27 protein-coding genes, 1 tRNA gene, 1 rRNA gene and 1 riboswitch are annotated in these 41,843 nt (G+C 61.7%); of the genes, 14 read left to right on the plus strand and 15 right to left on the minus strand.

All coding sequences use genetic code 11. The features are described 5' to 3' along the window. The first annotated feature begins 105 nt into the window (after positions 1-105). Entirely contained in the window at positions 106-1,683 is a 1,578-nt protein-coding gene (gene malF / locus WCL58_RS24275) for a maltose ABC transporter permease MalF (protein ID WP_197757673.1), read from the plus strand. An 11-nt stretch (positions 1,684-1,694) separates the two neighbouring features. Next, the gene (gene malG, locus WCL58_RS24280) at positions 1,695-2,585 is read left to right on the plus strand and encodes a maltose ABC transporter permease MalG (RefSeq protein ID WP_049273304.1); all 891 of its coding nucleotides are present in this window, start codon (positions 1,695-1,697) and stop codon (positions 2,583-2,585) included. Between the two features lie 155 nt (positions 2,586-2,740). Here the strand turns inward: malG and psiE are convergent, their stop codons facing one another. Then, positions 2,741-3,148, minus strand: a complete 408-nt coding sequence (gene psiE, locus WCL58_RS24285) for a phosphate-starvation-inducible protein PsiE (RefSeq protein ID WP_004936694.1) — start codon at positions 3,146-3,148, stop codon at positions 2,741-2,743. A 225-nt stretch (positions 3,149-3,373) separates the two neighbouring features. Between psiE and WCL58_RS24290 the strand changes: the two genes are divergently transcribed. Then, positions 3,374-4,810 (plus strand): capsule assembly Wzi family protein, encoded by a 1,437-nt coding sequence (locus WCL58_RS24290; protein ID WP_336851711.1) that lies wholly within the window; start codon positions 3,374-3,376, stop codon positions 4,808-4,810. Between the two features lie 62 nt (positions 4,811-4,872). Here the strand turns inward: WCL58_RS24290 and pgi are convergent, their stop codons facing one another. Next, positions 4,873-6,519, minus strand: a complete 1,647-nt coding sequence (gene pgi, locus WCL58_RS24295) for a glucose-6-phosphate isomerase (RefSeq protein WP_033639258.1) — start codon at positions 6,517-6,519, stop codon at positions 4,873-4,875. A gap of 229 nt (positions 6,520-6,748) precedes the next feature. Between pgi and WCL58_RS24300 the strand changes: the two genes are divergently transcribed. The 5 genes from WCL58_RS24300 to WCL58_RS24320 all read left to right on the plus strand — a co-directional run bounded on the left by WCL58_RS24300 (position 6,749) and on the right by WCL58_RS24320 (position 18,281). After that, entirely contained in the window at positions 6,749-8,557 is a 1,809-nt protein-coding gene (locus WCL58_RS24300) for a cation:proton antiporter (protein WP_336851712.1), read from the plus strand. A 52-nt stretch (positions 8,558-8,609) separates the two neighbouring features. Next, positions 8,610-8,804, plus strand: a riboswitch (Lysine riboswitch). Between the two features lie 108 nt (positions 8,805-8,912). Beyond that, positions 8,913-10,280, plus strand: a complete 1,368-nt coding sequence (gene lysC / locus WCL58_RS24305; RefSeq protein ID WP_336851713.1) for a lysine-sensitive aspartokinase 3 — start codon at positions 8,913-8,915, stop codon at positions 10,278-10,280. Positions 10,281-10,422: 142 nt separating this feature from the next. Then, positions 10,423-11,340 (plus strand): ketopantoate/pantoate/pantothenate transporter PanS, encoded by a 918-nt coding sequence (gene panS, locus WCL58_RS24310; protein ID WP_049201525.1) that lies wholly within the window; start codon positions 10,423-10,425, stop codon positions 11,338-11,340. A gap of 385 nt (positions 11,341-11,725) precedes the next feature. Continuing rightward, positions 11,726-13,405 carry a ShlB/FhaC/HecB family hemolysin secretion/activation protein gene (locus tag WCL58_RS24315; protein ID WP_336851714.1) on the plus strand — a complete coding sequence of 560 codons (1,680 nt, stop codon included), beginning with the start codon at positions 11,726-11,728 and terminating at the stop codon, positions 13,403-13,405. A gap of 49 nt (positions 13,406-13,454) precedes the next feature. Then, entirely contained in the window at positions 13,455-18,281 is a 4,827-nt protein-coding gene (locus tag WCL58_RS24320) for a hemagglutinin repeat-containing protein (RefSeq protein ID WP_336851715.1), read from the plus strand. Positions 18,282-18,328: 47 nt separating this feature from the next. Here WCL58_RS24320 and WCL58_RS24325 read toward each other — a convergent pair whose 3' ends face one another. The 6 genes from WCL58_RS24325 to WCL58_RS24350 form a co-directional block, all read right to left on the minus strand. Then, positions 18,329-19,978: a Na/Pi cotransporter family protein gene (locus WCL58_RS24325; protein WP_049201530.1), complete on the minus strand. Its 1,650-nt coding sequence runs from the start codon at positions 19,976-19,978 to the stop codon at positions 18,329-18,331. Positions 19,979-20,218: 240 nt separating this feature from the next. Next, on the minus strand, positions 20,219-21,211 hold the full coding sequence (locus WCL58_RS24330) for an ABC transporter ATP-binding protein (RefSeq protein WP_087762604.1): 993 nt from the start codon (positions 21,209-21,211) through the stop codon (positions 20,219-20,221). 4 nt (positions 21,212-21,215) lie between these two features. After that, positions 21,216-22,001, minus strand: coding sequence for an ABC transporter permease (locus tag WCL58_RS24335; RefSeq protein WP_049201534.1), 786 nt, complete (start codon positions 21,999-22,001; stop codon positions 21,216-21,218). A gap of 17 nt (positions 22,002-22,018) precedes the next feature. Beyond that, positions 22,019-22,864, minus strand: coding sequence for an ABC transporter permease (locus tag WCL58_RS24340; RefSeq protein WP_039569690.1), 846 nt, complete (start codon positions 22,862-22,864; stop codon positions 22,019-22,021). Next, positions 22,861-23,670, minus strand: coding sequence for an alkaline phosphatase family protein (locus tag WCL58_RS24345; protein WP_038874364.1), 810 nt, complete (start codon positions 23,668-23,670; stop codon positions 22,861-22,863). Before WCL58_RS24345 ends, WCL58_RS24340 begins: the two co-directional genes overlap by 4 nt. A gap of 11 nt (positions 23,671-23,681) precedes the next feature. Further along, entirely contained in the window at positions 23,682-24,743 is a 1,062-nt protein-coding gene (locus tag WCL58_RS24350; RefSeq protein WP_004936660.1) for an ABC transporter substrate-binding protein, read from the minus strand. A gap of 193 nt (positions 24,744-24,936) precedes the next feature. Between WCL58_RS24350 and WCL58_RS24355 the strand changes: the two genes are divergently transcribed. Beyond that, entirely contained in the window at positions 24,937-25,647 is a 711-nt protein-coding gene (locus WCL58_RS24355; RefSeq protein WP_060425131.1) for a UTRA domain-containing protein, read from the plus strand. A gap of 37 nt (positions 25,648-25,684) precedes the next feature. Here WCL58_RS24355 and metH read toward each other — a convergent pair whose 3' ends face one another. After that, a complete protein-coding gene (metH, locus tag WCL58_RS24360) occupies positions 25,685-29,380 on the minus strand; it encodes a methionine synthase (protein ID WP_336851716.1) in 3,696 nt (1,231 codons plus the stop codon). A gap of 196 nt (positions 29,381-29,576) precedes the next feature. Here metH and iclR point away from each other — a divergent pair, with 196 nt between their 5' ends. The 5 genes from iclR (at position 29,577) to WCL58_RS24385 (ending at position 35,140) form a co-directional block, all read left to right on the plus strand. Continuing rightward, positions 29,577-30,407 (plus strand): glyoxylate bypass operon transcriptional repressor IclR, encoded by an 831-nt coding sequence (gene iclR / locus WCL58_RS24365; protein ID WP_004936648.1) that lies wholly within the window; start codon positions 29,577-29,579, stop codon positions 30,405-30,407. Between the two features lie 250 nt (positions 30,408-30,657). Beyond that, on the plus strand, positions 30,658-31,197 hold the full coding sequence (gene gntK / locus WCL58_RS24370; RefSeq protein WP_148874376.1) for a gluconokinase: 540 nt from the start codon (positions 30,658-30,660) through the stop codon (positions 31,195-31,197). Beyond that, entirely contained in the window at positions 31,194-32,531 is a 1,338-nt protein-coding gene (gntU, locus tag WCL58_RS24375) for a gluconate transporter (RefSeq protein ID WP_028128298.1), read from the plus strand. Before gntK ends, gntU begins: the two co-directional genes overlap by 4 nt. A 98-nt stretch (positions 32,532-32,629) precedes the next feature. After that, positions 32,630-34,444 carry a phosphogluconate dehydratase gene (edd, locus tag WCL58_RS24380; RefSeq protein WP_336851717.1) on the plus strand — a complete coding sequence of 605 codons (1,815 nt, stop codon included), beginning with the start codon at positions 32,630-32,632 and terminating at the stop codon, positions 34,442-34,444. A 54-nt stretch (positions 34,445-34,498) separates the two neighbouring features. Next, on the plus strand, positions 34,499-35,140 hold the full coding sequence (locus WCL58_RS24385) for a bifunctional 4-hydroxy-2-oxoglutarate aldolase/2-dehydro-3-deoxy-phosphogluconate aldolase (protein WP_100397033.1): 642 nt from the start codon (positions 34,499-34,501) through the stop codon (positions 35,138-35,140). Position 35,141: 1 nt separating this feature from the next. On the opposite strand, the gene aceK is transcribed toward WCL58_RS24385, so the two are convergent. The 6 genes from aceK to WCL58_RS24415 all read right to left on the minus strand — a co-directional run bounded on the left by aceK (position 35,142) and on the right by WCL58_RS24415 (position 41,835). Further along, positions 35,142-36,896, minus strand: a complete 1,755-nt coding sequence (aceK, locus tag WCL58_RS24390; RefSeq protein WP_336851718.1) for a bifunctional isocitrate dehydrogenase kinase/phosphatase — start codon at positions 36,894-36,896, stop codon at positions 35,142-35,144. 69 nt (positions 36,897-36,965) lie between these two features. Further along, positions 36,966-38,273 carry an isocitrate lyase gene (gene aceA / locus WCL58_RS24395; protein ID WP_147840679.1) on the minus strand — a complete coding sequence of 436 codons (1,308 nt, stop codon included), beginning with the start codon at positions 38,271-38,273 and terminating at the stop codon, positions 36,966-36,968. Positions 38,274-38,314: 41 nt separating this feature from the next. Then, entirely contained in the window at positions 38,315-39,913 is a 1,599-nt protein-coding gene (gene aceB, locus WCL58_RS24400; protein ID WP_049201549.1) for a malate synthase A, read from the minus strand. 374 nt (positions 39,914-40,287) lie between these two features. After that, positions 40,288-41,217 carry a homoserine O-acetyltransferase MetA gene (metA, locus tag WCL58_RS24405; RefSeq protein WP_049201551.1) on the minus strand — a complete coding sequence of 310 codons (930 nt, stop codon included), beginning with the start codon at positions 41,215-41,217 and terminating at the stop codon, positions 40,288-40,290. Positions 41,218-41,598: 381 nt separating this feature from the next. After that, positions 41,599-41,714, minus strand: a 5S ribosomal RNA gene (gene rrf / locus WCL58_RS24410). Between the two features lie 45 nt (positions 41,715-41,759). Beyond that, positions 41,760-41,835: transfer RNA gene (locus WCL58_RS24415), tRNA-Thr, on the minus strand. Between the last annotated feature and the right edge of the window lie 8 nt (positions 41,836-41,843).

A 41,843-nucleotide genomic window follows, 5' to 3' on the forward strand; every position in this document is an offset into this window, starting at 1 on the left:
TAGATAACTATGTGACCGGGGTGAGCGGACGCAGCCAACAAAGGTGTAGCTTCAAGTATGAAGGGGACAAGTGCCCCGCCGTTGCTTCACAGAAAGGAACGCCCTATGCAATTCGCTCACGCCGGGACGCCTGCGCGTAAAAAATCGAAGTGGTGGCAAAGCGACGCGCTGAAATGGCTGGTGGTCGGCCTGTTCAGCCTGGTGACCTGCTACCTGATTGTGTTGATGTATGCACAGGGTGAATACCTGTTCGCCATCCTGACGCTGATCCTGGTCAGCGCCGGGCTTTACGTCTTCGCCAACCGCCGCGCCTATGCCTGGCGCTATGTGTATCCCGGCGTCGCCGGCATGGGGCTGTTCGTCCTGTTCCCGCTGATCTGCACCATCGCCATCGCCTTTACCAACTACAGCAGCACCAACCAGCTGACTTTTGAACGCGCGCAATCGGTGCTGATGCAGCGCCAATTCCAGAGCGGCAACACCTTTACCTTCGGCCTCTACCCGGCGGAAAACCAGCAGTGGCGCCTGCAGCTGACGCCACCGGACAGCGAACAGCCGCTGATTTCCGAACCTTTCCGCCTCGACGCCGCCGCGCCGCAAACCCTGAAGCTGACGGCGCAGAGCGCCGCGCCGCAGGGCGAACGCGCCACGCTGCGGGTGATCACCCAGAACCGGCAAGCGCTGAGCCAACTGGTGGCGCAACTGCCCGACGGCGGGGAATTGCGCATGAGCTCCCTGCGCCAGTTCTCCGGCACCCGCCCGCTGTATGCGCTGGACAAAGACGGCAGCACGCTGACCAATAACCAGACTCAGGTGCGCTACCGGCCGAACGGCGACACCGGCTTCTATCAGGCGATCAACGCCGACGGCGGCTGGGCGCAGGAAACACTGAGCCCAGGCTATACCGTCACCACCGGCTGGAAAAACTTCCTGCGGGTGCTGCAGGACGAGGGCATCAAGAAACCGTTCGTGTCTATCTTCATCTGGACCATCGTGTTCTCGGTGATGACGGTGATCCTCACCGTGGCGGTCGGCATGGTGTTGGCCTGCGTGGTGCAGTGGGAGGCGCTGAAAGGCAAGGCGATCTACCGCGTGCTGCTGATCCTGCCCTATGCGGTGCCGTCATTCATCTCGATCCTGATCTTCAAAGGTTTGTTCAACCAGAGCTTCGGCGAGATCAACATGATGCTCAGCCATCTGTTCGGCATCAAACCGGCCTGGTTCAGCGATCCGCTCACCGCCAAGAGCATGATCCTGATCGTCAACACCTGGCTCGGCTACCCGTACATGATGATCCTGTGCATGGGGCTGCTGAAGGCCATCCCGGACGATCTGTACGAGGCCTCGGCGATGGACGGCGCCAACCCGTGGCAAAACTTCTTCCGCATCACCTTACCGCTGCTGATCAAGCCGCTGACGCCGCTGATGATCGCCAGCTTCGCCTTCAACTTTAACAACTTCGTGCTGATCCAGCTGCTGACCAACGGCGGCCCGGACATGATCGGCACCACTACGCCGGCCGGCTATACCGATCTGCTGGTCAGCTACACCTACCGCATCGCCTTCGAAGGCGGCGGCGGGCAAGACTTCGGGCTGGCGGCCGCCATCGCCACGCTGATCTTCCTGTTGGTGGGCGCGCTGGCGATCCTGAATTTGAAAGCCAGCAAGATGAACTTCGATTAGGGAGAATAACGATGGCCATGGTTCAACCCAAGTCCCAGCGCCTGCGCCTGTGGATCACCCATATTTTGATGCTGTGTTTTATCGCCCTGATCATGTTCCCGCTGCTGATGGTGATCGCCATCTCGCTGCGCTCCGGCAACTTCGCCACCGGCAGCCTGATACCGGAAACCCTCTCCTGGGATCACTGGCGGCTGGCGCTCGGCTTCAGCGTCACCCACGCCGACGGCAGCGTGACGCCGCCGCCGTTCCCGGTGCTGCTGTGGCTGTGGAACTCCATCAAGATAGCGGCGATCACCGCCATCGGCATCGTGACGCTATCCACCACCTGCGCCTACGCCTTCGCCCGCATGCGTTTTCGCGGCAAGAGCACGCTGCTGAAGAGCATGCTGATATTCCAGATGTTCCCGGCGGTGCTGTCGCTGGTGGCGCTGTATGCGCTGTTCGATCGCCTGGGCCAGTACATTCCGTTTATCGGCCTGAACACCCACGGCGGCGTGATCTTCGCCTACATGGGCGGCATCGCGCTGCACGTCTGGACCATCAAGGGCTATTTCGAAACCATCGACAACTCGCTGGAAGAGGCGGCGGCGCTGGACGGCGCCACGCCGTGGCAGGCATTCCGTCTGGTGCTGCTGCCGCTGTCGGTGCCGATTCTGGCGGTGGTGTTCATTCTGTCGTTTATCGCCGCCATCACCGAAGTGCCAGTAGCGTCGCTGCTGCTGCGCGATGTGAACAGCTACACGCTGGCGGTGGGGATGCAGCAATATCTCAACCCGCAGAACTACCTGTGGGGCGACTTCGCCGCCGCCGCGGTGCTGTCGGCGATACCGATTACCGCCGTGTTCCTGCTGGCGCAGCGCTGGCTGGTGGGCGGCCTGACGGCCGGCGGCGTGAAGGGGTAATTTGTGCCACTGCAGTGCGTTTGATGTCTTTCCTTATCTTTTACCCTATGGATTTCGAGTTACAGCGAGTGCAGTCAACAACGCTGTAGCTTGAAAGACGACGGGTAATTATATCCTGTGTCTTTGGCGGCCATTGGCCGCCATTTTTATCTCCGCTATTCCCGTTTCAGCCGATCGGTGTTGGCCAGATAGAGCGTCACCACCAGCACCAATATCGCCGCGGCGTAGATCAGGGTATCGATGGGATTCTTGTGGTCCACGATAATCAAACGAATAATCGCGGTAATGCCGATATAAATAAAATAGCGCAGCGGGAAATGATAACCCGACTCAAAATACTTGACGATCAAGGCGATAAATTCAAAGTACAAAAAATAAATCACGATGCCTTCAATCAACAGGTATGAAGAAGACTCTTCGTTGTTGATAAATAACACCTTCGCCAGGTGGAGGGTCTCCTTGACCAGAAACACCACCAGAATTGCCGCCAGCAGCAGCAAACCTACGTTCAGTACCCGCTGCAGCCCTTTCGCTATCATGATCGAACGCGACGTTTTTGCCATAAAACCTCTCTCTGAATACCGCTAATATGATTCAACCGTGCCAATATAGGCATTGTCTTAAAAATTATGCCCCGCGCGAAAGCACTTTAAACCCCATTTAATTCATAAAGTTATAATAAGATGTTTCTGGCTTATAGATTTGTAGCAAATCGAAATGTCAACTATCATGGGTCACAGAGATCTTTACATAAAACTAATAACCTCGAATTAACAAGGGAATTCTTTATGCGCGCTAAACTTAACGGACTGGTCGCTGCGGGCCTGTTTACCTGTGCATTGTCCGGCCACGCCGCCGGCCTGGTAACCCCTGACAACGATCTGCGTAACGATCTCGCCTGGTTGTCTGACCGCGGCGTTATCAACGTCAGCCTGTCCACCTGGCCGCTGAGCCAGGAAGAGATCAGTTCCGTTATCGCGCAGGCCAAGCCGGTCACCAATACCGAGAAAAACGTCATCGACCGCGTGCAGCGCCGTGTCGATGCCTTGAAAGCCAACATCCGCGTCAGCGGTTACGCGTCGACGGATAAACCCGGTACCCCGCAGGGCTTCGGCCAAAATGAGTACGCCGACGATCGCCTGACCATCGGCGCCGGCGCCAACGGCGAGTTCTGGGACGTACGTCTGCAGGGTTCGGTGGAAGGCGATCAGCGCGTCAGCGATGGCTCCAAATTCAATATGAACGGCTCCTACGGCGCGGTGAAAATCTGGAACCAGTGGCTCTCCTTCGGCGAAGTTTCCCAATGGTGGGGCCCTGGTTACGACGGCAGCCTGATCCGCTCCGATGCCGCACGCCCGGTCGCGGGCTTTATGCTGCAGCGCGCAGACCAATCGCCGTTTGAAACCCCGTGGCTGTCGTGGATCGGCCGCTGGCAATACCAGCTGAGCGCCGGCCAGCTCTCGCAGTACAGTTCCGTCCCGCACACCAAATTGATCGGTGCCCGCTTCACCATGATGCCGACCGATTTCCTGGAGTTGGGTGCGTCGCGCGTCATGCAGTGGGGTGGTGAGGGCCGACCACAGTCCTGGAGTTCGTTCTGGAAAGGCGTTAGCGGCCGTGATAATGATGATTCCGGCAGAGGTGATGATCCGGGCAACCAGCTCGCCGGTTTCGATTTCAAACTGAAAATGCAGCCGCTGATCGGTATGCCGGTTAGCCTGTATGGTCAATTGGTGGGTGAAGATGAGGCAGGCTATCTGCCATCGCAAAACACCTATCTGCTCGGTTTGGAAGGCCACCCTGAATGGGGCCCGACGACCATCAACTGGTATATCGAAGGGTCAGATACCCGTTCTGATATGAGTCGTAAAAACTACGTCTACAATCACTACGTTTACAGAGGCGGTTATTATCAGCAGGGTTACCCGCTGGGCCATGCCATGGGTGGCGACGGCCAGATGCTGTCCGGCCGCGTAGAGCTGGTGCTGGACGACAGCCAGCGCTGGAGTACCCGCCTGGTATACGCCAAGGTGAACCCGCTGAGCCAAAGCATCAACCAGGCGTTCCCGAAATCCGATACGCTGAAGGGCATTCAGGTCGGCTGGGGTTACACCTTCCCGTCTCAGGTTAAGTTCGATACCAGCCTGTGGTACACCGATAACGATCACAGCACCGCCGATGACGTGGGCGCGGGCGTCAGCTTCGAAGTACCGATCAATCTGTAATTTGTTACAGACGTAAAAAAACCCGCCGCGGCGGGTTTTTTTATTGGCTTCAGCTCAGGCGATTAGCGCCATTCCTTGAAGCGGTTGATCAGCGCATTGGTCGAGCTGTCGTGGCTGCTGATTTTCTCGCTGCCCGCCAGCTCAGGCAGGATGCGGTTAGCCAGCTGTTTGCCCAGCTCCACGCCCCACTGATCGAAGGTGAAGATGTTCAGGATCGCGCCCTGAGTGAAGATTTTGTGCTCGTACAGCGCGATCAGGCTGCCCAGGCTGAACGGGGTGATTTCGCGCAGCAGGATCGAGTTGGTCGGACGGTTGCCTTCAAACACTTTGAACGGCGCCACGTGCTTGACCTGCTCAGGAGTTTTACCCTGCGCCGCGAACTCGGCCTCCACCACTTCCAGCGACTTGCCGAACGCCAGCGCTTCGGTCTGGGCGAAGAAGTTGGACAGCAGTTTGGCGTGGTGATCGCCCAGCGGGTTATGGCTGATGGCCGGCGCGATGAAATCGCACGGCACCAGCTTGGTGCCCTGATGGATCAGCTGGTAGAACGCATGCTGGCCGTTGGTGCCCGGCTCCCCCCAGATGATAGGGCCGGTCTGGTAATCCACCGGATTGCCGTTGCGATCGACGTACTTGCCGTTGGATTCCATGTTGCCTTGCTGGAAGTAAGCGGCAAAACGGTGCATGTACTGATCGTACGGCAGAATGGCTTCGGTTTCGGCGCCGAAGAAGTTGTTGTACCAGATACCGATCAGCGCCAGCAGCACCGGCAGGTTTTTCTCCGCCGGCGTTTCGGCGAAGTGCTTATCCATGGCGTGCGCGCCGCTCAGCAGCTGCTCGAAGTTGTCATAACCGATGGACAGCGCGATCGACAGACCGATCGCCGACCACAGGGAGTAACGGCCCCCTACCCAGTCCCAGAACTCGAACATGTTGTCGGTATCGATGCCGAATTCGGCCACCGCTTTGCCGTTGGTGGACAGCGCGGCGAAGTGCTTGGCTACGTGCTGTTGATCGGCGGCGCTGCTCAGGAACCAGTCGCGCGCGCTGTGGGCGTTGGTCATGGTTTCCTGCGTGGTGAAGGTTTTGGAGGCCACCAGGAACAGCGTGGTTTCCGGGTTCAGCGGCTGCAGCGTTTCGGCGATATGGGTGCCGTCGACGTTGGAGACGAAGTGCATGTTCAGGTGATTTTTATAAGGGCGCAGCGCTTCGGTCACCATGTAAGGGCCGAGATCCGAACCGCCGATGCCGATGTTCACCACGTCGGTGATCGGCTTGCCGGTGTAGCCTTTCCACTCGCCGCCGATGACGCGCGCGCAGAACTGTTTGATCTTGGCCAATACCGCGTTCACTTCCGGCATCACGTCTTTGCCGTCGACCAGGATCGGGCTGTTGCTGCGGTTGCGCAGGGCAATGTGCAGCACCGCGCGATCTTCGGTGCGGTTGATTTTCTCACCGGCGAACATCGATTTGATGGCGCCTTGCAGATCGGTTTCTTTCGCCAGCGCCTGCAGCTTCTCCAGGGTTTCCTGCGTGATACGGTTCTTGGAATAGTCCACCAACATTTGGTCGTTGAAGGTCGCGGAGAACCGGGAGAAACGATCGCTGTCCTGGGCGAACAGGTCGGCGATCCGTACGTCTTTCATCTGTGCATAATGTTGCTGCAGGGCTTGCCAAGCAGCGGTTTGACTAGGATTGATATTTTTCATAGCAACACTCTTAGGCTTGAGAATAAAAATGACGCGTTTGTCCGATTGTAGCCTGTTCGACTGTGATTATGATCTCTTTTCTTGCGATAGGCGCTAACTGTCAACGCATTGCCGCCTCGTTTCAGCTTTCACTCTATACTTTGGGCTAACGGCCTGTTATCGGGGTTGCCGAATTGTCATCAGGCTGTGTCATCGTTGCTTATTTCGTCATTTGAAAGGGATCTCGCTTATGGAATTATCCGCCCCGCTCATGTTGGTGCTTATCGGCCTGGCGTCGCTGCTGGCGCAGTGGCTGGCCTGGCTGCTGCGCCTGCCGGCCATTTTGCCGCTGTTGCTGTTCGGCATCGTGCTCGGCCCGACGGTGCATCTGGTGCAGCCGGATCTGCTGTTCGGCGATCTGCTGTTTCCGCTGGTGTCGCTGTCGGTGGCGATCATCCTGTTCGAGGGGGCGTTGACGCTGCGTTTCGAGGAGATACGCGGCCTCGGCGGCGTGGTACGCAATCTGGTCACCGTCGGCATGCTGGTTACCTTTCTGGTCATCAGCCTCGCCAGCTGGTGGCTGCTGGATTTCCCGCCGGAGCTGGCGACGCTGATCGGCGCGGTGACGGTGGTGACCGGGCCGACGGTGATCGCCCCGCTGATGCGCGTGGTGCGGCCGAACGCCAACATTAACCAGGTGCTGCGCTGGGAAGGGATCGTCATCGATCCGGTCGGCGCCATCTTCACCCTGCTGGTGTTCGAATTCATCGTGCTGAAACAGAATGCGGAGTCCTATACCCACCTGTTTTGGACGCTGGGCGTGACCGCCGCCGTCGGCCTGATCGCCGGCGCGCTGTTCGGCTACCTGCTCGGCCTGGCGCTGCGCCGCGTCTGGCTACCGCGCTACCTGCAGAACCTGGCGGTGCTGGCGATCATGCTGGCCGCCTTCGGCGTTTCCAACGCCATCGCCGACGAATCCGGCCTGCTGACCGTCACGGTGATGGGCATCTGGCTGGCCAACATGCGCGACGTCGATACCAGCGATATTCTGGCGTTCAAAGAGGAGCTGTCGGCGATCCTGATCTCGGCGCTGTTCATCATTCTGGCGGCGCGGCTCGACATCCAGGCGCTGTGGAACATGGGCTGGCCGCTGCTCCTGCTGCTGCTGGCGGTGCAGTTCATCGCCCGGCCGCTGTGCATCGCGGTATCGACCTGGCGCTCTTCCCTGCACTGGCGCGATCGGCTGCTGCTGTGCTGGATCGCCCCGCGCGGCATCGTCGCCGCGGCGGTCAGCTCGCTGTTCGCGCTGACGCTGCAGCGCAGCGGCTATCAGGGCGCGGACCGGCTGGTCACAGTGGTGTTCGCCATCATCATCGGCACCGTGGTGCTACAAAGCCTGACCAGCGGCATGATGGCGCGCTGGCTGCGGGTACAGCAGCAAAAGCCGCGCGGCGTGCTGATCGTCGGCGCCAACAGCGTGGCGCGCATGCTGGCGCAGGCGCTGATCAAGCTGAACGTGCCGGTGATCGTCACCGACAGCAGTTGGGAATACTACCGCCAGGCGCGCATGGACGGCATTCCGGCCTACTATGGCCACGCCTACTCCGAACACGCCGAGAACTATCTCGACCTGAGCAATATCGCCCAGGTGTTGGCGCTGTCGCCCAATCGCCACCAGAACGCGCTGGCGGTCTACCACTTCGGCCATCTCTTCGGTGAGGATCACGTGTTTGCCATCCGTTCGGGGGCGCCGCTGAAAGGGCGCGGCGCCAGCGCGGAAAGTTCGCGTTTCCGCCGACATGAAATTTTATTTAATCAGGAAGCCACCTACGGCCGCCTGAGCAGCCTGCTCGCCAGGGGGGCCACCATCAAGGCGACCAAATTGAACGAAAATTTCGGTTGGCTGGAGTATTTGGAGAAACATCAGGGCGTTATCCCGTTATTCAGCCAAAAGGAAGACGGTTCTCTGCAACCGATTGGCGCCGGTTCCACGCCCGCGATGCCCTGTACGCTTATCGCGCTGGTACAAGATGAAAATCCCTCACCGTCTGTACGTTGACAGAATGGCGATAACCGGCTATTTCTAACAGCCTACTTGCGCACCCGGTGCGCAAGCCAGAAGAGGCGCGTCGCCCAGGTAGAGTGTCAGAGGAGCCGTTTCTCCGTTGACGGCACCCGAGGGGGAGCGACGCCGAGGTACGATAATGGCCGGCCATTATCGTATCGACTACAGGGGCTGAATCCCCTGGGTTGTCACCAGGGGATCGCCCACAGGGCGATCGACAAGGTGGGGCGCTTCTGGGTGTATCGTAGCCTGACCTCTACGCCTGCCCCCTGTTTACCGCTCTCCCCTTGTGCCAAGGCTATGGAATTACAGTGCCCCCAAACGGGCATCCCTGACACGAGGTTTCTAGATGAACCAAGCAGCACCCCAGAATTCCACCGTGGTAGCCAAGTTCGGCGGCACCAGCGTCGCCGACTTTGAAGCCATGAACCGCAGCGCCGACGTCGTGCTGGCCAACCCGCAGGTCCGCCTGGTGGTGTTGTCCGCTTCGGCGAGCGTCACCAACCTGTTGGTCGCCCTGGCCGAGGGTTGCGAGGCCGACAAGCGCAATTACCAGCTTGATGAAATTCGCCGCATCCAGTACGCCATCCTCGATCGCCTCACGGCGCCGGCGGTGATCCGCGAAGAGATCGACCGGCTGCTGGAAAACATCGCCATGCTGTCGGAGGCCGCGTCGCTGGCCACCTCGACGGCGTTGACCGACGAGCTGGTCAGCCATGGGGAGCTGATGTCCACCCTGCTGTTCGTTGAAATCCTGCGCGCCCGCAACGTGCAGGCCGAATGGTTCGACGTGCGCAAAGTGATGCGCACCGACGATCACTTCGGCCGCGCCGTGCCGGACAGCGCCGCGCTCAGCGAACTGGCCCGAGCGCAGTTGCAGCCGCGCCTGCAGGAAGCGCTGGTGGTCACCCAGGGCTTTATCGGCAGCGAGCCGAAAGGCCGCACCACCACGCTCGGCCGCGGCGGCAGCGACTATACCGCCGCGCTGCTCGGCGAGGCGCTCGGCGTTGGCCGGGTGGATATCTGGACCGACGTGCCGGGCATTTACACCACCGATCCGCGCGTGGTGCCGGCGGCCAAGCGCATCGACAAAATCGGTTTCGAAGAGGCGGCGGAAATGGCCACCTTCGGCGCCAAAGTCCTGCACCCCGCCACCCTGCTGCCGGCGGTGCGCAGCGACATTCCGGTATTCGTCGGCTCCAGCAAGGATCCGGCGGCCGGCGGCACGCTGGTGTGCAACACCACCGAAAACCCGCCGCTGTTCCGTGCGCTGGCGCTGCGCCGCAAGCAAACGCTGCTGACGCTGCACAGCCTGAACATGCTGCACGCGCGCGGTTTCCTGGCCGAGGTGTTCAATATTCTGGCGCGCCACAACATCTCCGTCGATCTGATCACCACCTCGGAGGTCAGCATTGCGCTGACCATGGACACCACCGGTGCCACCTCCGTCGGCGGCAGCCTGCTGACCACCTCGCTGCTGACCGAGCTGTCGTCGCTGTGCCGGGTGGAAGTGGAAGAAAACCTGGCGCTGGTGGCGATCATCGGCAACCAGCTGTCGCGCGCCTGCGGCGTAGGCAAAGAGGTGTTCGGCGTGCTCGATCCGTTCAATATCCGCATGATCTGCTACGGTGCCAGCAGCTATAACCTGTGCTTCCTGGTACCGGGCGAAGAAGCCGAGCAGGTGGTGCGCGCCCTGCACCACAACCTGTTCGAATAAGTCATTATCCCTGATTGCGGGCGCAGCACGCTGCGCCCCTGCGTCTAAAAAATTCGTTCAAAACCTGCAGGGGTTCAGCATGTTGAACCCGCAAAAAACACAACCACACCCACCGTTCTCAATCTGGCTAAGGAAAACCTGCATGTTGGCACTCTTCACGCGCTTATTCCCCCTGTGGGCGATACTGCTGTCCGTCACCGCCTATTACACGCCGACCTCCTTTACCGGCATCGGCCCCTACGTCAGCCCGCTGCTGATGCTGATCATGTTCGCCATGGGCGTCACGCTGCGGCTGGACGACTTCAAACGCGTGCTGGCGCGCCCCGGACCGGTGGCGGCCGGCATCTTCCTGCACTATCTGATCATGCCGCTGGCGGCCTGGATCCTGGCGATGCTGTTCCGCATGCCGCCGGATCTGTCCGCCGGCATGGTGCTGGTGGGCAGCGTGGCCAGCGGTACCGCGTCCAACGTAATGATCTACCTGGCCAAGGGTGACGTGGCGCTGTCGGTGACCATCTCAGCGGTCTCGACGCTGGTCGGAGTGTTCGCCACGCCCCTGCTGACCCGCCTGTATGTCGACGCCAAGATCAGCGTCGATATCATGGGCATGCTGCTGAGCATTCTGCAGATCGTGGTGATCCCGATCGGCCTGGGCCTGATCGTCCACCACACCCTGACCAAGGCGGTGAAACGCATTGAGCCGCTGCTGCCGGCGCTGTCGATGGTGTGTATCCTTGCGATCATCAGCGCGGTGGTGGCGGGCAGTCAAAGCCATATCGCCTCGGTCGGTTTGGTGGTGATCGTCGCGGTGATCCTGCACAACGGCATCGGTTTGCTCAGCGGCTACTGGGGCGGCAAGCTGTTCGGCTTCGACGAATCCACCTGCCGCACGCTGGCGATCGAAGTCGGCATGCAGAACTCCGGGCTGGCAGCCACGCTGGGTAAAATCTACTTCTCACCGCTGGCCGCTCTGCCGGGCGCGCTGTTCTCGGTCTGGCACAACCTCTCCGGTTCGCTGCTGGCGGGGTATTGGTCCGGCCGCCCTATCAAGAAAAAATAAACCGCCTGTAGGGACGCAAACAATTGCGTCCCCGTTCTTCTCTGCGAAATTTCGTATTTCCCACTGGTCGGATTGTCATAATTCCTCTCATCCCCTATCATCCGTGAAAAATAAAAATTCAGATTCTTCCTAACCATGCCGATAATGTTGGCAAGAGGAAGAGACGTTCTACTTTTTTTAATTAATTAAGTCACCAGGGTTGCCCACCATAAAAGAAGCAGCCTAATTATTATTTAGATCTATACCCACCGTCTTATTTGCCGCGGCAAATCAAGATACCTCGCAATGTGCATGTCGCTCATTATTTCGGGCCGGCCGTCGGCCGCCCGTGGTTAACCTCATGGATTGGGCGGGCTGCCCCGGCGGCCTCTCATAATGGATTACAATGATAAAAAAAATAACCGCCTTGACGCTGTTGGTCAGCACGGCCCTTTCCGCCGAAACCCTGCCGGACGCCCACATGATGCGGGATATGTCGATGGGGGAGTCGCGCCGTGCGTTGCAAGACAGCACGCGTGAAGTCAACCAGTTGATTGAGCAACGCCGCTACCAGCAGCTGAAGCAGCAACGCTTGCTGGCGGAGCCGGAACCGCCCGCGCCCGCCCTGCCGCAGTCCGCGCAGTGCCTGCCAATCGCCGGCGTTTATCTGCAGGGCGTCACCCTGCTCTCGCCGACCGATTTATCCGCCCTGAGAGCGCTGCCGGAAAACTGCATCAGCAGCAATGATATCAATCGCCTGACCCGCGAATTAACGCGCCTTTATGTGCAAAAAGGCTATATCACCGCGCGCGTGCAAATTGTTCGCCCTAATTCACAGGGAGAATTGGGGTTAAGCGTCACCGAAGGATTTATCGAGAAAATAGAAGGCGGCGATCGCTGGGTCAACAGCCGTTTATTATTTCCGGGGCTGGAAGGCAAGCCGTTGAAATTAACCGAGCTCGACCAGGGATTGGATCAGGCCAACCGTTTGCAATCGAATACCACCAAGCTGGATATATTGCCCGGCCACCAGGTTGGCGGTTCGGTCATTCGTTTGCGCAATCAACATGCCAAGCCCTGGCTGATTACCGCCGGCACGGATAATTACGGCCAAAAAAGCACCGGCCAGTGGCTGGCGCGCACCACCGCCACGCTGGACAGCCCGTTCGGCCTGTCGGACTTCGTCAGCCTGAACGCCAGCAGCACGCTGGAAAACCCGGCTCACCGCTATAACCGCGCCTATACCCTGCTCTATTCGCTGCCGTACGGCGCGTTCACCTTCAGCGGGTTCGCCAGCTTCTCGTCCTATGAGAACCACCAGCAACTGCCGCACAACGTGGTCAAACTGCACGGCCAGACCCAACAGTACGGGCTGCGCAGCGACTATGTGTTTTACCGCGATCACGATCAGATAGACAGCCTGAGCGGCCAGTTGACCTACAAGCGCATCGACAACTACTTCGAAAGCGTGCGCCTCGAAGTCAGCAGCCCCACGCTGACCCTGGCCGAGCTGAGCGCCAGCCACCTGCAGATTCTGCCCAACGGGGTGTTCAGCGCCAACCTCAGCGTCGAACAGGGTCTGCCGTGGTTGGGGGCCGATCGCCACCCGAGCTCGGTGCACCTCGACAGCCAGTTCACCAAGGGCAAGCTGTTCGCCAACCTCAGCCAGCGCCTTCACCTGGGCGAGGCGACCTATCAGCTCAACAACCTGTTCTATGGCCAGTACAGCCGCGACCCGCTGCCCGGCGTGGAATGGCTGAGCCTTACCGATCGCAGCGCCGTGCGCGGCTTTAGCCGCAGCACCCAGTCCGGCGACAACGGCTGGTATCTGCAGAACACGCTGTCGCGCAGCTTCAATCTGGGCGCCACCACGCTGACGCCGCGCCTCGGCGCCGACGTCGGCCGCATTTTGCCGCGCCAGGACAACTCGGGGTGGCGCAGCAGCGCCGGACTGAGCAGCGGCGCCACGTTGCGCTATCGGCAGGCGCTGGTCGATCTCGAGGTCAGCCGCGGCTGGATCTTGTCAAATCACGCCACGCCGGAAGATCCCGTTCAGGTACTGGCGCGCTTTTCTTACACCTTTTAATTAATCAGCAGTTTTGCAGGACCCCACGGCAATATACGGAGAGACATGAATGAAAAATAATAACTTCAGGCTTTCAGCAGCGGGCAAACTGGCCGCCGCGCTGGCGATTATTCTCGCCGCTTCCGCCGGCGCCTATGCCGCGGAGATCGTGGCGGCCAACGGCGCCAACGGCCCCGGCGTTTCCACCGCCGCAACCGGCGCGCAGGTGGTCGATATCGTCGCGCCGAACGGCAACGGGCTGTCGCACAACCAGTATCAGGACTTCAACGTCAACCAGCCCGGCGCGGTGCTGAACAACTCCCGCGAGGCAGGGCTGTCGCAGCTGGCCGGCCAACTGGGCGCCAACCCCAATCTGGGCGGGCGCGAAGCCAGCGTCATCCTCAACGAAGTGATCGGCCGTAACCCTTCTCTGCTGCACGGCCAGCAAGAGATCTTCGGCATGGCGGCCGACTACGTGCTGGCCAACCCGAACGGCATCAGCTGCCAGGGCTGCGGGTTCATCAACACCAGCCGCTCCTCACTGGTGGTCGGCAACCCGCTGGTGGAGAACGGCCTGCTGCAGGGCTACAGCACCCTGGATAACCGCAATACCCTGAGCCTCAACGGTACCCTGAACGCCGGCGGCGTGCTGGATCTGATCGCACCGAAGATAGACAGCCGCGGTGACGTGATCGTACAAGACTTCACCCACCGCAACGGCAGCGTAACCCCGGCGGCGATCAACGCCATCAGCGGCCATAACCGCGTGGCGCGCGACGGCAAGGTGCTGGCCAGCGTGCAGCCGACCACCGCGCTGGACAGCTACTACCTCGGCAGCATGCAGGCCGGGCGCATCAACATCATCAACACCGCGCAGGGCAGCGGCGTGAAGCTGGCGGGCACGCTGGCCGCCCGCGACGATCTCAAGGTGAAGGCCTACGATATTCGCAGCGAAAGCCGCGTTGACGACGCCAGCAGCAACCGCAACGGCGGCGACAACTACCAGAACTACCGCGGCGGCATCTACGTCAACGACCGCAGCAGCAGCCAGAAGCTGACCCGCACCGAGCTGAAAGGCAAGAACATCAGCCTGGTGGCGGATAACCACGCGCACCTCACCGCTACCGATATTCGCGGCGAAGACATCACGCTGCAGGGCGGCAAGCTGACGCTCGACGGCCAGCAGCTGAAACAGACCCAGGGCCACACCGACGACCGCTGGTTCTACTCCTGGCAATACGACGTCACCCGTGAGCGCGAGCAGCAGCAGCAGGCAGGCAGCACCGTCGCCGCCAGCGGCAGCGCCAAACTCGTCAGTACCCGGGAAGACGTGAACCTGTTGGGCGCCAACGTCAGCGCCGATCGGGCGCTGAGCGTCAAGGCGGCGCGCAACGTGCACCTCGCCGGACTGGTGGAGAAGGATAAGTCCACCGAACGCGGCTACCAGCGCAATCACACTTCCAGCCTGCGCACCGGCAGCTGGAGCAGCAGCGACGAAAGCGAAAGCCTGAAGGCCAGCGAACTGCGCAGCCAGGGAGCGCTGACGCTGGAGGCCGGCAACAACGTCGCGACCCAGGGCGCCAAGCTGCACGCCGGCCGCGATTTGACGGTCAATGCCGGCAACCAAATCCAGATCGGGGTGCAGAAAACCGCCAACGCCAAAGCGGTGCGCGATGACAAAACCTCCTGGGGCGGCATCGGCGGCGGCGACAACAAAAACAACAGCAACCGTCGCGAGGTCAGCCACGCCTCCGAACTGACCAGCGACGGCACCCTGCGCCTGAACGGCCAGCAGGGCGTCACCATCACCGGCAGCAAGGCGCGCGGCAAGGAAGGCGGCCTGGTCACCGCCACGCAAGGTGGCCTGCGCATCGACAACGCGCTGAGCACCACCGTGGACAAAATCGACGCGCGCACCGGCACCGCCTTCAACATCACCAGCAGTTCACACAAGGCCGACAACAGCTACCAGAGCAGCACCGCCAGCGAGCTGAAGTCTGATACCAACCTGAAGCTGGTCAGCCGTAAGGATACCGACGTCATCGGCAGCCAGGTCACCAGCGGCGGTGAGCTGAGCGTGACGTCGCAGACCGGCAACATCAACGTCAAGGCCGCCGAACAGCAGCAAAAAATCGATGAGCAGAAGACCGCGCTGACCGTCAATGGCTACGCCAAAGAAGCCGGCGACAAGCAATACCGTGCCGGTTTGCGCATCGAACACACCCGCGACAGCGAAAAAACCACCCGCACCGAAAACCGCGCCTCGACCCTCAGCGGCGGTAGCGTGAAGCTCGAGGCGGAGAAGGACGTGACCTTCAGCGGCTCCAAACTGGTCGCCGACAAAGGCGACGCCAGCGTCAGCGGCAACAAGGTCTCGTTCCTGGCGGCCGACGATAAAACCACCTCGAACACCGAGCAGACCAAGATCGGCGGCGGTTTCTACTACACCGGCGGCATCGACAAGCTCGGCAGCGGCGTGGAAGCCGGCTACGAGAACAGCAAAACGCAGGCGCAGAGCAGCAAGGCGGTCACCTCCGGCAGCGACGTCAAAGGCAACCTGACTGTCAACGCCCGCGACAAGCTGACCCAGCAAGGCGCGCAGCACAGCGTCGGCGGCACCTACCAAGAGAACGCCGCCGGCGTCGATCATTTGGCCGCCGCCGACACCGCCAGCAGCACCACCACCAAAACCGACGTCGGCGTGAACATCGGCGCCAACGTCGATTACAGCGCCGTGACCCGCCCGGTCGAGCGCGCGGTCGGCAAGGCGGCCAAGCTGGACGCCACCGGCGTCATCAACGACATCGGCGGCATCGGCGCGCCTAACGTCGGCCTGGATATCGGCGCACAGGGCGGCAGCAGCGAAAAACGCAGCAGCAGCTCGCAGGCGGTGGTCAGCTCGGTGAAAGCCGGCAGCATCGACATCAACGCCAAAGGCGAAGTGCGCGATCAGGGCACGCAATATCAGGCAAGCAAAGGCGCGGTCACGCTGACGGCGGACAGCCACCGCAGCGAAGCTGCAACGAACCGCCAGGAAGAGCAGAACCGCGATACCCGCGGCAGCGCCGGCGTGCGCGTCTACACCTCCACCGGCAGCGATCTGACCGTAGACGCCAAGGGCGAAGGCGGCACCCAGCGCAGCAACAGCAGCGCCAGCCAGGCGGTGACCGGCTCGATCGACGCGGCCAACGGCATCAACGTCAACGTGAAAAAAGACGCGGTCTATCAGGGTACCGCGCTGAACGGCGGCAGCGGTAAAACCACCGTCGACGCCGGCGGCGATATCCGCTTTGATCAGGCCAGCGACAAACAGAGTGAGAACCACAGCGGCTTTAACGTCAAGGCCTCGGCGAAGGGCGGCTTCACCGCCGACAGTAAAAACTTCGGCGCCGGCTTCGGCGGCGGTACCAACAAAGGCGAAAGCAGCGGCAGTACCGCACAGGTCGGCAACGTCAGCGGCCAACAGGGCGTTGAACTGAAGGCGGGCCGCGATCTGACGCTTAAAGGCACCGACGTCAAAAGCCAGGGCGACATCACCCTGAGCGCGGGCAACAAGGTCGCGCTGCAGGCGGCGGAATCGACCCAAACGCGCAAGGAAAGCCAGCTGTCCGGCAATCTCGATCTGGGCGCCGGCAGCAGCGACAGCAAGGAAAAAACCGGTGGCAGTCTCTCCGCCGGCGGCGCGTTCGACATCGCCAAGGTGAATGAGTCCGCGACCGAACGCCAGGGCGCTAAGCTCGCCTCAGACGGCAAGGTCACCCTGTCCGCCGGCGGCAAAGGCGATGACGCGCTGCATCTGCAGGGCGCCAAGGTCAGCGGCGGCAGCGCCGCGCTCGAGGCGAAAAACGGCGGTATCCTGCTGGAGTCCGCCAAGAACGAGCAGCATAAGGACAACTGGAGCCTGGGCATTAAAGCCAACGCCAAAGGCGGCCAAACGTTCAACAAGGACGCCGCCGGCAAGGTCGATCCGAACACCGGCAAAGACACCCATACGCTGGGCGCCGGTCTGAAGGTCGGCGTGGAACAGCAGGATAAAACCACCCACGCCAACACCGGCATCACCGCGGGCGATGTGGCGCTCAACAGCGGCAAGGACACCCGCCTCGCCGGGGCGCGCGTCGATGCCGACAGCGTACAGGGCAAGGTGGGCGGCGATCTGCACGTTGAAAGCCGCAAAGACGTCGAGAAAGGCGTGAAGGTGGATGTGGATGCCGGTCTGAGCCACAGCAACGATCCGGGCAGCAGTATCACCTCCAAGCTGTCGAAGGTGGGCACGCCGCGCTACGCCGGGAAAGTGAAAGAGAAACTGGACGCCGGGGTGAACAAAGTGGCCGACGCCACCACCGACAAATACAACAGCGTGGCGCGTCGCCTCGATCCGCAGCAGGACACCACCGGCGCGGTCAGCTTCAGCAAAGCCGACGGTAAAGTGACGCTGCCGGAAACGCCGGCCGGCGAGAAACCGCAGGGCCCGCTGTGGGATCGCGGTGCACGCACCGTCGGCGGCGCGGTGAAAGACAGCGTCACCGGGCCGGCGGGCCGCCAGGGGCAGCTCAAGGTCAATGCCGAGGTGGTGAACAACAATGCGGTCGGCGAGCAATCGGCGATTGCCGGTAAGCACGGCGTGGCGCTGCAGGTCGGCGGCCAAACCCAACTCACCGGCGGCGAGATCCGCAGCCAGCAGGGCAAGGTGGAACTGGGCGGTAGCCAGGTCAGCCAGCAGGACGTCAGCGGCCAACGTTATCAGGGCGGCGGCCGCGTCGATGTGGCGGCCACGGTAGGCGGCCTGGCCGCCGGTGCGGCGAAACAGGGCGTTGACGGCAACGTGCCGTTCGCCAGCGGCCATGCCTCAACGAAACAGGCGGACGCCAAAGCCGGCGTGTTCAGCGGCAAATAACGCGCCTCTCCTAGGCAATGCCCCCGGTGAAAACCGGGGGCATTTTTTTACAGCGTGCTTGGGGTGTCTTCCCAGTCGCGATCGTCGTCCTTCGCATCCTGATCCAACACGTTGTAAGCCACCGCGCAAAACAGCGAGTTCAGGCGCTTCATGTCCCCCAACAACCCCAAATGCAGCGAACTGGTCTCGATGCTCTGCACGTTTTGCTGGTGCAGGCGATCGACGTGCGCGTGCGCGTAGCGGCGATCCAGAATGCGGAAGCGGTGCTTGGAACGGCGCAGGCGCTTGGCGCTGGTAACGTCGCCGGACAGGAACACCGACAGCCCCAGACGCAGGTTGCCGATCAGCCGCTCGTGCAGCCCATCCAGCTCCGCCAGCCCTTCCGTCGAGAAGGCCCGGCGCGCGGCGTGCGACTTGGCGCCCACGTCGCCGGCCATGCGTTCGATAATGTCGCCCGCCTGTTCCAGGTTGAGCGCCATTTCGATGATCTCCGCCCAGCGGCGCGAATCTTCCTCGCCCAGATCCTCCTTCTGGATCTGCGCCAGATACAGCTTGATGGCGGTGTACAGCACGTCGACGTCGTCGTCCAGACGCCGCACCTCTTTATCCACCCCTTGCTTGCCGTGCAGCACTTCGCGCTGCAGGATCATCATGTGTTCCACCACGTCGCCCATCCGCAGCGTTTCGCGCGCCGCGTTGGCCAGCGCCAGCGTCGGCGTGTCCAGCGCGCTGGCGTCCAGATGGCGCGGCCTCATGCGCGGATCGTCGGCCGCCACGTCGACGATCAGCCGCTCGCACAGCGTCGCCATCGGCCCGGCCAGCGGGATCATCACCAGGCAGCGGATCAGGTTGTAGAACACGTGGAAATAGATCACCAGTTCTTCGCTGCCGCCAGGCAACTGAGCCATCACATCCGCCAGATAGGCGACGAACGGCAGCACCAGCACGCACCCCACCAGCTTGAACAGCAGGCTGCCGAGCGCTACGCGCCGTCCGGCGGCGTTCTGGCCGCTGGCGTTGATCATCGCCAGCAGGCCGCTGCCGAGGTTGGCGCCGATCACCAGGCAGAGCGCCACCTTCAGCGAAATCACGCCGGACGCGGTCAGGGTGGCGGTCAGCAGCACCGCCGCCAGGCTGGAATAACTGACGATGGCGAACAGCGCGCCAGTCAGGGCGTCCAGCATCACGTCGCCGGTCAGCGACGAGAACAGCACTTTGACCCCGGCCGCCTGGGTGATCGGCGTGGCGGCGGCCACGATCAGCTCCAGCGCCAACACGATCAGCCCAAGGCCGATCAGGACGCGCCCGATCTGGCCGATCCGCATCTGTTTGCGGCTGAGGAACAGGAAGACGCCGACCAGGATCAGCAGCGGCGACAGCCAGGAAAGATCGAAGGTCAGCACGCGCGCCATCAGCGCGGTGCCGACGTCGGCGCCGAGCATGATCACCAGCGCAGGCGCCAGCCCCACCAGCCCCTGAGCGACGAAAGAGGTCACCAGCAGCGCCGTGGCGTTGCTGCTTTGCACCAGCGCGGTCACGCCAATGCCGGAAACGAACGCCAGCGGCTTTTTCTCAACGCTGTCGCTCAACACGCGCCGCAGATTGGCGCCGTAAACCCGCATGATCCCGGTGCGCACGATGTGGGTACCCCACACCAACAGCGCCACGGAGGAAAGCAGGTGAAGAAGGGTCAGCACGGAAGATACGCTCCATTAACGCCCGGCCAAAGGAGGCTGATACCCGATGCCTGTCAGGCGGTGCGGACGGACGGAACGGTTCTGTTCGCCTTAGCCGCAGCCGGTGGGCCAAAAGATGACGGATACAGCGCGCGGTCCCGCCTGCCGGGCGTAGGTCTGGCAGGACAGCGGGCGGGCGGCAGACCGCAGAAAAGAAGGGTTAATGCGGCGGCGGAAAGGCCCCGGCGCCGCGCTGCGAAGTCATGCAACTTCCCGCAATACAACAGGTTCCAAGTGTAGCCCAATTTCCGCGCCGTCGGGCCGCAGGTCGGCCACCGACCGGTTGAGCACGTCAACCAGCAATTCTACACCGCGAACCTGAATCCGATAGCGTACCACATTCCCGAGCAAACTGTGGCCCAGGATCACCCCGCCGATCCCCTGCCCGGCCGGCAACAGGCCGATAGACTCGGGCCGGATCGCCACCTTGCCGGCATAGCTGCGCCCGGTCAGCTGGGCGGCCTGTTCGGCGGTCAGCAGGTTATAGTTGCCGATAAACCCGGCGGCGAAGGCGTCCGCCGGCTGGGTATACAGGGTTTCCGCATCGCCGCTCTGCACGATCTGCCCCTGGTTCATCAGCACGATGCGATCCGACAGGGTCAACGCCTCTTCCTGATCGTGGGTGACGAAGATCGCCGTCAGGTTCAGCTCGCGTTGAATGCGCCGGATCTGCTCGCGCAGGTGTTTGCGGATACGCGCGTCCAGCGCCGACAGCGGTTCGTCGAGCAGCAGCAGCCGCGGGCGGGTGACCAGCGATCGCGCCAGCGCCACGCGCTGACACTGGCCGCCCGACAGCTGATGCGGATAGCGCTTCGCCAGATCGCTCAGCTCCACCAGCGCCAGCACCTCCTGCACCCGCTGGCCGATCTGCCCGGCCGCCAGCTTCTGCATTTTCAACCCGAAGGCCACGTTGCCTTCCACCGTCATATTGGGAAACAGCGCATAGCTTTGGAACACCATGCCGATGCCGCGCTTTTGCGGCGCCAGCGGCACCAGATCCTGGCCCTGCAGCAAAATGTGCCCGCTGTCGACCGGGGTCAGGCCGGCCAGGCAGCGCAGCAGCGTCGATTTGCCGCAGCCGCTCGGCCCCAGCAGGGTGACGAACTCCCCCTCTTCGGCGGTGAAATCGATATCCTGAAACACCTGGGTCTGGCCATAGTGTTTGTTCAGGCGGGTGACGTTGAGATAAGCCATCGGGTTAACCCTTGTTTTTATTCAGCAGGTTCGCCAGCCAGGTGACGAGCAGCACCACGGCGAAATAGGAGATGACCAGCGCGCTGGTGAAATGCCCGCTGCCGTTGCGCATGTTGAACAGGTAGACCTGCAGCGTTTCATACTGGCTGCCCACCAGCAGGTTGGCGAACACGAACTCGCCGATCAGAAACGAGAACGACAGCAGCACGGCGATCGTTCCGCCCTTGCGCAGGTTCGGCAGCACCACCAGCAGCGCCGCCTGCCAGGTGCTGGCGCCGAGCAGGTGCGCGGCGTCCATCAGATCGCGCAGGTTGATCGCCTGCATGTTATTGCTGATGGCGCGGTAGATAAACGGCAGCGCGATGGTGAAATAGCAGCCCACCAAAATCCACGGAGTGCCGAGCAGCGGCAGCGGATCGGCGGCGAACAGCTGCATCAGCCCCACCGCCGACACCACCGGCGGCACGGCGAACGGCAGCAGAATCAGCACGTTCATCACCGCGTCCAGCTTGGGAAAGTAGTAAGCGATCACAAACATCGCCGGCAGGATCACCACCACCGACAGCAGCAGCGTGCCGAAGCAGATCAACAGCGAGTGCCACAGCGCCTGCAAAAAGCGCGGGTCGCTCCACAGCGCCGTCAGCCACTTCAGGGTAAAACCGTCCGGCAAAATGGTGGCGCCCCACTGGGTGGCCAGCGCATAAATCAGCGTCGCCGCCAGCGGCAACAGCAGGATCAGCAGCAGCAGGCCGGTCACCGTGCGATGGTACAAGCGTTCAGCACGCGACATGAGCATTCTCCATCCGATTATGAGCGCGCATTGAGGTAGCTCCTGCGCAGCATCCATTGGTGGATCACCGTGATAAACGCCATCATCACCACCAGTAGCATCGCCAGCGCGCTGGCCAGGTTCGGATCGAGGGAGATGTCCCCCGCCACCAGCGCCGAGATACGGATCGGGATCACGTTGAAGTTGCCGGTGGTCAGCGCGTAGACCGTAGCGTAGGCGCCCAGCGCGTTAGCCAGCAGAATGACGAAGGTGCCCATCAGCGCCGGCGCCAGCACCGGCAGGCCGATATGCCGCCAGTAGCGCCAGGGGCCGGCGCCGAGCAGCGCCGCCGACTCGCGCCAATCGGCGCGCAGCGCGTCGAACGCCGGATACAGCAACAGCACCCCCAGTGGGATCTGGAAGTAGGTATACAGCACGATCAGGCCGCTCTTCGAATAGAGGTTGAAACTCTCCATCAGACCGTATTTGCGCAGCAGCAGCGTCAGGCAACCGTTCAGCCCCAGCAGGATGACGAAGGCAAACGCCAGCGGCACCCCGGCGAAGTTGCTGGTCATGTTGGTGAACGACATCACGAAGTCATGAAATCGGGTCTGGCCGAGCTGGCGCAGCGAGTAACTGCCCACTAACGCAATCAGCAAGCCGTAGACGCTCGACCACAGCGAGATCTCCAGCGAGAACTGAAAGGCCTGCAGGTAGAACGGCGAGGTGAGGATATCGACATAGTTGCCCCATCCCCAGCCGCTGCTCTCACTGAAAAAGCTGTGAACGGCGATCCACACCAGCGGGGCGATCTGAAACGCGCCGAACAGCACGATAAACGGCAGCAGGCACAACGCGGCGATCCATTTGGTTTTGCCGTTCATCGCGCATCCTGCGCCAGCAGCGCCCGGCAGCGCGGCTTGTCGTGCGGTGCCTGCAGCAGATCGCAAATCGTGCCGCACAGCTCGGTTTGCTGCGGATCGGCGTCGTCCAGGCTGAAGCCCGTGCCGAACACGAACAGCGGCACCTGGCGCTCTTCCGGCAACACACCGCCGTGGCTGCGATCGTCGTTCATGCCATGGTCGGCAGTGACCAGCACCTGATAACCGGCGGCCAGCCACTCGGGCAGATAGCGCGACAGCGAACCGTCGGCGCGGCGTGCCGCATTGCGGTACTGCGGCGAAGAGAGGCCGAAGCGGTGCCCGGCATCGTCGATGTTCATCGGATGGACCAGCAGAAAGTCCGGCTGATGACGCAGGCGCAAGCTTTCGGCGTCGTCGAACAGATGGCTGTCGGGATAGCCGTCGTCGTAATAGAAATGCCCGTGCTGGATCGGCAGCTCAGGCGCGTCGGTATGGCGGTCGCGCGCGGCGTCGAACGGCGTGCGGTTATACAATTCGCTGAACCAATGATACGCGGCGGCGGCGGTGGTCAGCCCGGCGGCGCGCGCGTAATGAAACACGCTTTGTTGATGAGAAAGGCGCGAGACGTGGTTGTGCACCACGCCGCTCTCCACCGGCGTGACGCCGGTGAGGATGCATTCATACAGCGGCCGGGAGAGCGAGGGCAGCTCGCTCTCCAGCAGGTACAACCGTCCGCGTCCCGCCGCGCATTCGGCCTGCAGATAGCCCATGGCGTCGTGCGCCACCCGGTAGTTGAGGCCGTCCAGCAGCACGAGGATCGTTTTCATGGTGCGTTAACTCACTGCTGCATAAACATAATGACGTTTTCCTGCCACAGACGCGGCAGCGCTTTGGCGCTCTGTTCCCAGGCCGCCGGATCGGCGATCGGGTGCGCGTTCTTGTACTGCTCGGCCGGCAGCAGCTTGGCTTTGACGTCGTCCGGCAGCGTCAGATGTTCGGCGCGGATCGGGCGGGCATAGCCGCGCGCCAGGTTGATCTGGCCAGCGTCGGAGAAGATGTATTCGCGCGCCAGCTTGGCGGCGTTCGGGTGCTTGGCGTATTTGTTGATGATGGTGGTGTAGCCGGAGGTGATCGAGCCGTCCGACGGGATCAGCACTTCAAAGCGGGTTTTGTCGATCTGGTCGCGGTAGTTCAGGCCGTTGAAGTCCCACACCACGCCGACCTGCACTTCCCCTTTCTCCAGCGATGCGATCACCGGGTTACTCAGGCTCAGGCGGCCGGCCTTGGCCAGCTTGCCGAAGAATTCCAGGCCCGGCTTGAGGTTTTTCTCGTTACCGCCCATGGCGTAGGTGGCCGCCAGCACGCCGCTGGCCGCCTGCGACGCAGTGCCGACGTCGCCGATGGTGACCTGATAGCTGCCCTTCAGCAGATCGGCCCAGCTGTGCGGGATATCTTTCACCTGCTGTTTATTGATGATGAAGGCGATGGTGCCGGTGTAAGCCAGCGCCCAGTGGCCGTCTTTGTCTTTCGCCCAGTCCGGCACCTGATCCCAGGTGGAGGGTTTGTACGGCTGCGTTACGCCCTTCTGCACCGCCACCGGGCCGAAGGCCGCGCCGACGTCACCGATGTCCGCCGTGGCGTTGTTCTTTTCCGCATCGAATTTGGCGATCTCCTGTGCGGAGCTCATGTCGGTATCGACATGCTTCAGGCCGTATTTGCTCAACAGATCTTGCCAGGTGCCTTTCCAGTTGGCCCAGCTGTCCGGCATGCCGACGCTGTTGACTTCGCCTTCTTTTTTAGCGGCCTGCTCCAGCGCCGCCAGATCGGTATCCGCGGCCCAGCTCATCTGGCTGGATAACACGATGGCACTGGTTAACACAGAAGCGCACAAACGTTTCATAACTGATGCTCCAGGTGGTAGTGTGGGGATGGCTGGACTAGTCCAGCAAGGACCAAACCAATCTAACGGACGAATGTGATAATTATATGTCAGCTTAAAAAAGCGACAGTTTTATCACCCATTGCAACGGCGAAAACGCGACGCTGGTCTACCTTAAGGGAGGCCAAACGCACTGAAACGGGACACCCGCTGTATGAGTGAAGCACCGACGACCGTAGCGACCATCTGCCAAACGCTGAACGCCCGCATCACCGCAGGCGAGTTTGCCGTGGGCGGCAAGCTGCCCTCCGAACGCGCCCTGAGCGAACAGTTCGCCACCACCCGCATTACCTTGCAGGAGGCGCTCGGTCAGCTGGAGGCGCAGGGCGTCATCTACCGCCAGGTGCGGCGCGGCTGGTTCATCTCGCCCCCGCGTCTTATCTACAACCCGCTGCAGCGCAGCCATTTTCACGCCATGGCGCAGCAGCAGGGGCGCGCCGCCCATACCGAGGCGATCGACAGCGCGCTAGTCACGCTCGACGCGCCGCTGGCCGGCCGCCTGGCGCTGCCCCCCGGCGCCGAGGCCTATCGCATTCGCCGGCTGCGCTATATCGACGGGCGCGCGGTGCTGTACTGCGAGCACTACCTCAACCCGGCCTATTTCCCCGGCATTCTGGAGGAAGACCTGACCCAGTCGCTGACCGCGCTGTACGCCGCGCGCTACGGCATCCACTACGGGCGGGTGCGTTTCGACATGCTGCCCACCCTGCTGCCGCAGCAGGCCGCCGCCATGCTGAAGGTGACCTACGGCAGCCCGGCGCTGTTCATTACGCGGGTGAACCGCGATCAGCACGACCGGGTGATCGATTGCGACCTGGAGTATTGGCGTTACGATGCGCTGCACATCGACGTGGAAGCGCAGTAAATGACAAGGGCGCATCGCTGCGCCCTTAAAGAGGAAATCAGTCGGCGTCGTAGCCGAGGTTAGGCGCCAGCCAGCGTTCGACCTCGCTCACGCTCATCCCTTTACGCACCGCGTAGTCTTCCACCTGATCGCGCTGGATCTGCGCCACCGCGAAGTACTTGCTTTCAGGATGGCTGAAGTACCACCCGGACACCGCCGCCCCCGGCCACATGGCGAAGGACTCCGTCAGCTCCATGCCGGTGTGGCGGTTGACGTCCAGCAGCTGCCAGATGGTCGCTTTTTCGGTGTGCTCCGGGCAGGCCGGGTAACCCGGTGCCGGCCGGATGCCCTGATAGTTTTCGCGGATCAGCTCTTCGTTGCTCAGGCTCTCGTCGGCGGCATAGCCCCAGTGCAGCTTGCGCACCTGCTCATGCAGGTATTCGGCGAAGGCCTCCGCCAAGCGATCCGCCAGCGCTTTGGCCATGATTTTGTTGTAATCGTCGTGCTGCGCGTCGTAGGCCGCCGCCAACGCGTCCTCCTCCAGCCCGCCGGTCACCGCGAAGGCGCCGAAGTAGTCGGCCTTGCCGCTGCTTTTCGGCGCCACGAAGTCCGCCAGGCAGTAGTTCGGGAAGTCGGTTTTTTCCGTCTGCTGGCGCAGATGGCGGCTCACCGCCAGCACCTCGTCACGCCGTTCGTCGCGGTATACTTCCACGTCGTCGCCGACGCGGTTGGCCGGGAACAGGCCGTAAACGCCGCGCGGGTTGAGGCTGCGCTCGGCGGCCAGCCGATCCAGCATCTGATTGGCGTCGTGGAACAGGCGCTTGGCCTCTTCCCCCACCACCTCGTCTTCCAGGATGCGCGGGTATTTGCCCGCCAGCGACCAGGTCATGAAGAACGGCGTCCAGTCGATGTAGTGGCGCAGCGTCTCGATGCCGGCCGCCACCGGGAACACGCCGAGCTGCCGCGGCGCCGGCGGCTGATAATCGGCCCAGTCCAGCGCCATGGCGTTGGCACGCGCCTTCTGCAAATCGACCGGCGGCGTGCGCGGCTTTTTACGCGCATGCTGAATGCGCACCGTTTCATACTCTTTGCGGGTGCGCGCCACAAACTCGTCGCGCTGGGTGGCGGACAGCAGCGCCGACACCACGCCCACGGTGCGCGAGGCGTTTTGCACGTAGGTGGTCGGGCCGCTGTAGTTCTGCTCGATTTTCACCGCGGTGTGCGCCTTGGAGGTGGTGGCGCCGCCGATCAGCAGCGGCAACGTAAAGCCCTGGCGCTCCATCTCTTTCGCCACGTTGACCATCTCGTCGAGCGACGGCGTGATCAGCCCAGACAGGCCGATGATGTCCACGTTCTCCTCGCGCGCGGTGCGCAGGATTTTCTCCGTCGGCACCATCACGCCGAGATCGACGATTTCATAGTTGTTGCACTGCAGCACCACGCCGACGATGTTCTTGCCGATGTCATGCACGTCGCCCTTCACCGTCGCCAACAGGATTTTCCCCGCAGAGGTGCCCTGTTGCTTGCTGGCCTCGATGTACGGTTCCAGGTAGGCCACCGCCTGCTTCATCACGCGGGCGGATTTCACCACCTGCGGCAGGAACATCTTGCCCTCGCCGAACAGATCGCCGACCACGTTCATCCCCGCCATCAGCGGCCCTTCGATCACTTCGATCGGGCGTTCGGCCTGCTGCCGCGCTTCTTCGGTGTCCAGCTCGATAAACTCGGTGATACCCTTCACCAGCGAATACTCGAGCCGTTTCTCCACCGGCCAGCCGCGCCACTCCGCCTGCTGTACCGCCGCTTCGCCGTCTTTGCTGCCGCGGTACTTTTCCGCCAGCTCCAGCAGGCGTTCGGTGCCGTCTTCGCGACGGTTGAGGATCACGTCCTCTACCGCCTCGCGCAGCTCGGTAGGCAGATCGTCATAAATCGCCAGTTGCCCGGCGTTGACGATGCCCATGTCCATGCCGTTGCGAATGGCGTGATACAGGAACACCGCGTGGATCGCTTCACGCACCGGATCGTTGCCGCGGAACGAGAACGACACGTTAGACACACCGCCGGAGATCATCGCGTGCGGCAGGTGGGTTTTGATGTCGGCGCAGGCTTCGATAAAGTCGACGGCGTAGTTGTTGTGCTCTTCGATGCCGGTAGCGACGGCGAAAATGTTCGGGTCGAAAATGATGTCTTCCGGCGGGAAGCCGACGCGCTCGGTCAGAATGTTATAGGCGCGGCGGCAGATCTCGAACTTGCGCTCGCGGGTGTCCGCCTGCCCCACTTCGTCGAACGCCATCACTACCACCGCGGCACCGTAGCGGCGCACCAGTTTGGCGTGATGGATAAAGGCCTCTTCGCCCTCCTTCATCGAGATCGAGTTGACGATGCCCTTGCCCTGAATGCACTTCAGGCCTTTCTCGATAACGGACCACTTGGAGGAGTCGATCATGATCGGCACCCGGGCGATATCCGGCTCGCCGGCGATCAGGTTAAGGAAGCGCACCATCGCCGCTTCGGCGTCGAGCATCCCCTCATCCATGTTGATGTCGATGATCTGCGCGCCGCTCTCGACCTGCTGGCGCGCCACGTCGAGCGCCTCGCTGTATTTCTCTTCTTTGATCAGGCGTTTGAATCGCGCCGAACCGGTGACGTTGGTGCGCTCGCCGACGTTGACGAACAGGGTGTTGGCGTCGATGGTCAGCGGCTCCAGGCCCGCCAGGCGGCAGGCGACCGGGATCTCCGGCAGCCGGCGCGGCAGCACGCCCTCCACCGCGTTGGCCATCGCGGCGATATGTTCCGGCGTGGTGCCGCAGCAGCCGCCGATGATATTGAGGAAGCCGGCCTGCGCCCACTCCCCGACCTGGCGCGCCATCTCGGCCGCATCCAGATCGTACTCGCCGAAGGCGTTCGGCAAACCGGCGTTCGGGTGCGCGGTGACGTAGGTCTCCGAAATGCGCGCCAGCTCGGCGACGTACTGACGCAGTTCGTCCGGGCCCAGGGCGCAGTTCAGGCCGAAGGTCAGCGGCTTAACGTGGCGCAGCGAATTGTAAAACGCTTCGGTCGTCTGGCCGGACAAGGTGCGGCCGGAGGCGTCGGTGATGGTGCCGGAAATCATGATCGGCAGTTCCACCCCCAGCGCTTCGAATTCGGTTTCCACCGCAAAAGCGGCGGCCTTGGCATTCAGGGTGTCGAAGATGGTTTCGATCATGATCAGATCGACGCCGCCCTCCACCAGCGCGCGGGTCGATTCGCGGTAAGCCGCCACCAGCTCATCGAACGAGATGTTGCGGAACGCCGGATCGTTGACGTTCGGCGAGATGGACGCGGTGCGGTTGGTCGGCCCCAGCACCCCGGCGACGTAGCGCGGTTTTTCCGGCGTGCGCGCCGTCCACTCATCGGCGCAGGCGCGCGCCAGACAGGCGGCCTGATAGTTAATCTCGGCGGACAGCGACTCCATGTGGTAGTCGGCCATGGCGATGGAGGTGGAGTTGAAAGTATTGGTCTCAAGGATATCGGCGCCCGCCTCGAGATAGGCGTAATGAATGGCGGTGATCACTTCCGGCTTGGTCAGCACCAGCAGATCGTTATTGCCTTTCAGATCGCTGCGCCAGTCGGCGAAACGCTCACCGCGGAAATCGCGCTCGTCCAGACGGTAGCTCTGGATCATGGTACCCATGCCGCCGTCCAACACCAAAATGCGCTGCGCTAACTGGCGGCGCAGTTGTTCTACTCGATTCGTCACTGTAACCCCTTCCATTGCCATCCAGCCCATCGCTCAACTGCCGCAAAAACCAACGAGTCATCCTAGCACAGCTTGTAGGGACAAAGGGCCGGGCGACAATTGAGAGTTTTTCAGGTTGTGCGCCAACACCTCCGATGAGCTGGCGGCGACTTGCAATTCATCGACAAAAAACGAAAATGAATTCCATCATACGGAAAAAGGAATCTCACCCATGGCCACCCCTGCTCCCGCCAAACGCGGCAAGAAGCCCCGCGCAGCAGCCCCGGCCGCCAGTGCGGCGACCGGCCAGGTACAATCGTTGACCCGTGGCCTGAAGCTGTTGGAATACATTTCGGAAGCCCAGGGCAACGTGGCGCTGACCGATCTGGCGCAGCAGGCCGGCCTGCCGAATTCCACCACTCACCGCCTGCTCACCACCATGCAGCAGCAGGGATTCGTGCGCCAGGTCGGCGATCTCGGCCTGTGGACCATCGGCTCGCACGCCTTTGTGGTCGGCAGCAGCTTCCTGCAAAGCCGCAACCTGCTGGCGATGGTGCATCCGACGCTGCGGCGCCTGATGGAAGAGTCCGGCGAAACCGTCAACCTGGCGGTGCTGGATACCAGCGAGTACCAGGCAATCATCATCGATCAGGTGCAGTGTACGGCGCTGATGCGCATGTCGGCGCCGATCGGCGGTAAACTGCCGATGCACGCCTCCGGCGCCGGCAAGGCGTTCCTCGCCACCCTGCCGGACGATCAGGTGACCAAACTGCTGCACAAGAAAGGCATGCATACCTACACGCCGCACACCCTGACGCCGCACAACCTGAAAGAGGGGCTGGCGCAGATCCGCAAACAGGGCTTCTCCTTTGACGACGAAGAGCACGCGCTCGGCTTGCGCTGCGTGGCGGCCTGCATCTTCGACGAGCACCGCGAAGCTTTCGCCGCCATTTCCATCTCCGGCCCGGTGTCGCGCATCACCGACGATCGCGTGATCGAGCTGGGCGCGCTGGTGATCCACGCGGCGAAAGAGATCAGCCTGGCCTACGGCGGCGTGCGCTAATTCGTTCATCCGAGCGGCGCCGCAGCGCGCCCTCGCTCACTTCCCTGCTCTGTTGTCAGCATGTAACAGGCTGTCGGCATCCTGTTTAGCACACAGGCAAAAAGCTTGAAGCCGATCACAGTTAACGATCCTCACGGCGAAAGCCCATTGCAACCGCTCACACTTCCTTCGACAATGTTACCGATAACATGTTACCGGTAACAACCAAGTTTAACGAAGGTAACGTCACCCGGTATTTTGGAGCCAAGCCATGACCAACAATCAAAATCGCATTTACGTCGTTATGGGCGTTTCCGGCAGCGGCAAATCCGCCGTCGCCGCCGCGGCGGCCCGCCAACTCTCCGCCGGCTTCCTCGACGGCGACTTCCTGCACCCGCGCAGCAATATCCTGAAAATGGCCGCCGGGGAAGCGTTGAACGATGACGATCGCGCCCCGTGGCTGGCCGCGCTCAACGACGCCGCCTTCGCCATGCAGCGCACCCACAGCGTGTCGATCATCGTCTGCTCGGCGTTGAAAAAGCAGTACCGCGACCGTCTGCGCGCCGGCAACGGCAACCTGTCATTCATCTATCTGCACGGTGAGTTCCCGGTGATCGAATCCCGCCTGGCGGCGCGCAACGGCCACTTCTTCAAGCCGCAGATGCTGGTCACCCAGTTCGCCGCGCTGGAGCAGCCGGGCGCCGACGAGAACGACGTGATGGCGATCGACATCAATCAGCCGCTGGACGCGGTGATCGCCGATACCGTGCGCCATATCCAGAGCTTCCTGCCGCAGGACGTGTGCGCGTGAGTACCGTTACGCTGGTCGGTACCGCAGTCGGCTCGGTTTTACTGCTGTTATTCCTGGTGATGAAGGCGCGCATGCACGCCTTCGTCGCGCTGATGCTGGTGTCCATCGCCGCCGGCATCTTCTCCGGCATGCCGCTGGAACACATCGCCGACACCATGCAAAAAGGCATGGGCGACACGCTGGGCTTCCTGGCGATCGTGGTGGCGCTCGGGGCGATGTTCGGCAAGATCCTGCATGAGGTCGGCGCGCTCGATCAAATTGCGGCGCAATTGCTGAAACGATTCGGACAAAGCAAGGCGCACTACGCGCTCGGCATCGCCGGGCTGATCTGCGCGCTGCCGCTGTTCTTCGACGTGGCGGTGGTGCTGCTGATCGGCATCGTGTTCGCCGTGGCGCGCCGCACCGACGGCAATATCGTCAAGCTGGCCATCCCGCTGTTCGCCGGCGTGGCCGCCGCCGCGTCCTTCCTGCTGCCGGGGCCGGTGCCGATGCTGCTGGCGTCGCAGATGAAGGCCGATTTCGGCTGGATGATCGCCATCGGGCTGGCGGCGGCGGTGATCGGCATGCTGATCGCCGGCCCGCTTTACGGCAGCTTTATCAGCCGTTTCGTCAACTGGCCGATGCCGCCGGAAGAGAACGAGCCGACGCTGACCAAAGGCAATCTGCCGTCGTTCGGCTTTAGCCTGGCGCTGGTGCTGTGCCCGCTGGTGCTGGTCGGCATGAAAACCATCGGCGCACGGCTGGTCACTCCCGGTTCGCAGCTGCAGCAGTGGCTGGAATTTATCGGCCACCCGTTCACCGCCATCCTGCTGGCCTGCCTGATCGTGATTTACGGTTTGGCCAAGCCGCGCGGCATGAGCAACGAACAGACGCTCGCCATCTGCTCCGCTGCGGTGCAGCCGGCCGGGATCATTCTGCTGATGACCGGCGCCGGCGGGGTGTTCAAACAGATTCTGGTGGATTCCGGCGTTGGACCGGCGCTGGGTGACGCCATGATCGGCGCCGGCCTGCCGATCGCCGTGGCCGCCTTCGCGCTGTCCGCCATGGTGCGGGTGATTCAGGGCTCGGCCACCGTCGCCTGCCTGACCACCGTCGGCCTGGTGCTGCCGGTCACCAGCCAGCTCGGACTCAGCGGCGGACAACTGGCTGCGCTGGCTATCTGCATCGCCGGCGGCTCCATCGTGCTGAGCCACGTCAACGACGCCGGCTTCTGGCTGTTCGGCAAATTCACCGGCGCCAACGAACTGCAAACGCTGAAAACCTGGACGGTGATGGAAACCATTCTGGGCAGCGTCGGCGGCGCCATCGGCATGATTGCATTCACGATGTTTTAAATCCTAAATCGCCCCCGGCCTTGCACACCAGGGTTGCAAATCACCACCGGGGGCACCGCCACAGGCGGCGACTATAACAACAGCAATGTGAGGAAGGCATGATTAATCCAACCTTGTCCCGTGTCACACAGCGCATCATCGACCGTTCCCAGGCCAGCCGTGCCGCCTATCTGGCACGTATCGAAGCGGCCCGTTCCCAAACCGTCCACCGCGCGCAGCTGGCCTGCGGCAACCTGGCCCACGGCTTCGCCGCCTGTCAGCCCGATGACAAGACGGCGCTGAAAAACATGGTGCGCAGCGATATCGCCATCATCACCGCCTATAACGACATGCTGTCGGCCCACCAGCCGTACGAACACTACCCGCAGCGGCTGAAGCAGGCGCTGCAGGCGGTGGGCGCCGTGGGCCAGGTAGCCGGCGGCGTGCCGGCGATGTGCGACGGCGTGACGCAGGGGCAGGACGGCATGGAGCTGTCGCTGATGAGCCGTGACGTGATCGCCATGTCGGCCGCCGTCGGCCTGTCGCACAACATGTTCGACGGCGCGCTGTTCCTCGGCATCTGCGACAAGATCGTGCCCGGGCTGGTGATGGCCGCCCTCTCCTTCGGCCACCTGCCCGCGCTGTTCGTGCCGGCCGGCCCGATGAGCAGCGGTTTACCCAACAAGGAAAAGGTACGCGTGCGCCAGCTGTACGCCGAGGGCAAGGCCGATCGCCTGGCGCTGCTGGAAGCCGAGGCCGCGTCCTATCACGGCATCGGCACCTGCACCTTCTACGGCACCGCCAACACCAACCAGATGGTGATGGAAGTGATGGGCCTGCACCTGCCGGGCGCCTCTTTCGTACATCCGGACACGCCGCTGCGCGACGCGCTGAACGACGCCGCCGCGCGCCAGGTGACGCGACTGACCGACACCGCCGGCAACTACCTGCCGATCGGCCGCCTGGTGGACGAGAAAGTGGTGGTAAACGGCATCGTCTCGCTGCTGGCCACCGGCGGCTCCACCAACCTGACCATGCATCTGGTGGCGATGGCGCGCGCAGCAGGCATCATCATTACCTGGGACGATTTCTCGGAGCTGTCGGAGGCGGTGCCGCTGCTGTGCCGCATCTATCCGAACGGCCCGGCCGACATCAACCAGTTCCAGGCCGCCGGCGGCGTGCCGCTGGTGGTGCGCGAGCTGCTGCAACACGGGCTGCTGCACGAAGACGTGCACACCGTGGCCGGTTTCGGCCTGCACCGCTACACCCAGGAACCCTGGCTGGATAATGGCCAGCTGGTGTGGCGTGAAGGCGTGGCCGGCTCGCTCGACGCCAGCGTGATCGCCAGCGTCGCTCAGCCGTTTGAGCATCACGGCGGCACCAAAGTGATGGCCGGCAATCTGGGCCGTGCGGTGATGAAAACCTCGGCGGTGCCCGCCGACAACCAGATTATCGAAGCGCCGGCGGTGGTGTTCGACAGCCAGCACGACATCGTGCCGGCGTTCGAAGCCGGCAAGCTGGATCGCGATTGCGTGGTGGTGGTGCGCTTCCAGGGGCCACAAGCCAACGGCATGCCGGAGCTGCACAAGCTGATGCCGCCGCTGGGCGTGCTGATGGATCGCGGCTTCAAAGTGGCGCTGGTGACCGACGGCCGCCTGTCAGGCGCCTCCGGCAAGGTGCCTTCCGCCATCCACGTCACCCCGGAAGCCTATACCGGCGGCCTGCTGGCGAAAGTGCGCGACGGCGATCCGATCCGCGTCAACGGCCGCAGCGGCGAGCTGCAGGTGCTGGTCGACGCCGACGAACTGGCCCAGCGCGCGCCATGCCAGCCCGATCTGAGCGCAGAACACATCGGCTGCGGCCGCGAGCTGTTCGGCGCGCTGCGCAGCCAGCTGTCCGGCGCCGAGCAGGGCGCCTGCTGCATCAAATTTTAATCGATAGCCTGGCCGCATCGCCGCCTGGCGGCGGCCACAGAGGAGAACGTCATCATGAACCAATGGAAAACAAGCGCCGAGCAGATCCTGACGGCGGGGCCGGTGGTGCCGGTCATCGTGATCAACAAGCTGGAACATGCGGTACCGCTGGCGAAAGCGCTGGTCGCCGGCGGCGTGCGGGTGCTGGAAGTGACGCTGCGCACCGCCTGCGCCATGGACGCCATTCGCGCCATCGCCCAAGAAGTGCCGGAAGCGATCATCGGCGCCGGTACCGTGATCAATCCCCAGCAGCTGCGTGAAGTGACCGAGGCCGGTGCGCAGTTCGCCATCAGCCCGGGGCTGACCGACGAGCTGCTCAAGGCGGCCACCGCCGGGTCCATTCCGCTTATTCCGGGCATCAGCACCGTTTCCGAGCTGATGCTGGGCATGGATTACGGCCTGCGCGAGTTTAAATTCTTCCCGGCGGAAGCCAACGGCGGCGTAAAAGCACTGCAGGCGATCGGCGGCCCGTTCCCGCAGGTGCGCTTCTGCCCGACCGGCGGCATCTCACCGGACAATTACCGCAGCTATCTGGCGCTGAAAAGCGTACTGTGCATCGGCGGCTCCTGGCTGGTGCCGGCGGACGCGCTGGAAAGCGGCGACTACGCCCGCATCACCGAACTGGCGCGCGCCGCCGTCGCGGGCGCCCAGTCCTGATTTACATCGCAGCGGTGGCGGCCGGCAGCGCCGCCCCGCTGCGCTGGCTGAACCGCTGCTTCTTGCGGTAAGCGAACACGTCTTCCACGTGCCCCTCGCGGATGCGCTGCTGCAACCCGCGCCAATACTCAGCGGTAAACAGATCGCTGTGCAACTCCTCAAACACCTGCCGAATGCGCCGATCGCCGCACAGGAAGTGGCGGAACTCCTCCGGGAACACGTCATTGGGCGCGATGCTGTACCACGGCTCACTGGCCAGCTCGTCCTCCGGATAACGCGGCGGCGGAATGTCGCGGAAGTTAACCTCGGTCATGTAGCAAATTTCGTCGTAGTCGTAGAACACCACCCGCCCGTGGCGCGTCACACCAAAGTTCTTGAACAGCATGTCGCCGGGGAAGATATTGGCGGCGGCCAGCTGCTTGATGGCATTGCCGTACTCTTCGATCGCATCGCGCATCTGCTGATCGTTGGCCTGCTCCAGATACAGGTTCAGCGGCGTCATGCGCCGTTCCATATACAGGTGCTTGATCACGATGCGATCGCCGAGATCTTCCAGTTTGCCCGGCACTTCGCGCTGCAGTTCCGCCAACAGCGCCGGGCTGAGGCGCGCCTTGTCGACGACGAAATTCTCGTACTCTTGGGTATCCGCCATGCGCCCGACGCGATCGTGCTCTTTCACCAGCTGATAGCAGGCCATCACCTGCGCCTGCGTCACCTCTTTTTGCGGGGCGAACTCGTCCTTGATCACTTTGAATACCCGGTCGAAAGACGGCAAGGTGAACACCAGCATCACCATGCCCTTCACCCCCGGCGCGATGATAAATTGCTCCTGCGACTGCGCCATAAAGGTCAGGTATTCGCGATAGCATTCGGTTTTGCCATGCTTCTGGCAGCCGATCGCCATGTACAGCTCGGCGGTGGTTTTGCCCGGCAGGATCTCACGCAGCCACTCCACCATCGCCGCCGGCAGCGGCGCGTAGACCATGAAATAAGAACGGGCGAAGCCGAAGACGATGCTGGCCTCAGCCTTACCGGTCAGGCAGGCGTCGATAAACAGCGCGCCCGATTCGCTGTGGTGGATAGGCAGCAAGAACGGATAAACGCCGTCGGCCAGGCGCAGCTTGCCGACCAGCCAGGCGGCCTTGTTGCGGTAGAACAGTTCGTTGGCGATCTGGAAGGTTGCCCCCGCCAGCTGCTGTGCGCTGAAGGCGCGTTGCAGCGCCTGAGTGATGTAGCGAATATCGCGCGTCAAATCCTCCCACGGCAGCCGCAGCGGCAGATCGCTCAGTACGCTGCGCAGCATCGCCGGCAGATCGCTATTGGGCGTGAAATCGCGCGCCAGCGGACGCGGAATATCGCGAAAGCGCCGCTCCGGCTGCGAACTGAAGACGAACAGCTTGTCCGGCGTCAGATCGCGGTGCTTGAACAGCCGGCAGTAGACCGAGTTAAAGAAGCTTTCGGCGATTTCGAAACGCGGATAGTCCGGTAGCAGGTCGATATAGACCGCTTTGACCCGGCTGGGGAAGTCGGCGTCGAAATATTTCTGCCCGGTGATGCATTTGAGCTGCTCCACCACCAGGCCGACGTGATGGTCGTACAGATGGATGCGCTTTTTCATCGCCTGCTGCACCGCCGGCCAGTCCGCCTGCTCGAAGCGCTGCTGCGCGCCGGCGGTCACTTCCAGAAAACGGCCGTACTGCGCATCGAAGCCTTGCAGGATCGTCTGTGCGATCAACAACTCCAGTTTTGCCGCCATCCTTACCCCCCGCCAGAAAAAGAAGCCTGCGCATGCAGGCTCCGGTGAAACGTCTTCAAGCTTGCCGCATCAGAACTGCTGTTCTTCCGTCGAACCGGTCAGCGCGGTGACCGAAGAAGCGCCGCCCTGAATGATGGTGGTGACTTTGTCGAAGTAGCCGGTGCCCACCTCTTGCTGGTGCGACGCGAAGGTGTAACCGCGATCCACCGCGGCGAACTCCGCCTGCTGCACCTTCTCGACGTAGTGTTTCATCCCTTCGCCCTGCGCATAGGCGTGCGCCAGGTCGAACATGTTGAACCACATGCTGTGGATCCCCGCCAGCGTGATGAACTGATACTTGTAGCCCATGTCCGACAGCGCCTGCTGGAAGCGGGCGATGGTCTGGTCGTCGAGGTTTTTCTTCCAGTTGAACGACGGCGAGCAGTTGTAGGCTAGCAGCTTGCCCGGGTATTTGGCGTGAATGGCGTCGGCGAAGCGCTGAGCGGCATCCAGATCCGGCGTTGAGGTTTCGCACCACACCATATCGGCGTAAGGGGCATAAGCCAGGCCGCGGCTGATCGCCTGTTCGACGCCGGCATGGGTGCGGAAGAAGCCTTCCGCCGTGCGCTCGCCGGTAACGAAGGCGCTGTCATACGGATCGCAATCGGACGTCAGCAGGTCGGCCGCATCGGCGTCGGTACGGGCGATCACCAGCGTCGGCACGCCGAGCACGTCGGCCGCCAGGCGCGCGGCGACCAGTTTCTGGATCGCTTCCTGCGTCGGCACCAGCACTTTGCCGCCCATATGGCCGCATTTCTTCACCGCCGCCAGCTGGTCTTCAAAGTGCACCCCGGCGGCGCCGGCGGTGATCATCGCTTTCATCAGCTCGAAGGCGTTCAGCACGCCGCCGAAGCCGGCTTCCGCATCGGCGACGATCGGCAGGAAATAATCGGTGTAGCCTTTGCTGCCCGGCTCAATCTGGTTAGCCCATTGGATCTGATCGGCGCGGCGGAAGGTATTGTTGATGCGCTCGACGACCTTCGGCACCGAGTCCACCGGATACAGCGACTGGTCAGGGTACATGGCCGCCGCGCTGTTGGCGTCCGCCGCCACCTGCCAACCGGACAGGTAGATAGCCTCGACGCCGGCTTTGGCCTGCTGCAGCGCCTGGCCGCCGGTCAGCGCGCCCAGGCAGTTCACGTAGCCTTTGCGCGCCTTGCCGTTCAACAATGCCCACAGTTTGGCGGCGCCGTTTTGCGCCAGGGTGCATTCCGGGTTGACCGAACCGCGCAGGTTGATCACGTCTTCGGCGCTGTAAGGGCGGGTAATGCCGTCCCAACGGGCCGATTTCCATTCCTGTTCCAGCTGCTGGATCTGTTGAGAGCGAGAGGTAGACATAATTTTTATCCTTTCAGTCGTGTAGGGTTAATTGGGAAAACTCAGGCCAGCAGCTCATAGCCGGGCAGCGTCAGGAAATCGATTAATTCATCTTGCGTGGTGATGCGCTCCATCAGGCGCGCCGCCTCTTCGAACCGGCCGGCGTTAAAGCGCGCTTCCCCCACTTCTTCACGCACCACCAACATCTCTTCTTGCAGCATCTGGCGGAACAGCGCCTTGGTGACCGGACGCCCGTCGCTCAGGCTCTTCTCGTGGTGGATCCACTGCCAGATTGACGTACGGGAGATTTCCGCCGTCGCCGCATCTTCCATCAAACCGTAAATCGGCACGCAACCGTTGCCGGAGATCCAGGCTTCGATGTACTGTACCGCCACGCGGATATTGGCGCGCATCCCCGCCTCGGTGCGTTCGCCGTCGCACGGTGCCAGCAGCTGTGCGGCGCTGATCGGCGCGTCTTGCTCACGCAGCACCTCCAGCTGGTTTTGGCGATCGCCCAATGCTTTGCCAAATACCTCCATCACCGTATCCGCCAGCCCCGGGTGCGCCACCCAGGTGCCGTCGTGGCCGTTGCTGGCCTCCAGCTCTTTGTCCGCCCGTACTTTATTCAACACCCAGTCATTTTTCTCGGCGTCTTTGCTCGGGATAAACGCCGCCATACCGCCCATGGCGAACGCGCCGCGCTTGTGACAGGTTTTGATCAACAGACGCGAATAGGCGCTGAGGAAAGGTTTCTCCATGGTCACCGACTGACGATCCGGCAGCACGCGATCGCCATGATTCTTCAGCGTTTTGATGTAGCTGAAGATGTAATCCCAGCGGCCGCAGTTCAGGCCGACGATGTGGTCGCGCAGGTGGTAGAGAATTTCGTCCATCTGGAACACCGCCGGCAGGGTTTCGATCAGCACGGTCGCTTTGATGGTGCCGCGCGGCAGATCGAAACGATCCTCGGTAAAGCTGAAGACATCACTCCACCAGGCCGCCTCTTCCCAGGACTGGGTTTTCGGCAGATAGAAATACGGGCCGCTGCCCTTGGCCAGCAGCTGGCGATAGTTGTGGTAGAAGTACAGCGCGAAATCGAACAGGCCGCCGGGAATGGCTTCATCACGCCACAGCACGTGTTTTTCCGGCAAATGCAGGCCGCGCACGCGAGCGATCAATACCGCCGGGTTCGGTTTCAGCTGGTAGATTTTGCCGGCTTCATTGGTGTAGGAAATGGTGCCGTTAACCGCATCGTGCAGGTTAATTTGGCCGTCGATGACTTTGTCCCAGCTTGGCGCCAGCGAGTCTTCGAAGTCCGCCATGAATACTTTTACGTTGGCATTAAGCGCATTGATCACCATCTTGCGCTCAACCGGCCCGGTGATCTCGACCCGGCGGTCACGCAAATCTTGTGGAATGCCGCGGATCTGCCAGTCACCTTCACGAATGGAAGTGGTTTCCGAAATAAATCCCGGCAGTTCGCCGCGATCGATATTTTGCTGCCAGCGGACACGCGCCGCCAGCAGCTCGTTGCGCCGCGGCGTGAATTTCCCCACCAGTTCCGCCAGGAATTCAACCGCTTCATCGGTCAACACCTGGCGCTCCGCTGCGGCGAAACCCTGCGTAAACCTTAACTCCGTGCCTGCTATCTGTTGTGTCATGACCTTGCTCCTTCCCATCGTTGCGCTCGCGCGACCGGCGCATTTTCATCAGAAATCACTGTGGATCAGGGTGGATGAAACGATCCTCAACTGGTCAGATCTCATCCCGATAGCTCTAAGAATACTCAACAAAAAATAAAAATCAAAAACCATTTCCATTTTATTATTAAATATTTTATTAACACTTTATTATCAATTGGTTAGATAAAATAACAATAATGACAGGTAAGGAAATCGCTTCCATCAGAGTGATAAAGATGCGCTAACGCCTTGTTTAACAATGGACTTTAAGGAGGTGTGACGGAGAAAAAGAGGATCGTTCAGAGGATCAACGGCGCGGCGGCCTCGATTCAGCCGCCGGCGAGCAGAAAAAATCAGTCGAGCGTCGGATTCATATGGCGCAGATCATACGGCGTGATCTGGTAGACGTAATAGTTGAGCCAGTTGGAGAACAGCAGATGGCCATGGCTGCGCCAGGTGGCTTTCGGTGTCAGTGCGGGGTTGTCATCGGGGAAGTAGTTGAGTGGAACGGCGGGATCGAGGCCGGCTTCGTTATCGCGACAATACTCTCCTGCCAGGGTCAGCGTATCGTATTCCGGATGGCCGGTGACAAACGCCAGGCGCTTGTCCTTGCTGGCAAACAGGTAGGCGCCGGCCTGCTCGGATTCGGCCAGAACATCCAGGTCGGTATATTGACGAATCACCTCGGTCGGGAAATCGGCATAGCGTGAATGCGGCGCCAGGAAGCTTTCGTCGAAGCCGCGTGTCAGCAACGCATGCTGCTGCAGCGTTTGGTGCGGATAAACGCCGGAGAGCTTCACCTCGCGCGTCATCTTGGGAATGCCATACAGAATATTCAACGCCGCCTGTACCGCCCAGCACACGAACAGCGTGGAGGTAACGTGGTGCTTGGCCCAGTCGATCACGCGCTCGATCTGCGGCCAGTAGGCAACATCGCAGAAATCGACCAGCCCCAACGGCGCGCCGGTAACGATCAAACCATCGAAGTTCTCGTTCTGGATATCCTCGAAGTCGCAGTAGAAGTTATTCAGATGCTCGGCCGGCGTGTTCTTCGATTCGCGGCTATCGATACGCAGCAGCTGGATATCAATCTGCAGCGGCGAGTTGGACAGCAGGCGCAAAAACTGGTTTTCCGTTTCGATCTTCTTTGGCATCAGGTTGAGGATCAGCACTTTCAGTGGCCTGATTTCCTGTGTTTTTGCCCGCGAGGATGTCATCACGAAGACATTCTCACCGCGCAAGAAATTGACCGCAGGTAACTCATCAGGAACACGAATCGGCATTGCTTAACCCTCACACATCCATTTATACGTTTAGACTTCTAGATGCCCGAAGATAGCGTTTTTTTCCGTCGATGTCGAGCATTCGGCGGAAAGGTGAAAATGTTTCATTGCGCGCTCTGCGCCAAGATATGAGGAGGGGGAGTAAAGGGACTGAAAAGCAAAAAGGCCATCCTTTCGGATGGCCTCTTGGCTTATTTGATGCTTGGCAGTGTCCTACAGTATTCGTCTCATCCTGAGACTCTCCCCTGCGGGGCCGCCGCACGCGGCGTTAAGGCCCGTTCCCGACGGGCCTTTCGCATGCCCATGCTCGAGCAGAACACCAAATAACAGACAAAACAAAAAGCCCCATGCTTTCGCATGAGGCTTGTTGTTTTATTTGATGCTTGGCAGTGTCCTACTCTCGCATGGGGAGACCCCACACTACCATCGGCGCTACGGCGTTTCACTTCTGAGTTCGGCATGGGGTCAGGTGGGACCACCGCGCTATTGCCGCCAAGCAAATTCTTTTTTCTGCCGAACTTCTAAACCCACTTTAAATAAAGTGGTGCTGATACCCAGAGTCGAACTGGGGACCTCACCCTTACCAAGGGTGCGCTCTACCAACTGAGCCATATCAGCACGCTTAA

Origin of the sequence: Serratia sp. TMDUHS_CL (assembly GCF_037137105.1) — a bacterium.
GTDB lineage: Bacteria > Pseudomonadota > Gammaproteobacteria > Enterobacterales > Enterobacteriaceae > Serratia > Serratia nevei.

Bases quoted from the DNA above. Each gene is read 5' to 3' on its own strand.
- malF (WP_197757673.1), top strand. From the start codon at position 106: ATGCAATTCGCTCACGCCGGGACGCCTGCGCGTAAAAAATCGAAGTGG.
- malG (WP_049273304.1), top strand. From the start codon at position 1,695: ATGGCCATGGTTCAACCCAAGTCCCAGCGCCTGCGCCTGTGGATCACC.
- psiE (WP_004936694.1), bottom strand. From the start codon at position 3,148: ATGGCAAAAACGTCGCGTTCGATCATGATAGCGAAAGGGCTGCAGCGG.
- WCL58_RS24290 (WP_336851711.1), top strand. From the start codon at position 3,374: ATGCGCGCTAAACTTAACGGACTGGTCGCTGCGGGCCTGTTTACCTGT.
- pgi (WP_033639258.1), bottom strand. From the start codon at position 6,519: ATGAAAAATATCAATCCTAGTCAAACCGCTGCTTGGCAAGCCCTGCAG.
- WCL58_RS24300 (WP_336851712.1), top strand. From the start codon at position 6,749: ATGGAATTATCCGCCCCGCTCATGTTGGTGCTTATCGGCCTGGCGTCG.
- lysC (WP_336851713.1), top strand. From the start codon at position 8,913: ATGAACCAAGCAGCACCCCAGAATTCCACCGTGGTAGCCAAGTTCGGC.
- panS (WP_049201525.1), top strand. From the start codon at position 10,423: ATGTTGGCACTCTTCACGCGCTTATTCCCCCTGTGGGCGATACTGCTG.
- WCL58_RS24315 (WP_336851714.1), top strand. From the start codon at position 11,726: ATGATAAAAAAAATAACCGCCTTGACGCTGTTGGTCAGCACGGCCCTT.
- WCL58_RS24320 (WP_336851715.1), top strand. From the start codon at position 13,455: ATGAAAAATAATAACTTCAGGCTTTCAGCAGCGGGCAAACTGGCCGCC.
- WCL58_RS24330 (WP_087762604.1), bottom strand. From the start codon at position 21,211: ATGGCTTATCTCAACGTCACCCGCCTGAACAAACACTATGGCCAGACC.
- WCL58_RS24335 (WP_049201534.1), bottom strand. From the start codon at position 22,001: ATGTCGCGTGCTGAACGCTTGTACCATCGCACGGTGACCGGCCTGCTG.
- WCL58_RS24340 (WP_039569690.1), bottom strand. From the start codon at position 22,864: ATGAACGGCAAAACCAAATGGATCGCCGCGTTGTGCCTGCTGCCGTTT.
- WCL58_RS24345 (WP_038874364.1), bottom strand. From the start codon at position 23,670: ATGAAAACGATCCTCGTGCTGCTGGACGGCCTCAACTACCGGGTGGCG.
- WCL58_RS24350 (WP_004936660.1), bottom strand. From the start codon at position 24,743: ATGAAACGTTTGTGCGCTTCTGTGTTAACCAGTGCCATCGTGTTATCC.
- WCL58_RS24355 (WP_060425131.1), top strand. From the start codon at position 24,937: ATGAGTGAAGCACCGACGACCGTAGCGACCATCTGCCAAACGCTGAAC.
- metH (WP_336851716.1), bottom strand. From the start codon at position 29,380: ATGGAAGGGGTTACAGTGACGAATCGAGTAGAACAACTGCGCCGCCAG.
- iclR (WP_004936648.1), top strand. From the start codon at position 29,577: ATGGCCACCCCTGCTCCCGCCAAACGCGGCAAGAAGCCCCGCGCAGCA.
- gntK (WP_148874376.1), top strand. From the start codon at position 30,658: ATGACCAACAATCAAAATCGCATTTACGTCGTTATGGGCGTTTCCGGC.
- edd (WP_336851717.1), top strand. From the start codon at position 32,630: ATGATTAATCCAACCTTGTCCCGTGTCACACAGCGCATCATCGACCGT.
- WCL58_RS24385 (WP_100397033.1), top strand. From the start codon at position 34,499: ATGAACCAATGGAAAACAAGCGCCGAGCAGATCCTGACGGCGGGGCCG.
- aceK (WP_336851718.1), bottom strand. From the start codon at position 36,896: ATGGCGGCAAAACTGGAGTTGTTGATCGCACAGACGATCCTGCAAGGC.
- aceA (WP_147840679.1), bottom strand. From the start codon at position 38,273: ATGTCTACCTCTCGCTCTCAACAGATCCAGCAGCTGGAACAGGAATGG.
- aceB (WP_049201549.1), bottom strand. From the start codon at position 39,913: ATGACACAACAGATAGCAGGCACGGAGTTAAGGTTTACGCAGGGTTTC.
- metA (WP_049201551.1), bottom strand. From the start codon at position 41,217: ATGCCGATTCGTGTTCCTGATGAGTTACCTGCGGTCAATTTCTTGCGC.